At 71.2% G+C, this 57,109-nt stretch carries 48 protein-coding genes, 5 tRNA genes and 2 pseudogenes (1 of these 55 cut by a window edge); 17 read left to right on the forward strand and 38 right to left on the reverse strand.

Going from position 1 to position 57,109, the window contains the following annotated elements; all coding sequences use genetic code 11:
- Positions 1–97: 97 nt before the first annotated feature.
- The 3 genes from BIV23_RS05845 to leuC all read right to left on the reverse strand — a co-directional run bounded on the left by BIV23_RS05845 (position 98) and on the right by leuC (position 2,609).
- Positions 98–328: an SCO5555 family protein gene (locus BIV23_RS05845; protein ID WP_071370703.1), complete on the reverse strand. Its 231-nt coding sequence runs from the start codon at positions 326–328 to the stop codon at positions 98–100.
- A gap of 254 nt (positions 329–582) precedes the next feature.
- A complete protein-coding gene (gene leuD / locus BIV23_RS05850) occupies positions 583–1,176 on the reverse strand; it encodes a 3-isopropylmalate dehydratase small subunit (RefSeq protein WP_071370704.1) in 594 nt (197 codons plus the stop codon).
- A 5-nt stretch (positions 1,177–1,181) separates the two neighbouring features.
- Entirely contained in the window at positions 1,182–2,609 is a 1,428-nt protein-coding gene (leuC, locus tag BIV23_RS05855; RefSeq protein ID WP_071379655.1) for a 3-isopropylmalate dehydratase large subunit, read from the reverse strand.
- 209 nt (positions 2,610–2,818) lie between these two features.
- On the opposite strand from leuC, the gene ndgR reads away from it, so the two are divergent.
- Positions 2,819–3,535 carry an IclR family transcriptional regulator NdgR gene (gene ndgR, locus BIV23_RS05860; RefSeq protein ID WP_009320373.1) on the forward strand — a complete coding sequence of 239 codons (717 nt, stop codon included), beginning with the start codon at positions 2,819–2,821 and terminating at the stop codon, positions 3,533–3,535.
- A gap of 91 nt (positions 3,536–3,626) precedes the next feature.
- Here the strand turns inward: ndgR and BIV23_RS05865 are convergent, their stop codons facing one another.
- Complete coding sequence (locus BIV23_RS05865; protein ID WP_071379772.1) at positions 3,627–4,136, reverse strand: DUF4188 domain-containing protein; 510 nt, start codon at positions 4,134–4,136, stop codon at positions 3,627–3,629.
- Between the two features lie 83 nt (positions 4,137–4,219).
- Here BIV23_RS05865 and BIV23_RS05870 point away from each other — a divergent pair, with 83 nt between their 5' ends.
- On the forward strand, positions 4,220–4,864 hold the full coding sequence (locus BIV23_RS05870) for a MerR family transcriptional regulator (RefSeq protein WP_071379656.1): 645 nt from the start codon (positions 4,220–4,222) through the stop codon (positions 4,862–4,864).
- A gap of 53 nt (positions 4,865–4,917) precedes the next feature.
- On the opposite strand, the gene BIV23_RS05875 is transcribed toward BIV23_RS05870, so the two are convergent.
- The 9 genes from BIV23_RS05875 to BIV23_RS05915 all read right to left on the reverse strand — a co-directional run bounded on the left by BIV23_RS05875 (position 4,918) and on the right by BIV23_RS05915 (position 8,920).
- Positions 4,918–4,990, reverse strand: a tRNA-Glu gene (locus BIV23_RS05875).
- A 28-nt stretch (positions 4,991–5,018) separates the two neighbouring features.
- Positions 5,019–5,090, reverse strand: a tRNA-Gln gene (locus tag BIV23_RS05880).
- Positions 5,091–5,111: 21 nt separating this feature from the next.
- A tRNA-Glu gene (locus BIV23_RS05885) sits at positions 5,112–5,184 on the reverse strand.
- A gap of 29 nt (positions 5,185–5,213) precedes the next feature.
- Positions 5,214–5,286: transfer RNA gene (locus BIV23_RS05890), tRNA-Glu, on the reverse strand.
- A gap of 21 nt (positions 5,287–5,307) precedes the next feature.
- A tRNA-Gln gene (locus BIV23_RS05895) sits at positions 5,308–5,379 on the reverse strand.
- A 90-nt stretch (positions 5,380–5,469) separates the two neighbouring features.
- Entirely contained in the window at positions 5,470–6,216 is a 747-nt protein-coding gene (locus BIV23_RS05900; protein WP_071379657.1) for an HAD family hydrolase, read from the reverse strand.
- An 87-nt stretch (positions 6,217–6,303) separates the two neighbouring features.
- Positions 6,304–7,788: a glutamate--tRNA ligase gene (gltX, locus tag BIV23_RS05905; RefSeq protein WP_079172975.1), complete on the reverse strand. Its 1,485-nt coding sequence runs from the start codon at positions 7,786–7,788 to the stop codon at positions 6,304–6,306.
- Complete coding sequence (locus tag BIV23_RS05910) at positions 7,781–8,569, reverse strand: fumarylacetoacetate hydrolase family protein (protein WP_071379659.1); 789 nt, start codon at positions 8,567–8,569, stop codon at positions 7,781–7,783. The genes gltX and BIV23_RS05910 overlap by 8 nt, the downstream gene beginning before the upstream one ends.
- Before the next feature lie 162 nt (positions 8,570–8,731).
- On the reverse strand, positions 8,732–8,920 hold the full coding sequence (locus tag BIV23_RS05915) for a hypothetical protein (RefSeq protein ID WP_071370710.1): 189 nt from the start codon (positions 8,918–8,920) through the stop codon (positions 8,732–8,734).
- Positions 8,921–9,490: 570 nt separating this feature from the next.
- On the opposite strand from BIV23_RS05915, the gene BIV23_RS05920 reads away from it, so the two are divergent.
- From BIV23_RS05920 to BIV23_RS05955, 8 genes are all read left to right on the forward strand, one after another.
- Positions 9,491–13,366 (forward strand): sensor histidine kinase, encoded by a 3,876-nt coding sequence (locus tag BIV23_RS05920; RefSeq protein ID WP_107471085.1) that lies wholly within the window; start codon positions 9,491–9,493, stop codon positions 13,364–13,366.
- A 9-nt stretch (positions 13,367–13,375) separates the two neighbouring features.
- Entirely contained in the window at positions 13,376–13,789 is a 414-nt protein-coding gene (locus tag BIV23_RS05925; RefSeq protein ID WP_005479910.1) for a roadblock/LC7 domain-containing protein, read from the forward strand.
- A 112-nt stretch (positions 13,790–13,901) separates the two neighbouring features.
- Positions 13,902–14,300, forward strand: coding sequence for a DUF742 domain-containing protein (locus BIV23_RS05930; protein ID WP_009190816.1), 399 nt, complete (start codon positions 13,902–13,904; stop codon positions 14,298–14,300).
- Positions 14,281–14,856: a GTP-binding protein gene (locus tag BIV23_RS05935; protein WP_067301226.1), complete on the forward strand. Its 576-nt coding sequence runs from the start codon at positions 14,281–14,283 to the stop codon at positions 14,854–14,856. The genes BIV23_RS05930 and BIV23_RS05935 overlap by 20 nt, the downstream gene beginning before the upstream one ends.
- A gap of 407 nt (positions 14,857–15,263) precedes the next feature.
- Positions 15,264–18,527, forward strand: coding sequence for a nitrate- and nitrite sensing domain-containing protein (locus BIV23_RS05940; RefSeq protein WP_177239726.1), 3,264 nt, complete (start codon positions 15,264–15,266; stop codon positions 18,525–18,527).
- A gap of 10 nt (positions 18,528–18,537) precedes the next feature.
- Positions 18,538–18,951 (forward strand): roadblock/LC7 domain-containing protein, encoded by a 414-nt coding sequence (locus tag BIV23_RS05945; RefSeq protein WP_003993185.1) that lies wholly within the window; start codon positions 18,538–18,540, stop codon positions 18,949–18,951.
- Between the two features lie 96 nt (positions 18,952–19,047).
- Positions 19,048–19,617, forward strand: a complete 570-nt coding sequence (locus BIV23_RS05950) for a DUF742 domain-containing protein (protein WP_071370711.1) — start codon at positions 19,048–19,050, stop codon at positions 19,615–19,617.
- Entirely contained in the window at positions 19,598–20,179 is a 582-nt protein-coding gene (locus tag BIV23_RS05955) for a GTP-binding protein (RefSeq protein WP_009314218.1), read from the forward strand. The genes BIV23_RS05950 and BIV23_RS05955 overlap by 20 nt, the downstream gene beginning before the upstream one ends.
- Positions 20,180–20,238: 59 nt before the next feature.
- Here the strand turns inward: BIV23_RS05955 and BIV23_RS05960 are convergent, their stop codons facing one another.
- From BIV23_RS05960 to BIV23_RS05975, 4 genes are all read right to left on the reverse strand, one after another.
- A complete protein-coding gene (locus tag BIV23_RS05960) occupies positions 20,239–21,174 on the reverse strand; it encodes a hypothetical protein (RefSeq protein ID WP_107471087.1) in 936 nt (311 codons plus the stop codon).
- Positions 21,175–21,380: 206 nt separating this feature from the next.
- Entirely contained in the window at positions 21,381–21,572 is a 192-nt protein-coding gene (locus BIV23_RS05965; protein WP_071379660.1) for an acyl-CoA carboxylase subunit epsilon, read from the reverse strand.
- 57 nt (positions 21,573–21,629) lie between these two features.
- Positions 21,630–23,225 (reverse strand): acyl-CoA carboxylase subunit beta, encoded by a 1,596-nt coding sequence (locus tag BIV23_RS05970; RefSeq protein WP_071379661.1) that lies wholly within the window; start codon positions 23,223–23,225, stop codon positions 21,630–21,632.
- 154 nt (positions 23,226–23,379) lie between these two features.
- On the reverse strand, positions 23,380–25,752 hold the full coding sequence (locus BIV23_RS05975; protein ID WP_071379662.1) for a polysaccharide lyase 8 family protein: 2,373 nt from the start codon (positions 25,750–25,752) through the stop codon (positions 23,380–23,382).
- Positions 25,753–25,921: 169 nt separating this feature from the next.
- On the opposite strand from BIV23_RS05975, the gene BIV23_RS05980 reads away from it, so the two are divergent.
- On the forward strand, positions 25,922–26,536 hold the full coding sequence (locus tag BIV23_RS05980) for a YceI family protein (protein WP_071379663.1): 615 nt from the start codon (positions 25,922–25,924) through the stop codon (positions 26,534–26,536).
- 258 nt (positions 26,537–26,794) lie between these two features.
- Here the strand turns inward: BIV23_RS05980 and BIV23_RS05985 are convergent, their stop codons facing one another.
- Positions 26,795–28,198 carry a hypothetical protein gene (locus tag BIV23_RS05985; protein WP_071379664.1) on the reverse strand — a complete coding sequence of 468 codons (1,404 nt, stop codon included), beginning with the start codon at positions 28,196–28,198 and terminating at the stop codon, positions 26,795–26,797.
- 149 nt (positions 28,199–28,347) lie between these two features.
- On the opposite strand from BIV23_RS05985, the gene BIV23_RS05990 reads away from it, so the two are divergent.
- Both BIV23_RS05990 and BIV23_RS05995 read left to right on the forward strand, forming a co-directional pair.
- Positions 28,348–30,222: a ricin-type beta-trefoil lectin domain protein gene (locus BIV23_RS05990; protein WP_071379665.1), complete on the forward strand. Its 1,875-nt coding sequence runs from the start codon at positions 28,348–28,350 to the stop codon at positions 30,220–30,222.
- Positions 30,223–30,281: 59 nt separating this feature from the next.
- The gene (locus BIV23_RS05995) at positions 30,282–30,881 is read left to right on the forward strand and encodes a GOLPH3/VPS74 family protein (RefSeq protein ID WP_071379666.1); all 600 of its coding nucleotides are present in this window, start codon (positions 30,282–30,284) and stop codon (positions 30,879–30,881) included.
- Between the two features lie 46 nt (positions 30,882–30,927).
- On the opposite strand, the gene cimA is transcribed toward BIV23_RS05995, so the two are convergent.
- From cimA to ureA, 6 genes are all read right to left on the reverse strand, one after another.
- Positions 30,928–32,535, reverse strand: a complete 1,608-nt coding sequence (cimA, locus tag BIV23_RS06000) for a citramalate synthase (protein ID WP_071379667.1) — start codon at positions 32,533–32,535, stop codon at positions 30,928–30,930.
- 285 nt (positions 32,536–32,820) lie between these two features.
- The gene (locus BIV23_RS06005; protein WP_071379668.1) at positions 32,821–34,131 is read right to left on the reverse strand and encodes an MFS transporter; all 1,311 of its coding nucleotides are present in this window, start codon (positions 34,129–34,131) and stop codon (positions 32,821–32,823) included.
- Between the two features lie 53 nt (positions 34,132–34,184).
- Positions 34,185–34,790 carry a TetR/AcrR family transcriptional regulator gene (locus tag BIV23_RS06010; protein WP_071379669.1) on the reverse strand — a complete coding sequence of 202 codons (606 nt, stop codon included), beginning with the start codon at positions 34,788–34,790 and terminating at the stop codon, positions 34,185–34,187.
- A 45-nt stretch (positions 34,791–34,835) separates the two neighbouring features.
- A complete protein-coding gene (locus tag BIV23_RS06015) occupies positions 34,836–35,876 on the reverse strand; it encodes an agmatine deiminase family protein (RefSeq protein ID WP_071379670.1) in 1,041 nt (346 codons plus the stop codon).
- 11 nt (positions 35,877–35,887) lie between these two features.
- The gene (locus BIV23_RS06020) at positions 35,888–37,582 is read right to left on the reverse strand and encodes an urease subunit alpha (RefSeq protein ID WP_425443465.1); all 1,695 of its coding nucleotides are present in this window, start codon (positions 37,580–37,582) and stop codon (positions 35,888–35,890) included.
- Complete coding sequence (gene ureA / locus BIV23_RS06025; protein WP_071379671.1) at positions 37,579–38,265, reverse strand: urease subunit gamma; 687 nt, start codon at positions 38,263–38,265, stop codon at positions 37,579–37,581. The genes BIV23_RS06020 and ureA overlap by 4 nt, the downstream gene beginning before the upstream one ends.
- Positions 38,266–38,410: 145 nt before the next feature.
- Here ureA and BIV23_RS06030 point away from each other — a divergent pair, with 145 nt between their 5' ends.
- Entirely contained in the window at positions 38,411–39,847 is a 1,437-nt protein-coding gene (locus tag BIV23_RS06030) for a cytosine permease (protein WP_071379672.1), read from the forward strand.
- Between the two features lie 11 nt (positions 39,848–39,858).
- On the opposite strand, the gene BIV23_RS06035 is transcribed toward BIV23_RS06030, so the two are convergent.
- From BIV23_RS06035 to BIV23_RS06045, 4 genes are all read right to left on the reverse strand, one after another.
- Complete coding sequence (locus tag BIV23_RS06035) at positions 39,859–40,947, reverse strand: branched-chain amino acid aminotransferase (protein WP_071379673.1); 1,089 nt, start codon at positions 40,945–40,947, stop codon at positions 39,859–39,861.
- Positions 40,948–41,194: 247 nt separating this feature from the next.
- Positions 41,195–42,238 (reverse strand): 3-isopropylmalate dehydrogenase, encoded by a 1,044-nt coding sequence (locus BIV23_RS06040; protein WP_071379674.1) that lies wholly within the window; start codon positions 42,236–42,238, stop codon positions 41,195–41,197.
- Positions 42,239–42,332: 94 nt separating this feature from the next.
- The gene (locus tag BIV23_RS53125; protein WP_107471088.1) at positions 42,333–42,464 is read right to left on the reverse strand and encodes a hypothetical protein; all 132 of its coding nucleotides are present in this window, start codon (positions 42,462–42,464) and stop codon (positions 42,333–42,335) included.
- A 220-nt stretch (positions 42,465–42,684) separates the two neighbouring features.
- Positions 42,685–43,593 (reverse strand): LysR family transcriptional regulator, encoded by a 909-nt coding sequence (locus BIV23_RS06045; RefSeq protein WP_071379675.1) that lies wholly within the window; start codon positions 43,591–43,593, stop codon positions 42,685–42,687.
- 103 nt (positions 43,594–43,696) lie between these two features.
- Here BIV23_RS06045 and BIV23_RS06050 point away from each other — a divergent pair, with 103 nt between their 5' ends.
- Positions 43,697–44,692 carry an NADP-dependent oxidoreductase gene (locus tag BIV23_RS06050; protein WP_071379676.1) on the forward strand — a complete coding sequence of 332 codons (996 nt, stop codon included), beginning with the start codon at positions 43,697–43,699 and terminating at the stop codon, positions 44,690–44,692.
- Between the two features lie 7 nt (positions 44,693–44,699).
- Here BIV23_RS06050 and BIV23_RS06055 read toward each other — a convergent pair whose 3' ends face one another.
- The 3 genes from BIV23_RS06055 to BIV23_RS06065 form a co-directional block, all read right to left on the reverse strand.
- The gene (locus tag BIV23_RS06055) at positions 44,700–45,239 is read right to left on the reverse strand and encodes a GNAT family N-acetyltransferase (RefSeq protein WP_071379677.1); all 540 of its coding nucleotides are present in this window, start codon (positions 45,237–45,239) and stop codon (positions 44,700–44,702) included.
- Positions 45,240–45,328: 89 nt separating this feature from the next.
- Positions 45,329–46,960, reverse strand: a complete 1,632-nt coding sequence (gene pruA, locus BIV23_RS06060) for an L-glutamate gamma-semialdehyde dehydrogenase (protein WP_071379678.1) — start codon at positions 46,958–46,960, stop codon at positions 45,329–45,331.
- Positions 46,961–46,999: 39 nt separating this feature from the next.
- Complete coding sequence (locus BIV23_RS06065; RefSeq protein ID WP_071379679.1) at positions 47,000–47,926, reverse strand: proline dehydrogenase family protein; 927 nt, start codon at positions 47,924–47,926, stop codon at positions 47,000–47,002.
- Between the two features lie 164 nt (positions 47,927–48,090).
- Here BIV23_RS06065 and BIV23_RS06070 point away from each other — a divergent pair, with 164 nt between their 5' ends.
- Positions 48,091–49,398: a PucR family transcriptional regulator gene (locus BIV23_RS06070; RefSeq protein WP_107471089.1), complete on the forward strand. Its 1,308-nt coding sequence runs from the start codon at positions 48,091–48,093 to the stop codon at positions 49,396–49,398.
- A 171-nt stretch (positions 49,399–49,569) separates the two neighbouring features.
- On the opposite strand, the pseudogene BIV23_RS53130 reads toward BIV23_RS06070, so the two are convergent.
- From BIV23_RS53130 to BIV23_RS06075, 3 genes and pseudogenes are all read right to left on the reverse strand, one after another.
- A pseudogene (locus BIV23_RS53130) lies at positions 49,570–49,635 on the reverse strand (hypothetical protein); the annotation flags it as partial.
- A 74-nt stretch (positions 49,636–49,709) separates the two neighbouring features.
- A pseudogene (locus BIV23_RS45720) lies at positions 49,710–50,066 on the reverse strand (FAD-dependent monooxygenase); the annotation flags it as partial.
- 40 nt (positions 50,067–50,106) lie between these two features.
- Positions 50,107–50,694 carry a TetR/AcrR family transcriptional regulator gene (locus tag BIV23_RS06075; RefSeq protein WP_071379681.1) on the reverse strand — a complete coding sequence of 196 codons (588 nt, stop codon included), beginning with the start codon at positions 50,692–50,694 and terminating at the stop codon, positions 50,107–50,109.
- Positions 50,695–50,792: 98 nt separating this feature from the next.
- On the opposite strand from BIV23_RS06075, the gene BIV23_RS06080 reads away from it, so the two are divergent.
- On the forward strand, positions 50,793–52,319 hold the full coding sequence (locus BIV23_RS06080) for an MFS transporter (RefSeq protein ID WP_071379682.1): 1,527 nt from the start codon (positions 50,793–50,795) through the stop codon (positions 52,317–52,319).
- Between the two features lie 61 nt (positions 52,320–52,380).
- Here BIV23_RS06080 and serA read toward each other — a convergent pair whose 3' ends face one another.
- The 4 genes from serA to BIV23_RS06100 form a co-directional block, all read right to left on the reverse strand.
- Positions 52,381–53,970 (reverse strand): phosphoglycerate dehydrogenase, encoded by a 1,590-nt coding sequence (gene serA, locus BIV23_RS06085; protein ID WP_071379683.1) that lies wholly within the window; start codon positions 53,968–53,970, stop codon positions 52,381–52,383.
- Between the two features lie 270 nt (positions 53,971–54,240).
- Positions 54,241–55,239 (reverse strand): ketol-acid reductoisomerase, encoded by a 999-nt coding sequence (ilvC, locus tag BIV23_RS06090; protein WP_071379684.1) that lies wholly within the window; start codon positions 55,237–55,239, stop codon positions 54,241–54,243.
- A gap of 164 nt (positions 55,240–55,403) precedes the next feature.
- The gene (ilvN, locus tag BIV23_RS06095) at positions 55,404–55,928 is read right to left on the reverse strand and encodes an acetolactate synthase small subunit (protein ID WP_071379685.1); all 525 of its coding nucleotides are present in this window, start codon (positions 55,926–55,928) and stop codon (positions 55,404–55,406) included.
- Between the two features lie 20 nt (positions 55,929–55,948).
- Positions 55,949–57,109, reverse strand: the 3' portion of a protein-coding gene (locus BIV23_RS06100; RefSeq protein WP_177239730.1) for an acetolactate synthase large subunit. It continues 687 nt past the right edge of the window; only the last 1,161 of its 1,848 coding nucleotides appear in the window; the start codon falls outside the window, past its right edge — the gene reads right to left on this strand; its stop codon occupies positions 55,949–55,951.

The following is a 57,109-nucleotide window of genomic DNA, read 5'->3' on the forward strand; positions in this document are numbered from 1 at the left end:
AGCTTTTTCGCACGTTAGGCAGATATATACCGCAAATCAAACACGAAACGGGCTTATCACCCTTGTGCCGCAACGGATTCGGCGCTCTCGAGCCTGTTCAGTGGTCCTCTTCGGGGATCCGCCCCGCGTCGAGGTCCGCGTTGAACCGCTCGAGCCGCCTTGCCGCAGCGGCGAGATCGTGCTTGGCCGCGGCCGTAATGACCAGCAGCTTCCGGGTCAGCGCCATCCGTACGCCCTCCGGGACTTGCAGTGCGCGCACCCTTGCATGCGCTTCCTTGAGTTGGTTCGCGACCGCCGCATAGAGCTGGAGTTGGCCGTCGTGTCCCATGCACAGATTGTGCCATCTGGGGCGAGTTGTCGCCTGCGCAGGGTGTAACTGCCGCCTCAAATGGCCTTCCAGGCACTTGCGGAGGGCGCGATCACTGCACTCACCTACCCTGGCAACGCCCTTCCTAACGTGGGGAGTTGAGGGCTGCGTAAGAGGTGCGCAGGTCCGATCGGGTGCAGACATGGCTGTACCCCCAATCGTGGCGATCGGGGGTACAGAGAGGGTGTTGCGGTGGCCGAAATCAGCCCTGGGGATCAGCCCTGGAGCGTGCGCGGCTTGTAGGTCGGCCGCTTGGCCTCGTAGGCGGCGATGTCGGCGTCGTTCTGGAGCGTGATGGAGATGTCGTCCAGGCCGTTCAGCAGGCGCCAGCGGGAGTTCTCGTCCAGCTCGAAGGAGGCGGTGACGCCCTCGGCGCGCACCTCGCGGTTCTCCAGGTCGACGGTGATCTCGGCCTGCGGGTCCGCCTCGACGAGCTCCCACAGCGTGTCCACGACCTTCTGGTCCAGGACCACCGTGAGCAGGCCGTTCTTCAGCGAGTTGCCCCGGAAGATGTCCGCGAAACGGGAGGAGATCACGGTCTTGAAGCCGTAGTTCTGCAGGGCCCAGACGGCGTGCTCGCGGGAGGAGCCGGTGCCGAAGTCGGGACCGGCGACCAGGACGGTCGCGCCCGCGCGCTCGGGGCGGTTGAGGACGAACTCGGGGTCCTTGCGCCAGGCCTCGAACAGCCCGTCCTCGAACCCGTCCCGGGTCACCTTCTTGAGCCAGTGAGCAGGGATGATCTGGTCGGTGTCGACGTTGCTGCGGCGCAGCGGGACAGCCCGGCCGGTGTGGGTGGTGAAGGCTTCCATGGTTCTCAGACTCCAGCGGGCGCGGGGGTGTCGGCGGACAGGTCGGCGGGCGAGGCGAGGTGGCCCAGGACGGCGGTCGCGGCCGCGACCTGCGGCGACACCAGGTGCGTACGACCGCCCTTGCCCTGCCGGCCCTCGAAGTTGCGGTTGGAGGTGGACGCGGAGCGCTCCCCCGGGGCCAGCTGGTCGGGGTTCATGCCGAGGCACATCGAGCAGCCCGCGTGCCGCCATTCGGCGCCGGCCTCCTTGAAGACCACGTCCAGACCCTCGGAGACGGCCTGCAGACCCACCCGCGCGGAGCCCGGGACGACCAGCATCCGTACGCCGTCGGCGACTTTGCGGTCCTTGAGGATGCTCGCGGCGGCGCGCAGGTCCTCGATGCGGCCGTTGGTGCAGGAGCCTACGAAGACGGTGTCAACGTCGATGGAGCGCAGCGGCTGGCCGGCCTCCAACCCCATGTATTCCAGGGCCTTTTCGGCGGCCAGGCGCTCCGATGCGTCTTCGTACGAAGCCGGGTCGGGGACGGACGCCGAAAGCGGCGCACCCTGGCCGGGGTTGGTGCCCCAGGTGACGAACGGCGACAGCTCGGCGGCGTCGATGACGACCTCGGCGTCGAAGACCGCGTCCTCGTCGGTGCGCAGGGTCTTCCAGTACTCCACCGCGGCGTCCCAGTCGGCGCCCTCGGGGGCGTGGGCGCGGCCCTTGATGTACGCGAAGGTGGTCTCGTCGGGGGCGATCATGCCCGCGCGGGCGCCGGCCTCGATCGACATGTTGCAGATGGTCATCCGGGCCTCCATCGAGAGCTTCTCGATGGCGGAGCCGCGGTACTCCAGGATGTAGCCCTGGCCGCCGCCCGTACCGATCCTGGCGATGATCGCCAGGATCAGGTCCTTGGCGGTGACGCCCTCGGGCAGCTCACCCTCGACCGTGATCGCCATGGTCTTCGGGCGGGCCAGCGGCAGCGTCTGGGTGGCCAGCACGTGCTCGACCTGGGAGGTGCCGATGCCGAACGCCAGCGCGCCGAAGGCGCCGTGCGTGGAGGTGTGCGAGTCGCCGCAGACGACCGTCGTACCGGGCTGCGTCAGACCGAGCTGCGGGCCGACGACGTGCACGACGCCCTGCTCGACGTCGCCCAGCGGGTGCAGCCGCACGCCGAACTCGGCGCAGTTCTTGCGCAGCGTCTCCAGCTGGGCGCGGGAGACCGGGTCCGCGATGGGCTTGTCGATGTCGAGGGTCGGGGTGTTGTGATCCTCGGTCGCGATGGTGAGGTCGAGCCGGCGCACCCGGCGACCGCTCTTGCGCAGCCCGTCGAAGGCCTGCGGGCTGGTCACCTCGTGCAGCAGGTGCAGATCGATGTAGAGGAGGTCGGGCTCGCCCTCGGCGCGCCGGACGACGTGGTCGTCCCAGACCTTCTCCGCGAGTGTCCTACCCATCGCTTTCCCTCCGGCCGGCAAACGTCCGCCGACCCAACTAGAGATCTTGAGGTTGCGGCGGCTGCCCTTTCGAGGGCCCCTGAAAGTCGTGATTCCGGGCGTCCGCCACCGGGCCCGTTGGTACGCGGGCCGCCTGTGTGCTTCCAGGGTGGCGCGTTCCACGGAAAATTGAACTTGCGTTTCACAGAGTGAGACGTGAGTATCGTTGCATGGACAACAGTAGCGGCGTCGGCGTTCTGGACAAGGCGGCCCTCGTCCTGAGCGCTCTGGAGTCCGGCCCGGCCACCCTCGCGGGTCTGGTCGGGGCCACCGGACTGGCACGACCCACGGCCCACCGCCTGGCCGTGGCCCTGGAACACCACCGCATGGTGGCACGCGACATGCAGGGCCGGTTCATCCTCGGCCCGCGTCTCGCGGAACTGGCGGCGGCGGCCGGCGAGGACCGCCTGCTCGCCACGGCCGGCCCCGTGCTCACCCACCTCCGCGACGTCACGGGCGAGAGCGCGCAGCTCTACCGGCGCCAGGGTGACATGCGCATCTGCGTGGCCGCGGCGGAACGGCTGTCCGGTCTGCGGGACACCGTCCCGGTGGGCTCCACGCTCACGATGAAGGCCGGCTCCTCGGCGCAGATCCTCATGGCCTGGGAGGAGCCCGAGCGGCTGCACCGGGGGCTGCAGGGCGCCCGCTTCACGGCGACGGCCCTGTCGGGCGTGCGGCGTCGCGGCTGGGCCCAGTCCATCGGCGAGCGCGAACCGGGCGTCGCGTCCGTCTCCGCGCCCGTGCGCGGCCCCTCCAACCGCGTGGTGGCCGCCGTGTCCGTCTCCGGCCCGATCGAGCGCCTGACGCGCCACCCCGGCCGGATGCACGCCCAGGCGGTCATCGACGCCGCCGCCCGCCTCTCCGAGGCCCTGCGCCGCTCGGGCTGAGCGGACGCCGCCCGGGGACACGTCCGGGAACGCCGGGGAGGGCCTGCCCCAACGCCGCGGCAGGCCCTCCCCGGTCCCCCGATCCCCCCGGTCAGCCGGTCTTCTCCGCCACCGGTACCCCCTTCGAGCGGTAGGCGAACCGGTCCTTCGCGTACCGGCCCCGCCGCTCCAGCGGGATCTGCCCGTGCGCCGCGGCCAGCCCGAACGCGGGCATGTCGCCGTAGATCGCCTCGTACGACCCCTCGGGCACGACGTACGACTCGTGCCAGATGCCGACCTGCCCGCGCAGCTTCCCGGCCCGCTCCTTGCGGTTGAGGCGCGCCCAGGCCTTGTGATGGAAGGCGTCCGACGCGGTCGCGTAGCCGTACAGCTTCTCCTTGGACTCCCAGTACTGCACGACGTAGTACGTCCGCGGCGAGGCCGTCAGCAGGACGTGGCCGAGCAGTCCCCGCTCGGGCTCCTTCCGCAGATCCCGCAGCATGCGGAACATCGCGAGCATCACCGGCAGCCACAGGTGCACCGCCCAGAAGCGGTTGATACGCATGCCGATCAACAGGACGACGACATCGCCCTTCGCGTCGGCCGTCGTACGGGTCATCATGACCACTTCCCCCTCGTTGGCGAGCGAAGCTATCCAAGTACCGATGCTTGGATAGTGCCGTTATCCGAGAAGGAGCGCAAGAGATGCGGCTGGCCGAACTGAGCGAACGCAGCGGCGTGTCCACGGCGACGATCAAGTACTACCTGCGCGAAGGCCTGTTGCCGCCGGGCCGCCAGGTCAACGCCACGACCGCCGAGTACGACGAGGAGCATCTGCGCCGGCTGCGGCTGGTGCGGGCGATGATCCAGGTGGGCCGGGTGCCGGTGGCCAAGGTGCGCGAGGTGCTCGGGCACGTGGACGACGACTCCCTGCCCCGCACGATCCGCCTGGGCGCGGCGCTGTGGGCACTGCCGCAGGTGCCGGAGCCGGACGAGGAGGACGAGTACGTCCAGGCCGCGCACCGGGAGGTCGACGCGCTCCTGGACCAGCTCGGCTGGACGAACGCCAAACAGCTCACGACCGTCTCGCCCGCGTACCGCTCGCTGGTGGTGGCGGTGGCCGCGTTCCGTCGGATCGGCTACACCTTCGGCACCGAACTGCTCGTGCCGTACGCCGAGTTGATGTACCGGACAGCCACCCTCGACCTGGACAACATGGAGGCGTATCCGTCGCAGGCGGAACGGGTCGAGTTCGCGATCCTGGGGGCGGTCCTCAACGAGCCCGTACTGCAGGCGCTGCACCGGCTGGCCCAGGAGGAGGAGACGGCGCGGCGGTACGGCTTCGAGTAGCCGGTGCCGGGCACGACGAAGGCCCTCCGCCGAAGCGAAGGGCCTTCCTCCTGTACCCCCGACCGGATTCGAACCGGCGCTACCGCCTTGAGAGGGCGGCGTGCTAGGCCGCTACACAACGGGGGCGTGGACACTGCGTTTCCGCAGGTCCGAGCTGGTCTACCTGGACTCGAACCAAGACTAACTGAACCAGAATCAGTCGTGCTGCCAATTACACCATAGACCAATGATGGTTTAGACCAGTCAGTACCCCCGACCGGATTCGAACCGGCGCTACCGCCTTGAGAGGGCGGCGTGCTAGGCCGCTACACAACGGGGGCCCTAGCGATCCCGACAAGATCGAGATCAGTACCCCCGACCGGATTCGAACCGGCGCTACTGCCTTGAGAGGGCAGCGTGCTAGGCCGCTACACAACGGGGGCTTTGCAGATGAGCTCTGCGAGCTGGCCTACCTGGACTCGAACCAAGACTAACTGAACCAGAATCAGTCGTGCTGCCAATTACACCATAGGCCATTGGAACTCAACCCCCTGTGGGGTTCTCGTTCTCGTTCGCTCCTCGGGGTTCCGGCCTTTCGGCCCGCTCCCCTCGGCGCAGGAAGAACATTACCCGAAGGTGGACGGGGCTCCAAAACGGGTATCCGCGCGGACGAGCGCGGGGAGTTCGGCGAGGGTCGTGATCCGGTGGACGGCGTCGTGCGGGACGGCCTCGCCGGCCGGCTGCCCAGCGGCCCCGCCGCGGTCGATCCACACCGACACCAGCCCTGCCTCGGCGGCGCCCCGTCCGTCGATCTCCGGGTGGTCGCCGACGTAGGCCACCTCGTGCGGGGGCAGCGCGAGGGCCTCGCAGGCCGCGCGGAAGGCCCCGGGCTCCGGCTTGGAGACGCCCAGCTCGGCGGCGCACAGGACGGCCTCGAAGCGGTCGCGGATGCCGAGGGCGCGCAGCTTGTGCTCCTGGACCGTGAGGCTGGAGTTGGACAGCACCGCGTGCCGGTGACTGGCCGCGAGGGCCTCCAGGACGGGCAGGACGTCCGGGAAGAGGCTCCAGGCGGCCTCGTAGTGCCGTATGTACCGCTGGAACCAGGCGTCGGCCTCGTCGTCGGTCAGGGCCTGCCTGCCGAGGAACACGCGCACGCGGTCGCGCCGCTGGTCCTGGAAGCCGCGCTCCCCGGCCGCGAACCGGGCCCACTGCTGGTCGGTGACCTCCCGCCACCGGGCCAGGGCCGCCTCGGCACCGCCGTAGCCGTCGAACAGCCCCTCGGCCACCAGGTGCTCCCGCATGCCCTGCCGGTCGGCGGTCGTGTAGTCGAAGAGGGTGTCGTCGACGTCCCAGACGACGGCTCTGATCGTCATGATCCGAACCTACCGCGTGAGGAACGCGACAGGGGCGGCATCCGGGAAGTTCCGGATGCCGCCCCTGAGGTTCGGCGGTGCCGACGGTTACGCGGAGAGCCTGGCCAGCGCCGCGTCGATGCGGGCCAGGGTCTTCTCCTTGCCCAGGACTTCCAGGGACTCGAAGAGCGGCAGGCCGACGGTGCGGCCGGTGACGGCGACGCGGACCGGGGCCTGGGCCTTGCCGAGCTTGAGGCCGTGGACCTCGCCGGCGGCCAGGACGGCCTCCTTCAGGGACTCGGCCGACGTCCAGTCCGCCGACTCCAGCTTCTCGCGGGCCGTGTGCAGCAGGGCGTCGGAGCCCTCCTTCATCGCCTTGGTCCACGAGGCCTCGTCGGAGACCGGCTCGGCGAGGAACAGGAAGTCGACGTTGTCCGTGATCTCGGAGAGGACCTTGAGGCGGGTCTGGGCGTGCGGGGCGATCGCCGCCCACTTCGCCTCGTCGAAGTCCTCGGGCGCCCAGGGGGCGAACGGGGCCTTCAGCCACGGGGCGCAGCGGCTGGTGAACTCCTTCACATCCAGCATGCGGATGTGGTCGGCGTTGATGGCCTCGCACTTCTTCAGGTCGAAGCGCGCCGGGTTGGGGTTCACGTCCGAGATGTCGAAGGCCGCGACCATCTCCTCGATCGTGAAGATGTCCTTGTCCGCGGAGAGCGACCAGCCCAGCAGGGACAGGTAGTTGAGCAGCCCCTCGGGCAGGAAGCCCCGGTCCCGGTAGAGGTTGAGGGACGACTCCGGGTCGCGCTTGGAGAGCTTCTTGTTGCCCTCGCCCATCACGTAGGGGAGGTGACCGAAGGCCGGGGTCCGCCGGGCGATGCCCAGCTCGGTCAGCGCCTTGTAGAGCGCGATCTGGCGCGGGGTGGAGGAGAGCAGGTCCTCGCCGCGCAGGACGTGGGTGATCTCCATCAGGGCGTCGTCGACCGGGTTCACCAGCGTGTACAGCGGGGCGCCGTTCGCGCGGACGATGCCGTAGTCCGGCACGTTCTCCGGCGTGAAGGTCAGCTCGCCGCGGACCAGGTCGGTGAAGGTGATCGTCTCGTCCGGCATCCGGAAGCGGACGATCGGGGCACGGCCCTGGGCCCGGTACTCCTCGACCTGCGCGGGGGTGAGGTCGCGGCAGTGACCGTCGTAGCCGGACGGCTTGCCGGCGGCGCGGGCGGCCTCGCGGCGGGTGTCCAGCTCCTCCTGGGAGCAGTAGCAGTGGTAGGCGTGACCGGCGTCCAGCAGCTTCTGCGCGACGTCCTTGTAGAGGTCCATGCGCTGCGACTGGCGGTACGGCGCGTGCGGGCCGCCGACCTCGGGGCCCTCGTCCCAGTCGAAGCCGAGCCAGCGCATCGCGTCGAGCAGCTGGTGGTACGACTCCTCGGAGTCGCGGGCGGCGTCGGTGTCCTCGATGCGGAAGACCAGCGTGCCCTGGTGGTGCCGGGCGAACGCCCAGTTGAACAGGGCGGTGCGGACCAGGCCCACGTGGGGGTTACCGGTGGGCGAGGGGCAGAAACGGACGCGAACGGGGGAGCCGGGTGCGCTAGCCACGCTTGACAACCTTGTTGGTGAGTGTGCCGATGCCTTCGATGGTGACGGCGACCTCGTCGCCGACGTGCAGGGGGCCGACCCCCGCGGGGGTGCCGGTGAGGATGACGTCGCCGGGGAGCAGGGTCATGGCCTCGGAGATGTTGACGACCAGGTCCTCGATGGGGTGGGTCATCTCGCTCGTGCGGCCGAGCTGGCGCTGCTCGCCGTTGACCGTGCACTGGATGGTCAGGTCGCCCGCGCGCGCGAGGTCCAGGTCCGTCTCCACCCAGGGGCCGAGCGGGCAGGACGTGTCGAAGCCCTTGGCCCGGGCCCACTGCTTCTCGCGCTTTTGCACATCGCGGGCGGTGACGTCGTTCGCGCAGGTGTAGCCGAAGATCACGTCCTTGACGCGCTCGCGCGGCACCTCGCGGCACATGCGGCCGATCACGACGGCCAGCTCGGCCTCGTGGTGCAGGTCCTCGGAGAAGGACGGGTACTGGATGTCGTCGCCGGAGGCGATCATCGCGGTGCTCGGCTTGAAGAAGGCGAACGGCGCCTCGGGGACCTCGTTGCCCAGTTCCTTCGCGTGGGACGCGTAGTTGCGCCCGAAGGCCACGATCTTGTTGCCGATGACCGGGGGCAGGAGCCTGACCTTGCTCAGCGGGACCTTGACACCGCTGAGCTCGAAGTCGACGCCGTAGGGAATGCCCTTGATGATGTCCAGGACGAGCTCGTCCTGCTTGTCGCCCTCGACCACGCCGAAGGCGACGTTCCCGTCGATGGAGAACCTGGCGATGCGCACGGGATCCTTGCGCCCCTCACAGTTGAGAACCGGCGTACTGACGCCCCAGGTTAACCGGTCGAGGGGTCGGATTCCTCCCGGAAATGCCCTCCGCCGAATTCCCCGGTGCCCGGAATTCAGCGGAACAGGTGAGCGGCCGCGCGGCCGCTCCGCGCCCGTCGGCTACTCTGCGGCTGCCGCCTGGGCCGGGATGTCCACCAGGACGGTGCGCCGCGGGTTGGCCGTCTGGAGCGGAAGCTCGACGGAGTGCTCCGGCAGTTCGGCGGTCTGCAGTTCGCCGGCGTCCTGGAGATGCGCCAGGGTCGTGCGCCGCGGGTTGGCGATCTTGTGGAACATCATCGTCGTCTTCACCGTTGTCGTCCTGTGCCCTCTGGTCGAGTGGGTTTGCAGAGTCGTCACTCCTGTAAAGCGTCAGGCTAAACATCCAATTCCCCGCCGACGGCGCCAACTGCCCCTGTGATACATGTGAGTTTCCTCACGACCTCGCGGACAAACCGGTCAAATCACTTCACCAATCCGCCCCAGCGAAACGGACATTGACCCCCTGAAGCGCTCATTCCGCTCCTGATCATGGCGACTGGGACACCTGACACCGTCCGACAACTCGCCGGATTGCGCCCGTTATGCACGGGATAAGCTTCCACTGCTGGTGACATGACACTCACAGCCCGTCACCGAGGTCACGGCTCGGTCCACGGCCCTTGTTGGAGATCCGGCACTGTGCTGGAATTCCACGGACCGCCGCAGGATCGAGCCGGCGCACAGGCGGCGCGACGCAGCGCCGAGTGGCGGCGAGACAGGGGGAACCAGCGCCGGTCACTCAAGACCATCGGGGGACGTTTTCAGGGCGCTCCCCACAACGCCGACACCGTGTCCCTCCGCGCGAGCGGGGGGGTGCCTGGTCCAGAGGTTGCGACGCTAGTGCAGGGACGTTTCAAGAGGGATGGCAGCGCTTCGGCGGAGCCGGAGCCGCACGACGGGACTGCTCCCATGAAGGGCGGCTCCTCCCCCCAGCACGCCCAGAACCAGGGCCCGGCCCCGTCCGGTGACGGCGGTGAACGCGGCGGGCGGCCCGTCGGCCCGTCGGGTCCGACCTCCTCGACCGCTTCCGCCTCCCCCGGCGGTTCCGCGGCCACCACTCCGACCGTGAAGCCCGTCAAGGGCAGCACCGGCCCCGGTTCGCGCATGGCCCTGCGCAACTGGCGCATCTCCACGCGTCTGGTCTCGCTGCTCGCCCTCCCCGTGGTCGCGGCGACCTCGCTGGGCGCGCTGCGCATCGACCAGAACATCAACGACATCCAGCAGCTCGACAACATGAAGCTGCTGACGGACATGACCAAGCAGGCCACGGAGCTGGCCGCCGCGCTCCAGGAGGAGCGCGACCAGTCGGCCGGTCCGCTGTCGCACGGTCTGAAGGCCACGGACTACACGGTCAAGGGCTACCAGGAGAAGACCGACCGGGCCCGCGAGAACTTCCTCGACGCCTCCGAGCAGATCGACGCGGCGAGCAAGGACGGCCAGCTCCAGGGCGTGCGTGACGCCCTCGTCGGCCTCGCCAACCAGCTGGACGACCTGGCCAAGATCCGCCGGTCCGCCTACCAGTCGCCGGGCAACTCGACCCAGACCGTCGAGTCGTACCACCGGCTGATCACCCAGCTGATCAACCTGTCCCAGGACATGGCCGAGGCCTCCAGCAACCCGGAGATGATCTCCCGCACCCGCGCCCTGGCGGCCTTCTCCACCGCCAAGGAGTACGCCTCCGAGCAGCGCGCGGCCATCGCCGCCGCACTGCCCTCGACCACCTCGTCCAAGGGCGACCTCTCCGAGAACGACCGCCTCTACGGCCAGTCGGCGTACGAGAGCGAGAACTCCGAGCTGGCGATCTTCCGCAAGATCTACGCGAGCCAGGGGAACGCGGAGGAGCTCCTCGGTCCGATCGACGGGGGCAACCCGACGATCGAGGCGGCCGACACCTACGCCAAGCGCTCCTTCGAGTCCGCCAGCGGTATGCAGCAGCTGCCGGCGCGGTCGTACCGCGACTGGGTGGACGACAGCTCGACCAAGATCGAGCAGATGAAGAAGATCGAGCACACGCTGCTCGAGGAGATGGAGCAGAAGGCCCGCGAGCTGAAGAGCGCCACCCAGCAGGACGCCATCATCTCCGGTGCGCTGATCCTGCTCGTGCTCGGCGTCTCGCTGGTCGGCGCGTTCGTCGTGGCCCGCTCCATGATCCGCTCGCTGCGCCGGCTCCAGGAGACCGCTACCAAGGTCGCCCAGGACCGTCTGCCCGAGCTCGTCAAGCAGCTCTCGGAGTCCGACCCGCAGGACGTCGACACCTCCGTCGAGTCCGTCGGTGTGCACTCCAAGGACGAGATCGGCCAGGTGGCCGCGGCCTTCGACGACGTGCACCGCGAGGCGGTCCGCCTCGCCGCCGAGCAGGCCCTGCTCCGGGGCAACGTCAACGCGATGTTCACCAACCTCTCGCGCCGCTCCCAGGGCCTCATCCAGCGTCAGCTCTCGCTCATCTCCGAGCTGGAGTCCCGCGAGGCCGACCCGGACCAGCTGTCCTCGCTGTTCAAGCTCGACCACCTCGCGACCCGTATGCGCCGTAACGGCGAGAACCTCCTGGTCCTCGCGGGTGAGGAGCCCGGGCGTCGCTGGACCCGCCCGGTCCCGCTGGTCGACGTGCTCCGTGCCGCCGCGTCCGAGGTGGAGCAGTACGAGCGCATCGAGCTGGCGTCCGTGCCGACGACCGAGGTCGCGGGCCGCGTCGTCAACGACCTCGTGCACCTGCTCGCCGAGCTGCTGGAGAACGCGACCTCGTTCTCCTCGCCGCAGACCAAGGTCAAGGTCACCGGTCACGCGCTGCCCGACGGCCGCGTACTGATCGAGATCCACGACACCGGTATCGGCCTGTCCCCCGAGGACCTCGCGGCGATCAACGAGCGGCTCGCCTCGCCGCCCACCGTGGACGTCTCCGTCTCCCGCCGCATGGGCCTGTTCGTGGTCGGCCGGCTCTCGCAGCGGCACGGCATCCGCATACAGCTGCGCCCGTCCGACTCCGGTGGTACGACCGCGCTGGTCATGCTGCCCGTGGACGTGGCCCAGGGCGGCAAGAAGCCCGCTCCGGGCAAGCCGGGCGCGCCCGGTGGCTCCGGCGGTCCCGCCGCCGCGCAGGCCGCCGCGGGTGCGGCCGCGGCCCGGCGGCAGGCCGCGGGCGGCGGCGCCCTCGGCGGCGCCCCGGCCGGTGGCGGTCTGCTCGGTTCCGGTCCCGCGCCGCGCGGTCAGGTCGGCGCCGGCCAGGGTCCCCGGGCCGCGCTGCCCGGCGGAGGCCAGGGCGGCCGTCCCGGCGGGCGCGGCCCGCAGGGCGGTGCCGGTGCGTTCGGCGGCCCCGGCGGTCCGCAGCAGGGCCGGCCGGTCCCCACCGGCTCCGCCTCGGGCGGCTTCGGCGCTCAGGCGCCGGGCGCCCCGCAGAACCTCCAGGCCGCGAACCCGGGCGGGCCGCAGCAGGACGCCTTCGGCGGCCGTGGCCCGCAGCGCCCCGCCGACCAGGGCCGTCAGCCCCAGCTGCCGCCGCGCGGCGGGCCGCGGGCAGAGCTGCCCGGCGCCGAGCCGCAGCAGCCGCGCACGCCGAGCTGGAGCGACTCCGGTGCCCCGCTGTCGCGTGCCTCGCTGGACGCCCCGCGCGGCCACGACGAGCAGGACCCGGCGCACACCGCGCGCATGCCGCGCGTCGACGACCGCCAGGGTCCGGGCGCGACCGCGGAGATACCCGCGATACCCGCGTTCGACGACCACGGTCCGTCCGCCACCGGCGAGTTCCCGCGCCCCGAGCTGAACGGCTTCGACGGCTCCCGGAGCACGGGCCGGTTCCCCCGGCCCGACGCCCCCCAGCAGACCGGCCGGTACGCACGCCCGGACGACCCGCAGCAGACCGGCCAGTTCGCCCGGCCCGAGGCCCCGCAGCTGCCGGGCCGGTTCGACGCTCCCGCCGACTCCGGTGCTCCCGCCGGCCAGTCGGACGCCGGGCAGTTCGTCCGCTCCGACGTCTTCGGCAGCCCGGCGCCCGCGCGGCCGGAGGACAGCGGCCGGCGCGACAGCGGCCGGTTCGCGGCACCGCAGGCCTACGACGGCGGCTTCGACGGCAGCTCCACCGGACAGCACGCGCTGCCCGGACAGCAGCAGAACCCGGCGCACACCGGCCAGTTCGAGCGCCCGCAGCCGCCCGTCCGGAACGACTTCGGCACCCCGCGCCCGCAGGCCCCGCAGCCGCAGCAGCACCCGGCGCGTCCGGTGCAGCGCGAGCCGGAGGCACTGCCGCCGGCCAGCGGTCCCCTGGACGGCCGTACGCCGCTGTACGACACGCTGGAGACCAACTGGTTCCACGGCGGTCCGCAGGACGGCGCGGCCGCGCCGCAGCAGCCGCAGGCGCCCGCCCCGGCTCCGCAGCGCGACGCGAACGCGGGCGGCACCAACGGCGCGGGCGGCAACGGCTCGGCCACCGGCTCCTGGCGCACCTCGCCGAACGACGACCTCGTCCGGCAGGCCGAGCGCGTGCGGCAGCCCGCCGCGGGCGGCATCACCACCTCCGGCCTGCCGCGCCGGGTACCCCGGGCGAACCTCGTCCCGGGCACGGCTCAGCAGCAACAGCACCAGGCCGGTCCGCAGATCTCGCGTGCGCCCGACGACGTACGCGGACGGCTGACCAATCTCCGTCGGGGTATCGCTCAGGGCCGTCAGGCCGGCAGCGGCCAGACCGGCAGCTACCCGAGCCCCACTCACCAGCAGGAGCGTTAGTTGAGTCCGATGAGCCAGGCGGCACAGAACCTGAACTGGTTGATCACCAACTTCGTGGACAACACCCCTGGGGTGTCGCACACGGTGGTGGTGTCCGCCGACGGCCTTCTGCTGGCGATGTCCGAAGGCTTCCCGCGGGACCGCGCCGACCAGCTCGCGGCCGTCGCCTCGGGTCTCACCTCGCTGACCGCCGGGGCATCCCGGATCTTCGAGGGCGGCGACGTGGCACAGACGGTCGTCGAGATGGAGCGGGGGTTCCTCTTCCTGATGTCCGTCTCGGACGGGTCGTCCCTCGCGGTCCTGGCCCACCCGGAATGCGACATCGGTCTCGTCGGCTACGAGATGGCACTGCTCGTCGACCGCGCAGGGGCGGTACTCACCCCGGATCTGCGCGCCGAACTCCAAGGCAGTCTGCTCCACTGACCGCCCCCGGCACCACCCACCTCACCAAACCACCGTCCGGCCGACACAATCCCCCCACCGGCCCCCGTCAGACGGCACGACTGACCGACTTGCTGTCCCGCCCGGAGGATTCATGACCCCGCCCACCGCCCATCACGATCCGTACGCGGAACCGTACGGGGACGAGGGCGACCAGCCGCTGGTCCGTCCGTACGCGATGACCGGCGGCCGGACGCGGCCGCGCTACCAGCTCGCCATCGAGGCGCTGATCAGCACGACGGCCGACCCGGCAGCGCTCATGGGGCTGCTCCCGGAGCACCAGCGCATCTGCCACCTGTGCCGTGAGGTCAAGTCGGTCGCGGAGGTCTCCGCGCTGCTGGCCATGCCGCTCGGGGTGGCCCGGATCCTGGTGGCCGACCTCGCCGAGGCCGGCCTGGTCGCCATCCACCAGCCCGGTGGCGACGAGAACAACGGTGGCGCTCCGGACGTGACGCTGCTCGAAAGGGTGCTCAGTGGACTTCGCAAGCTCTGACGCGGGCCGGGCCACCACCTCCGCCAAGATCGTGGTGGCGGGCGGCTTCGGCGTGGGCAAGACCACGTTCGTCGGCGCCGTCTCGGAGATCAACCCGCTGCGCACCGAGGCCGTCATGACGTCCGCTTCGGCCGGCATCGACGACCTCACCCACACCGGGGACAAGACGACGACCACCGTCGCCATGGACTTCGGCCGTATCACCCTCGACCAGGACCTGATCCTGTACCTCTTCGGTACGCCGGGCCAGGACCGCTTCTGGTTCATGTGGGACGACCTGGTGCGCGGTGCGATCGGCGCGGTGGTGCTCGTGGACACCCGGCGCCTCGCCGACTGCTTCCCGGCCGTCGACTACTTCGAGAACAGCGGGCTGCCGTTCGTCATCGCCCTCAACGGCTTCGACGGCCAGCAGCCCTACACGCCCGACGAGGTGCGCGAGGCGCTCCAGATCGGACCGGACGCCCCGATCATCACGACCGACGCCCGCCACCGCGCGGACGCCAAGAGCGCGTTGATCACGCTGGTCGAGCACGCGCTGATGGCCCGCCTTCGGTAGCACAAGTGCTGGTCAGCACGTGCATACGTGCTCAAGTACGACGTGCCGTACGGCAGTTGTCGTAATCGGACCGGAGCCGGCTGTGGCCTTTGACACGGTCGGCTCCGGTGTTCATAACAGTTCGGCAGAGGAATCCCCGGGTATCACCACGCGACGCAGTCGGGCTGTACCGCTGTGCTCACAATCGCCCCGCCTTTTGGCGGGGCTCGCTCTTTATGACCGTTTTATCTGCCACCTGCAACAGGCCCGCTCACAGGTTTCCGCTGTTTGGAAGAGCACTGGTCCACGTGCTGGAATGCCTGAACTGCCCAATAGTCAAAGACGTACTCAATGGTCGATGACGAACCGGGCTCTGAGAGACTCTGCGGCACGACGTAGGTGCCGACCGCCGAGAGGTTGTTGGTCGAGTGAGGCGAAGCAAGAACGGTCCCGAGCCGTCGGCACGGGGCAACTTCACCCCGCCGCCGCGCGCTGCGGCGCCCACCCCCGTGACCGGCGCGGAACCGGCGGCCCCGCAGGCCCCGAGCGGCGGTCGTTTCTCCCCGCGCAACTGGCGGGTGCCGACCAGACTGAACGCGATCCTGCTCATACCCGTGGCGGTGGGTCTCGTCATGGGCGGCTTCCAGGTGAAGAACTCGATCGACACCTGGCAGCAGGCCCGTGACGCCGAGAACACCGCCCGGCTCGTGCGCGCCTCGCTCTCCTACGCCGACGCGCTCTACCAGGAGCGCGACACCACCGCCGCGCCCCTGCTGAAGGGGAAGCTGGAGACCGCCCAGGACAAGGCGACGGTCACGGCGGCCCGCGACGCGACCGACAAGGCCGCCGACGCCTTCGACCAGGCCGCGCAGAACATGCCGCACAAGTCCGGCCTGGAGCGCCGGCTGAAGCTGTTCCGCGAGGCGGAGCCCTTCCTGCAGACGCTGCGCGCGGGTGCGTACACCTCCAAGTTCACCGGTGTGCAGACCGAGGAGGGCTACGTCAAGGTCGCCCACCCGCTGATGGAGTTCGCCAACGAGCTCGGCCTCGGCACCGGCAACATCACCTCCTACGGCCGTACCGTCTACGCCATCTCGCTCACCAAGGCGGCCCTGTCGCTGGAACGCTCCATCGGCATGCACCTGCTGATCAAGCCCGGCCCCGACGCCGGGAACCTGGCCAGCCAGCGCGTCGCCCTGTCCTCGTACGCCTACCTCGAGGGCATCGCCGTCGAGGAGTACATCGGCGGTGGCACCCAGGCCGACGCGGACAAGCTGGACGCCGAGAAGCAGAACATCCAGACCCAGGCCGCGACGATGGCCCAGCAGGCCAAGGCCAAGAACCCGAGCTACGTCCCGCCGCCGTCCGACCCGCAGAAGTTGGTCACGGCGCTCGCCACGCTCAGCTCCACCGACCCGGTCGCCCGTGAGGCGCTCGCCCAGAAGGGCATCACCGCGGAGAACTGGTGGGCGGTCAACACGCTCAAGTTCAACGCGTACCGCGACATCGAGTCGGGCATGGCCGACAAGGCCGTGAACGAGGCCTCCGGCATCGCCGACGACGCCAAGACCTCCGCCATCATCACCGGTGCCGTCGTCGTGGTCGCCCTGCTGCTCGCCTTCATCCTGGCCGGTGCCGTGGCCCGCCAGATGAGCCGCTCGATGCGCCAGCTGCGCAACGCCGCCTTCGGCATCGCCGAGCAGCGCCTGCCGATGCTGGTCGACCAGCTCTCGCGCACCGACCCCGGCCGGGTCGACACCCGGGTGACCCCGATCCCGATCACCACCAAGGACGAGATCGGCGAGGTCGCCCGCGCCTTCGACCAGGTCCACCGCGAGGCGGTCCGGCTCGCCGCCGAGCAGGCCCTGCTGCGGGGCAACATCAACGCGATCTTCACCAACCTGTCGCGCCGCAACCAGTCGCTGATCGAGGGCCAGCTGACCCTGATCACCGACCTGGAGAACAACGAGGCCGACCCGGACCAGCTGGAGAACCTCTTCAAGCTGGACCACCTGGCCACCCGTATGCGCCGCAACGGCGAGAACCTCCTGGTCCTCGCGGGCGAGGAGCCCGGCCGCCGCTGGGACCAGCCGGTCCCGCTGGTCGACGTGCTGCGCGCCGCCTCCTCCGAGGTGGAGCAGTACGAGCGCATCGAGCTGTCCGGTGTGCCGGAGGCCGAGATCCACGGCCGCGCGGTCACCGACCTCGTGCACCTGCTCGCCGAGCTGCTGGAGAACGCGACGACGTTCTCCTCGCCGCAGACCAAGGTCCGCGTCACCGCGACCCGGCTGCCCGACGGCCGCATCATGATCGAGATCCACGACAAGGGCATCGGCCTGACGGCCGAGGACTTCGCGGACATCAACCACAAGCTGGCCAACCCGCCGACCGTGGACGCCGCGATCTCCCAGCGCATGGGCCTGTTCGTGGTCGGCCGACTGTCCGACCGGCACGGCATCCGCGTCCAGCTGCGCCCTTCGGGCGAGCAGGCCGGTACGACCTCCCTGGTCATGCTGCCGGACGCGATCACGCACGGTGGCGGCGGCGAGACGCCGCTGGACCGCGAGGAGTTCACGGTCTCGCAGATCATCCCGGAGCAGCAGTTCCGGGGCGAGAACTTCGGGCAGGTGCAGCAGCCCCTGCGGACCGCCGCCGAGCTCGGCTTCGACGACAGCCGCTACCCGGAGATCCCCGACGACATCCGGGAGCTGGACCCGGTCGGCCGCTCGCTGATGCGCGAGGAGCGCCGCGCGGCCCTGGAGGCCCAGGGCCAGCCGCAGGCCGAGCCGCAGCAGGAGCCCGAGGCGCCCGCCGCCTACGCGGACCCCCTCTTCGACGGCCGGCAGGGCTACCAGGAGCAGCAGTCTCACCAGGCGTTCCAGGAGCAGCCGCAGCAGGCCTACCAGGAGCAGGCGTACGAGGAGCCGCAGCAGGCCGCGTACGAGGAGAACTACAACAAGCCGTACGAGGACCAGTTCTTCGCGCCGAACGGCGGCCAGCCGCAGGGCGAGAGCTTCTCGGCCGGCGGCTACCCCGACCCCGCGTACACCGAGCCGGCCCCGGCCCACTCGTACCAGGACGACTGGCCGCAGCAGCCGCAGCAGCCGCAGCAGCCGCAGGACGGCTACCAGAACGGCTACCCGGCCCAGTACGCTCCGGAAACCGAATCCTCGCAGGCCGCTGACGTGAGTGAGCGCAACCGCGTAGGCTTCGACCGTCCGGGACCGGCCGCTCCCGCCTCCCACACGCTGACCGACGCCGGGCTGCCCCGCCGTGGTTCCGCCCCGAGCGGTTCCAACGGCGCGAGTGCCGCGAACGGCACGGCCCGTGTGCAGCCGGAAGCACCGGCTCCGGCTCCGGCTCCGGCTCCGGGCGACGCTCCGGCAGCGGGCGGCGACAACAGCTGGCGTTCGGCGAACGACGAGCGGTGGCAGCAGGCCTCGCAGCTCCGCAAGCCGAAGGCGGGCGGGGTCACCGCCTCCGGTCTGCCGCGGCGGGTGCCCAAGGCCAACCTGGTCGAGGGCGCCGCCGAGAGCACCCCCCAGGGAGGCCCCCAGGTCTCCCGCGCCCCGGAGGACGTCCGGGGCAGGCTGAGCAACCTGCGCCGAGGCGTCCAGCGCGGACGCAGCGCAGGCAGTGAAACGAACGGCCAGGGCTTCGGTCCTGACAGCACCTACAACCAGGAGCGTTAGTGTGAGCCCGATGAGCCAGGCGGCACAGAACCTGAACTGGTTGATCACCAACTTCGTGGACAACACCCCGGGGGTGTCCCACACGGTGGTGGTCTCCGCCGACGGACTCCTTCTGGCAATGTCCGAGGGCTTCCCCCGCGACCGTGCGGACCAGCTCGCGGCCGTCGCCTCCGGTCTGACGTCTCTGACGGCAGGCGCCTCTCGGATCTTCGAGGGAGGTGCCGTGAACCAGACGGTTGTGGAGATGGAGCGGGGATTCCTCTTCATCATGTCCGTATCCGACGGCTCGTCCCTCGCGGTTCTGGCCCACCCGGAAGCGGACATCGGCCTCATCGGGTACGAGATGGCCCTTCTGGTGGACCGCGCGGGCACGGTCCTGACCCCGGATCTCCGTGCGGAGCTCCAGGGCAGCCTTCTCAACTAACAATCGGACGGTGCGTATTCGCGTCCCGGGGCCGTAAGGTTTCGGGACGCGGCTCCACAGCGATGGGTGCCCGGCACAGTCGGAGGAGGAGAGAAAGTGGCAACACCCCCAGGTGGTTCGCATTCGGGGAACTGGTCGTACGGCCCTGGTCAGGGTCAGGGCGACGGTTCGGCGAACCGGTACAACTTCCCCTCCGCCCCGAGCCACCGGCAGCCGTACGCGCCGCAGGGCCCCGGCCCGTCGCCGTACGACCAGCCTCCGGCCCCGCGCATCCAGCCGGTGCAGCCGCAGCGCCGCCCCGAGCCGGCGCCCGCGTCCGCATCGAACAACCCCCTGGTGCGTCCGTACGCCATGACCGGCGGCCGGACCCGCCCGCGGTACCAGCTCGCCATCGAGGCACTGGTGCACACCACCGCGCAGCCGCACCAGATGCAGGGCCAGCTGCCCGAGCATCAGCGGATCTGCAACCTCTGCCGGGAGATCAAGTCGGTGGCCGAGGTCTCGGCCCTGCTGACGATCCCCCTCGGCGTGGCCAGGATCCTCGTCGCCGACTTGGCGGAGGCGGGCCTGGTCGCCATCCATCAGCCCGGCGGCGACGAGAACGCCGGTGGCCAGCCAGACGTGACACTGCTCGAAAGGGTGCTCAGTGGACTTCGCAAGCTCTAGCGGCGGTCCTTCCCGCTCCACCACCTCCGCGAAGATCGTGGTGGCGGGCGGCTTCGGCGTGGGCAAGACCACGTTCGTGGGTGCCGTCTCGGAGATCAACCCGCTGCGCACCGAGGCCGTCATGACGTCCGCCAGCGCGGGCATCGACGACCTCACCCACACCGGGGACAAGACCACCACCACGGTGGCCATGGACTTCGGCCGTATCACCCTCGACCAGGACCTGATCCTGTACCTGTTCGGCACGCCGGGCCAGGACCGCTTCTGGTTCATGTGGGACGACCTGGTGCGCGGTGCGATCGGCGCGATCGTGCTCGTGGACACCCGGCGCCTCGCCGACTGCTTCCCCGCGGTCGACTACTTCGAGAACAGCGGGCTGCCGTTCGTCATCGCCCTCAACGGCTTCGACGGCCAGCAGCCGTACAACCCCGACGAGGTGCGCGAGGCGCTCCAGATCGGGCCGGACACCCCGATCATCACGACCGACGCCCGCCACCGCGCGGACGCGAAGTCGGCGCTGATCACCCTGGTCGAGCACGCGCTGATGGCCCGCCTGCGGTAGCACACCGGCATCACCTGACGACGGCCCCTGAACCGGTGGGTTCAGGGGCCGAGTTGTGTTCAGCGCCCGCAGTACGGCAGGGAGCGCACGGAGCCGCCGTGGTTCTCGTCGTCGGTGCCGAGCAGGGCCCGGTCGGTGCCGGGCACGCACTCCACGGCCTCGACCTTGTAGCCGTGGAAGGTACCGAGCAGGGTGGGGGACTGCGCGAGCGTGACGCGCACGGCGCCGGCCGGCGAGACGGTGACCCGGCCGATGTCGGACACGGCGGAGTCGAACGGCCCGTCGTCACCGGCGCCCGCCGCCGAACTCGCCAGGATCCGGCCGGAGTCGGTCACGGAGAGGTCGGAGATGTGCCGGGTGCCCTCGCCGACCGGGTACGGCGCCCGGTACGGCCGGCGGCTCACGGCGCCGAACTCGGGCTGTCCCCAGGGGGCGAAGGTGAGCGACGCCGCGTACAGGACGGCGGGGTGGCCCGGACCGTCGCCCCGGGAGGCCCACAGCGCGGCGAGCCTGCCGTCCCGGGACACCAGCGCGAGGCTCTCGTCGTCGTCGCCCGGGGCGACGCCGGGCAGGGGCGTGTAGTCGACGACGGCCGCCGTGTCACCGTCGACCCGGACGCGGTAGACGATGCCGCGGGCGGCGAGCGCCAGGTACTCCCCCGCCATGCCGGGAATCGCCTCGATGGCCTCCAGGTCCTGCGGTTCGGCCCCGCTCCACGTCAGCGGGGCGACCTCGTCGGGGCCGCGGTCCCGATGGGTGACCCGGGACAGCCGCCGCTGTCCGGGCGCCTTGTTGTCGTGCACGATCAGCGCGTCCACGCCGGTCCCGTCGGCCGACGGCCCCTCGAGGGCGAGGCCGCTGACGCCGCTGCGGGCGTCGGTGCCGACCCGCTGCCAGCTCTGGCCGGCGGCGCCGGCCGGGATCATGGCGAGCACGGTCAGCAGGGTTGTCGCGAGGGTGATCCGGACGGCACATCGCGGCGTCGAGAGTGTCACGGGCGGTGGGGTCCCTTTCCTGGGCCGGTTCCTGGGCCGGCTCCTGCGCCGGATGTCGGCGCCAGATTAGGGATCTTGATCGGCGACCGCCCAGCGCCGGTTGATCCGTTCGCGGGAGCGCACGGGCGCACGGACGGACTGGAAGGGCGCACAACACCGACGGCCCCGCCCTCCCGGAGGAGAGCGGGGCCGTGCTGACGCGGGGCTCAGTGCCAGCTGTGCGGGGCGCGGAAGCCGCCCTCGCGCTCCAGCCGGCGCCAGCCTGCCCTGGGGCGGCCGCGGCGCGCCGGGGCCACGGACGTGCGGGCGGCGGCGCGGGCCAGGAGGACGGCCGTGATGGCGGCGACTTCCTCGGGCTCGGCGTGGCCCTTCTCGACGCGGATGTCAGGAGTGCTCATGGGTGTCAGTCTCCGTGAGAGAGAGGTCCGCGGGGTTGCCGCGGCGGGTCCGCTCGGTTACTGCGGGGGGTTGCCGTGCTTGCGGGAGGGCAGGTCGGCGTGCTTGGACTGGAGCATCGCCAGGGACTTGACCAGGACCTCGCGCGTCTCGGCGGGGTCGATGACGTCGTCCACGAGGCCGCGTTCGGCCGCGTAGTACGGGTGCATCAGCTCGGACTTGTACTCCTTGACCATCCGGGCCCGCATGGCCTCGGGGTCCTGGGCGTCGGCGATCTGCCGGCGGAAGATGACGTTGGCGGCGCCCTCGGCGCCCATCACCGCGATCTCGTTGGTCGGCCAGGCGTAGGTGAGGTCCGCCCCGATCGACTGGGAGTCCATGACGATGTAGGCACCTCCGTACGCCTTGCGCAGGATGAGCGAGATCCTCGGCACGGTCGCGTTGCAGTAGGCGTACAGCAGCTTCGCGCCGTGGCGGATGATTCCGCCGTGCTCCTGGTCCACGCCGGGGAGGAAGCCCGGCACGTCCAGCAGGGTGATGATCGGGACATTGAAAGCGTCACACATCTGGACGAAGCGCGCAGCTTTTTCACTGGCCTCGATGTCCAGGACGCCGGCGAGGACCTGCGGCTGGTTGGCGATGATGCCGACCACCTGGCCGTCCATGCGGGCCAGCGCGCAGATGATGTTGCGCGCCCAGCGCTCGTGGACCTCCAGGTAGTCGCCGTCGTCGACGAGTTCCTCGATGACCTTCGTCATGTCGTACGGCCGGTTGCCGTCCGCCGGGACCAGGTCCAGCAGGACGTCGCTGCGGCGGTCGACCGGGTCGGAGGACTCGGCGCGCGGCGGGTTCTCGCGGTTGTTCTGCGGCAGCATCGACAGCAGGTAGCGCACCTCGGCGATGCACGTCTCCTCGTCGTCGTACGCGAAGTGGCACACGCCGCTGGTCTCGGCGTGCACGTCGGCGCCGCCGAGCCCGTTCTGGCTGATCTCCTCGCCGGTCACGGCCTTGACCACGTCCGGGCCCGTGATGAACATCTGCGAGGTCTCGCGGACCATGAAGACGAAGTCCGTGAGGGCGGGCGAGTACGCCGCGCCGCCCGCGCACGGGCCGAGCATCACGCTGATCTGCGGGATGACACCCGACGCCTTGGTGTTGCGCTGGAAGATGCCGCCGTAGCCGGCCAGGGCGCTGACGCCCTCCTGGATCCGGGCGCCCGCACCGTCGTTGAGCGACACCAGCGGGGCACCGGCCGCGATGGCCATGTCCATGATCTTGTGGATCTTGGTGGCGTGCGCCTCACCGAGGGCGCCGCCGAAGATCCGGAAGTCGTGCGCGTAGACGAAGACCGTACGGCCCTCGACCGTGCCCCAGCCGGTGATCACACCGTCCGTGTACGGCTTCTTCGCCTCCAGGCCGAACCCCTGCGCCCGGTGCCGGCGCAACTGCTCGACCTCCTGGAAGGACCCCGGGTCCAGGAGCAGCTCGATCCGCTCCCGCGCCGTCAGCTTGCCCTTGGCGTGCTGCGCCGCCGTCGCCTTCTCGCTCGGGCCGGACACGGCCCTGGCACGAATCTCGTGCAGCTCGGCGACCCGTCCGCGCGCGTCCGTCGGCTCGCCGGACGGCTCACCCGTCGTCTCTTCCAAAACGGTCATGTAGCGACCTTACGAAGGACACCAAGGAAAGCGAGACGTCGACTCCGTACAGTCTCCGGCCCGTTTTCCTGGTGCCAGTGAACAGAACCCCGGACGCGTGCAGCCGTTCCGACTGCTCAGAGGGCATCGGGGTTGTAGGGAGGCAACAAAGCCGTCACCTGAGAGACACCTCACATACGCGGTCGGCACATGCCATCCCTGGAGTGACACGCAGCCTCAGAGCGCGGTCCGCGGCGAGCACCTCGACGCCCTCGCCGACCCGGGTCACCGCGCCCACCGGGCGGTCCCAGACGAGCTCCAGCGGCCTGCCCGTGCGCGGCGGCTCGCCGACGTGCAGGACGGCCGTTCGGCCCCGGCGGACGACGAGCACGCTCGTCCCCGCGGAGACGGCCAGGTCCCCCACCGTACCGGCCCGCCAGAAGTTGGCGCCGGTCAGCCCCAGCCGGGGTACGGCGACGGCCTGCCGGCCGGGGTCGTTGGCGAGGACGCGCAGCCAGCGGCGGTCGGTGGCCCGCGCGGCGGTCTCGGCGCGGGTGGCACCGGGCAGCAGGACGTACAGGTAGCGGGCGCCGGCCGGGTCGGTGCCGTGGTCGAGCCAGAGGGTCTGCCAGCGCCGGGTGCGCCGCTCGTCGGTGCTGGTCGCGTTGATGTCGGACCAGGCGCCCGTGCGGTCCTCGCGCAGGTGGCGCGGTTCGGCGCCGTACGGCCCGTGCGGCAGGATCCAGCCGCCGTGCCCTTCGAGGTGCGCCCAGTTCCGCGCGCGTACAAAGGCCTGGGTGCCGCCCTCCCCCAGGTTGCGGTTGTCCACGATCGTCTCGACGGGCACGCCGTCGGCGCAGGTGATCCCGGCGCCGAGGCAGACCACGGCGTCGTCGAGGAAGAACCAGGACTTACGGGCCTCCAAGCTGGAACCGAGACCCCTGAGATGCTGGCCCACCGCCGCGTACGTGCCGTCCGTCGTCCCGCCGACCCAGCGGACGTCCGGCTTCGGCGTGCCCCACTCGCCCCCTTCGCGGTCGGCGAGCCGCCTGGTGGAGACGGTGGTACCCGGCAGCCGGTACCAGTCGACGGTCGGCCAGAACCAGTCCGTGTATTGATCGGCCCGATCCGACCGACCCCCTGGCCACCAGTACAGCATCCCCGAACCGGTGTGCCAGCCGCGCGGGTTCTCGCCGTTGCCGCACTCGTAGTGGGCGATGCGGTCGCTCGCCATGGACAGGGCGGCGGTGAAGCGGGGGCCGCGGTGGACGGCACGGTCCATGGCCGGGAAGAGCCGGTGACCGAGGGGTTCCGGGGCCGCACGGACGGACGAGGCGGCGACGGCGTGCAGCCGCGCGAGGTCGGCGACGTCGAACTGACCTCCCGTCAGAATCGGTGCCACGGTGTCCCGTTGGATCCATCCCTTCACCATCCCGTACCACCTCTCCCGCCGCTCCTCCCCCGCCCCGCCGGCGAGCAGTGCGATCGAGCCGATGAGCGCCTGCCCGTGGAAGTGGTCGCTGCGCATGAGGTGCAGGTCGTCATCGCGCAGGTAACCCCGGCTGATGGCACGGCCGTTGACGCCGTCCATCACCAGGCCGTCGTGGACGAGCGGCGCGAAGGTGTGCTCGACGGCGTCGAGGACGCTCCGCCGGGCGGGGTCGGTGACCTCCCAGGGCGACCCGGCGAGCAGGGCGAACAACCGCCCGAGCCCGTCGAGCAGGACCTGCCCGTACGTCCCCGCGTAGGCGACCCAGGTGTGCTGCACGAAGGAGCCGTCGGCGTAGAGCCCGTCGCCCTGCGTGACGTACGGGAAGACCGGCGAGAGGGCGTCCCGGGCGAGGGAGATCTTCGCGTCGTCCCGCCCGAGGATGCCGCGCAGCACGACGGAGCGGGCGAGGTCGACGCGGTTGGCGCCGGTGGAGGTGCCGGAGTAGTCGGTGAGCACGCCGTCCGGGATGAAGTGGTCCACGGCCGCGCAGGCGGCGGCGATCCGGTCGGCGCCGAGGCGGTCGTACAGCGTGGCCGTGATGTCCATGAGCAGCCGGGGGCTGCCGATCCGCCACTCCCACCAGTTGCCGTAGGGGCTGGTGGAGGGGTTGTAGACGCGGACGGAGAGATGGTCGAGGCCCCGGAGGACGGCGTCGAGGAGCGCGGGGTCTCCGGTGGCGCCGGTGCCGGGCTGGGCCCAGGCCCGGGTCATGGTCCACAGCCGGTTGTAGCTGTAGGTGATCCCGGCCGGCGGGTCGAAGGGGTGCCCGGGCCACAGGGAGTCGGGGGCGGGCGCCATGGTGCCGTTGAAGTCCCGTGCCAGGGAACCGAGTTGGACGAGACGCGAGGCGTACGGTTCGGCACCCGGGTCGTATCCGGTACCGAGGGCGATGTCGAGCCAGTGCCGGCGCAGGGCGTCGTGGCGATCACCGCCGGTCACGGCGTCGGCGGCCTCGAGACGGACTGCGGGGCGGGCCCCAGGGACGGTGGCCAGGGCGGGGCCGAGGGCGGCGGCGAGCAGCACCGCCCGCCGGGTCGGCCGCAGGGAACCAGTCACCGCCGCGCTCCTCCCGACTCGGCAGCCGTCGCAGTCGCACCAGAGAGTCCGTTACCCCACGTGACGCCGAAAACACGCTGTGGATGATGTTGAAAACTGAACAGAATGGGTCTACCGTCGGAGACATCGAGTTCGTTTAACGTTCAACCGAATCTCTCTGGAGCACGACATGGGCATCTTCAGCCGCAAGGACAGCACCCCCGCGACCACGACCACCGCCACCGCCACCGCCACCGGCCCCGACCTGACCGCGCTGACCGGCGACTACACGATCGACCCGGCGCACACCACGATCGGCTTCACCGCCCGGCACGCCATGGTCACCAACGTCAAGGGGGCGTTCCACGACTTCACCGGCAGCCTGCACCTGGACGGCGCGGACCCGTCCAGGTCCACCGCCACCCTCGACATCCAGATGGCCAGCGTCGACACCGGCAGCGCCGACCGTGACGGGCACCTGAAGTCGTCCGACTTCTTCAAGGCCGACGAGTTCCCGACCATGACCTTCCGCTCCACCAAGGCGGAGGCCCTGGGCGGCGAGGACTACCGCATCACCGGCGACCTCTCCATCCTCGGCACGACCAAGCAGCTCACCATCGACCTGGAGTTCAACGGCTCGGCGAAGGACCCCTTCGGCAACGAGCGCGTCGGCTTCGAGGGCAAGGCCGAGATCCTGCGCTCCGAGTGGGGCCTGACCTGGAACGCGGCCCTGGAGACCGGCGGCGTCCTGGTCTCCGACAAGATCAAGCTGAACTTCGACATCTCGGCGATCAAGAACGCGTGAGCCTCCGGCGGTTCGGCCGTCACCCCCGCCGTTCGAACGTGAGGTGGGCCGCCGGGCGAGGTGGCAGCGGCGCTGCCCCTTTTCCCGGCGCCCCCTCCCGAACCCGTCGTGCGACGGATCGGGCGGAGCGGTTCGACGAACTGCTGGACACGAGTGGGGCGTTGGCCCTGCTGGTGAAGAAGCTTCCCGTGCGGGAGACGGCCGGTCACAGGCCCTCTCTCCCGACGAGTGACGGGGGCCGGTGGCTCGCCGGCCCGGTCAGAACCCCCCGCCGAAGTCCCCTCCCCCGTCGCTCCCTCCTCCGTCGAAGCCGCCGCCGTCGCCGAACCCGCCCCCGAAGTCGCCGGGGTCGAAGTCCGTGCCAGAGACGTCGCCGCCCTGGGAGCCGTCGTCGTAGCGGGAGTCCGGGCCGAAGTCGCCGTAGCCCGTGCCGTAGTCGGCCGCGTACGACGGGGTGGCCATCATGCTGCCGAGGAGCGTGCCGACGAGCAGGCCGGGCAGGATGCCGCCGCCGAAGTAGCCGCCCGCCCAGGGGCCGTAGGCGGGGCCCGCGTCCCAGTAGGGGCGGCGGCCGTGCTCGGTGTCGACCTCGCGGATCACCGGGTCGCGGCCGTCGGCCAGCCGGGTGGCGTCGGCCGCGCAGACCGGGACCCGACGCGGGGCGCCACCGGGCGGGGTCCAGTCGGCGTCGGCGACCGAGGGGCCGTGGCGCGGGTCGAAGAAGCAGGGCGGCCGGCGCTCGGGCAGCGGACGGCCCGTGCGGCGGGCGGTGAGCTGGGCGAGCGAGAAGCGGCCGTCCTCCAGTGCCTCGGTCACCGCGCGGACGTCCTCCGGGCGCCGCGCCTCGGACATCCGCTGCTTGGCGGTCTCGTAGGCGTCCAGGGCGCGCTCGTAGTCGGCGCGCATCGCGTCGTCGGCGCCGGGCTCGGCCGGGTGGAAGTCGAGGCGGTCCAGTTCCTCTCCGAAGGCGGTGATGTCCTCGTCGACGACCACCCGCAGCCGGTCGAGGGCGGCCCGCCGCTCCTCCTCGCGCCGCCGGCGGCTGCGCCGGACCAGCGCGTACGCGCCCGCGCCGCCGGCCACGAGGACGGCGCCCGTGACGAGCACCGCCGTGCCGGACACCCCGCCGCGCGAACCGGCCGGGCCGCGCCAGCTCCTCGGGGCGTGGCCGCCGACCGTGGCCAGGGCGCGGTCGGTGAAGTCGGTGAGCTGGGCCTTCACCGGCTCGTCCTGGACGCTGTTCACCAGGTTGCGCCGGGCCGTCGTCGACATGACGGAGGAGTCGGCGCGGGCGTCGAAGCGGTCGCCGAGGCGGATGCCGTACAGGCCGGTGATGCCGGTGGCCGCGCGGAGGTTCGTGAAGAGTGCGGCCGTCGGGTAGCCGGCCGGGAGGACCGCGACGAACACCGGCTTGTTCCCGTCCACGATCCGCTTCGCGAGGGCGTCGGCGTCCGCCTTCGGCAGCTGGGAGGCGGCCGCCGGATCGACGTAGACCGGGCTCGCGCGCAGCGCCCGGGCGATCGTGGAGATGCTCGTGTCCGCGCTCGCCCGGGGCGCGAACGGGGTCGCGAGGAGCAGGAGGACCGGAAGGAGCAGCAGGAACGGGAGGAGCACGGTCGGCAGCAGGGCGGGCAGGCTGCGGGTCCGCAGGACGGCCTTCATGGTTCGAAGCTACCCGAATAACGGAGAAATCCGGCATATCGAAGAACGGCGAGCGGAGCTGTCGTTGGTATGGACCGCCCTTGGCCCTCATGGTTCACTCATGACTTAGCTCACGTCATAAGTTAACTGGACAGGAAGGGCGACGCACGATGAGCAGAACCCGGAGAACCCCCCGCGCGGTCCGGCTGCTGCTGGCCGGACTGCTCTCCGCCGCCGGCGTCACCGCCGCCGTACCCCCCGCGCACGCGGCCAACGAGCAGGTCACGGCCTGGCTCACCACCACCGACGACTCCGCCGGCCGGCATGTCGTCCGCGGGCTCCAGGCGCAGGCGCCGTTCGCGTTCCAGTCCGGGACGGGCGGCAGCGGCACGAACATCACCGTGGACGAGAACACCCGCTACCAGACCTTCACCGGCGGCGGCGCGTCCTTCACGGACACCGCGGCCTGGCTGATGAACAGCAGCGGGGCCCTGTCCCAGGCGACCCGGGACGCGACCATGCGCAAGCTGTTCTCGCCGACGGACGGCATCGGGCTGTCGTTCCTGCGCAACCCGATGGGCGCCTCGGACCTCGCGCGCTACGGCTACACGTACGACGACGTGCCGGCCGGGCAGAGCGACCCGAACCTGAACGGCTTCTCCCTCGCGCACGACCTCGCGGACGTCGCACCCCTCACCGAGCAGGCGCTCCGGCTCAATCCGTCCCTGACTGTCATGGCCTCGCCATGGACGGCCCCGGCCTGGATGAAGGACAGCGGCTCGCTGAACGGCGGCTGGCTGAAGGCCGAGGACTACGGGGCGTACGCCGACTACTTCGTGAAGTACCTCCGGGCGTACAAGGACCAGGGGATCGACGTCTCCTACGTGACGCCGCAGAACGAGCCGACCTGCTGTTCCGGCTATCCCTCGATGAGCTGGAACGCGAGCGGCATCGACTACTTCCTCAAGAACGACCTGCTGCCGAAGCTCCAGTCGGCCGGCCTGAGCACCAAGGTGCTGGCGCACGACTGGAACTGGGACACCTACGACTCCTACGCGGCCCAGGCCGTGGACGACGCGGCGATCCGCGACCACCCCAACTTCGGCGGGATCGCCTGGCACGGCTACGGCGGTGACGTCGCCAAGCAGTCCACCGTGCACGACCAGTACCCCGGGCTGGACGCCTTCGCCACCGAGCACTCCGGCGGCACCTGGATCGCCGACCAGCAGCACGAGGACATGACCGACATCATCGACTACACCCGCAACTGGGCGAAGTCGGTGACCAAGTGGTCGCTGGCCGTGGACCAGAACATGGGCCCGCACAACGGCGGTTGCGGCACCTGCACCGGGCTGGTCACCGTGCACGACGGGGACGGCGCGAGCGGGACCGTGGACTACACCGTCGAGTACTACGACATGGGCCAGCTGACCGAGTTCGTCCGGCCGGGCGCCCAGCGGATCGCCTCGACCGCGTCCACCACCGTGCCGAACGTCGCCTGGCGCAACCCGGACGGCAGCAAGGCGCTGATCGCCTACAACGGCTCCTCCTCCGCGCAGGACGTCACCATCGACTGGGGCTCGCAGCACGCCACTTACTCGCTGCCCGGCAAGACCTCGGCGACCTTCACCTGGGCCGGCCCGCAGGCCGGGAACGGCAGCCGGTCCGGCTCCTTCGTCGGCCTGGCCGGCAAGTGCCTGGACGTGGCGGGCGCTTCGAGCGCCGACGGCACGGCCGTACAGCTCTACGACTGCAACGGCAGCGGCGCCCAGCAGTGGACCGTGGCGGCCGACGGCTCGGTCCAGGCGCTCGGCAAGTGCCTCGACGTGACGTCGGGCTCGACGGCGGACGGGGCGAAGGTGCAGCTGTACGGCTGCAACGGCACCGGTGCGCAGCAGTGGTCGTACAACGCCTCGACCGGTGACGTCGTCAACACGGCGGCGAACAAGTGTCTGGATGTCACGGACAACTCGCCGTCGAACGGGGCGCGGGCGCAGATCTGGTCGTGCACCGGGGCCGCCAACCAGAAGTGGACCCTTCGGTAGGAGTTCCGCGTCCGGAGTTCTACCGGGCGGGCGGCCGGTCCGTGGGGGACGATGACCGTATGACGACACCTCGGGATCTGTTCCTCGTCAGCCTGGACGTGCCCGGCGAGCACCCCGTCGAGCAGGGCGATCTGTCGCTCGCGCTCGCGGGTGCCGAACTCGTCGACCTGCTCGGCGTGCGTGCGCTCACGCTGGACGGTGAGCGCGTCGTGCCCGGCCCCGCCCTGACCACGGGCGACCGGATGCTGGACGAGGCCGGGGCGGCGCTCAGGCGGCAGGAGCCGTACGAGACGGTCGAGGACTGGCTGTGGCGCCGGGGCGAGGGGCTGGCGGCCGCCTACCGGAACGCGCTGGAGTCCGAGGGGCAGCTCACCGCCGGCCGCCGCCACTGGCTGTCCCTGGACCCCGCCGAGCGCGTCCCGGCCGACACCCCGGCCCGGCAGCGGGCGGCCGACCGCTGGTGGTCCCGCGAACCGGTCCTCGCCGGCCTCGCCGGCATCCTCGCCATCGGCGAGGACCGCGCGGCCGAGGCCCCCACCGAGGAGGCCGTGATCACGGTCCTGGCGGCGGTCGGCGACGCGGTGCGCGAACTGGAGGGCGTCCGCACCCGCCGCCGCGTCGAGAACGCGGCCTTCGACAACATCTGGCGCGTTCCCTGAGCCACGCCCGGCTCGGGGCGCGGCGTGAACCGCGCCGCCGGCAGTCCTACGGGGCCTCCACGCCCGCCCGCAGCAGACCGTAGGTGTACGCGTCCTCCAGGGCCTGCCAGGAGGCGGCGATGACGTTGTCCGCCACCCCGACCGTGGACCACTCGCCGCTGCCGTCGGAGGTGGAGATCAGGACGCGGGTCGTGGACGAGGTGCCGTGCTTGCCCTCCAGGATGCGGACCTTGTAGTCGACCAGCTCCAGCGCGGCGAGCTGCGGGTAGATCTTCTCCAGGGCCACGCGCAGGGCGCGGTCGAGGGCGTTGACCGGGCCGTTGCCCTCCGCCGTGGCGACGATCCGCTCCTTCTTGGCCCACAGCTTCACCGTGGCCTCGTTGGCGTGGGTGCCGTCGGGGCGGTCCTCGACGATGGCCCGCCAGGACTCGACGTCGAAGTACTTCAGCGGGCGGCCCTCGACCTCGCCGCGCAGGAGGATCTCGAAGCTCGCGTCGGCCGCCTCGTAGGTGTAGCCCCTGAGCTCGCGCTCCTTCACCCGCTCGACCACCCGGCCGACCAGCTCGCGGTCGCCGCCGAGGTCGATGCCGAGCTCCTTGCCCTTCAGCTCGATGGAGGCGCGGCCCGCCATGTCGGACACGAGCATCCGCATGGTGTTGCCGACCAGCTCGGGGTCGATGTGCTGGTACAGGTCCGGGTCGACCTTGATCGCGGAGGCGTGCAGGCCGGCCTTGTGGGCGAAGGCGGAGACACCGACGTACGGCTGGTGGGTGGAGGGCGTGAGGTTGACGACCTCGGCGATGGCGTGCGAGATCCGGGTGGTCTCGCGGAGCCTGCCGTCGGGCAGCACCTTCTTGCCGTACTTCAGTTCCAGGGCGGCGACGACCGGGAAGAGGTTGGCGTTGCCGACGCGCTCGCCGTAGCCGTTGGCCGTGCACTGCACGTGGGTCGCGCCCGCGTCGACGGCGGCGAGGGTGTTGGCGACCGCGCAGCCGGTGTCGTCCTGGGCGTGGATGCCGAGCCGGGCGCCGGTGTCGGCGAGGACCGTGGCGACGACGGCGTGGATCTGCGCGGGCAGCATGCCGCCGTTGGTGTCGCAGAGGATGACGACGTCGGCGCCCGCGTCCGAGGCCGCCCGGACGACCGCCTTCGCGTACTCGGGGTTGGCGCGGTAGCCGTCGAAGAAGTGCTCGCAGTCCACGAACACCCGGCGGCCCTGCTCGCGCAGGTGGGAGACGGTGTCGCGGACCATCTCCAGGTTCTCGTCCAGGGTGGTGCGCAGCGCCAGTTCCACATGGCGGTCGTGCGACTTGGCGACCAGCGTGATCACCGGGGCGCCGGACGCGAGCAGGGCCTGGACCTGGGGGTCCTCGGACGCCTTGGCACCGGCGCGGCGGGTGGCGCCGAAGGCGACCAGCTGGGCGTGCCGGAAGTCGATCTCGGCCTGGGCGCGGGCGAAGAACTCGGTGTCCCGGGGGTTCGCTCCGGGCCAGCCGCCCTCGATGAAGCCGACGCCGAAGTCGTCCAGGTGCCGTGCGATGGCGAGCTTGTCCGCGACGGTGAGGTTGATGCCCTCGCGCTGCGCGCCGTCGCGCAGCGTGGTGTCGAAGACGTGGAACGAGTCGTCGAGCTCGTTGGTTGCCGTCTCGGTCATGGTCTCAAGGCTCCTGTTGTGAATCTTCGGTCTTACCGGAATGACCGGCTCCACCGTCCCCCCAATGGTCCCTCGCGCTCCGCTCCCGGCTGAAGGTGGGCCGGAAAACGAAAAAACCCCTCGCGGGTGCGAGAGGTCTGCGCGCGGGTCGAGGACGACGGTGGCCACCCGCACCCGTTCGTACGAGGTGGTCACTGCGGACCGGCGCGCCTGCTGCCCATAATCATGGCGAACGAGAGCACGGGGGCAGTCTGGCACAGCGTCGCCCCCGGCTCACGGACCGTCTCAGGATGCGGTCGTCAGACTGGACTCCCCGGACCCCTGTGCGGCCTGCACCCTGGCCAGATCCAGATCCTTCGTCTCCCGCATGGCGAGGTACACCACGAGCGACACGGCGGCGCATCCGGCCACGTACCAGAAGAAGCCGGACTCGATACCGGCGTTCTTGAACCACAGGGCCACGTATTCCGCCGTACCGCCGAACAGGGCGTTGGCGACGGCGTACGGCAGGGCCACGCCGAGGGCGCGGATGCCGGTCGGGAACAGCTCGGCCTTCACACAGGCGTTGATGGAGGTGTAGCCGGTGACGACGAGCAGCGCGAGCAGGCAGAGGCCGAGGGCGGGCCAGTAGCCGTTCGCGCGCCCCAGCAGGGTCATGATCGGCACCGTGAGGACGGTGGAGCCGACCGCGAAGGTGATCAGCAGGGGACGCCGGCCGATCCGGTCCGACAGCCGGCCCGCGAGCGGCTGGACGGCGGCGAAGACGATCAGCGCGGTGAAGGAGACGAGCGTCGCCGTCTGCTTGGACAGGCCCGCCGAGTTGGACAGGTACTTCGTCAGGTACGTGGTGTACGTGTAGTACGCCACGGTGCCGCCCATGGTGAGCGCGATGACGAGGAACGCCTCCCGCCTGTGCTGCCACAGGGCGCGCAGGGTGCCGCGCTCGGCGGCGTGCGAGTCGTCCTCCTCGTAGACCTCGGTCTCCAGCATGCTGCGGCGCAGGTAGAAGATGACCGCCGCGCCGAGCGCGCCCACGACGAACGGGATGCGCCAGCCGTAGCTGTGCAGCGCGGAGTCGGACATCGTCCGCTGGAGGACGATCTGGAGGCCGAGGCCGAGGATCTGGCCGGCGGTCATGGACACGTACTGGAAGCTGGAGGCGAAGCCGCGGTTCGCCGGGTCCGAGGCCTCGGTCAGATAGGTCGCGCTGGCCGCGTACTCGCCGCCCACCGACAGGCCCTGCAGCAGCCGGGCGACGAGCAGGACGAACGCGCCGCCGTACCCGGCGACCGCGTACGTCGGCGCGACGGCTATCAGGATCGCCGAGACCGACATCAGCGTGACGGTCAGGGTCAGCGCCGCCTTGCGCCCCTTGCGGTCGCCGACCCGGCCGAGCAGCCAGCCGCCCACGGGCCGCATGAAGAACCCGACCGCGAAGATGCCGGCCGTGTTCATGAGCTGGGCGGTGGAGTCGCCGCTCGGGAAGAACGCGCCGGCGAAGTAGGTGGCGAAGCTCGCGTACACGAACCAGTCGAACCACTCGACCATGTTCCCGGCCGACCCGACCCAGATCTTCTTCCAGTGTTGTCGTCCCATGGGCCGTTACCTGCCCGGCCCCGGAGAAAAGGATTCCCTCACCCCGCCCGCGGCTACGGACTCAGCAGCGAGTCGGCGATGAACTCCCGTACGTGCGCGAGCACTTGACCGCGGTCCGTGCCGCGCAGCCCGATGGCGACGTGGATGGAGAACCCGTCCAGCAGCGCGCGCAGGCGTGCCGCGAAGCGGTCGGCGTCGACCCGGCGGAACTCCCCCCGGGAGATACCCTCGGCGATCAGCGCGACCAGGTCGCGGTGCCAGGCGCCCTCGATCGCGGCCTGCCGGGTGCGCGCGTCGTCGTCGGCGTTCTGCGAGCGGTTCCACACCTCCAGCCACAGCGTCCAGTGCGGATCGCGGTGGCCGTCGGGGACGTACAGGTCGACGTAGGCCGTGAGCCGCTCGTGCGCGGTGCCGGGGCGGGTGAGCAGGCGGCCGCGTTCGGCGCCCAGCCGGCCCTCGCTCCACTCCAGGGCCTGGAGCAGCAGCTCGTCCTTGGAGCGGAAGTAGTAGAGGAGATGGCCGCTGCTCATCCCGACCTCGCGGCCGAGCGCCGCCATGGTGAGCTTCTCCAGACCGCGCTCGGCGATCATGTCCATGGCGACGGCGAGCACCTCCTCGCGCGGCGGCGCGTTCTTCCGCGCCCGTGCCGCACCGGCCATCCGTCTCTCCTACACGTTCACGCCTGCGTGTTCACGCCTACATGCTCACACCTTCGGCTGCTGCTGGGTGATGCAGTGGATGCCGCCGCCACCCGCGAAGATCGTACGCGCGTCCACCAGGGTGACCGTCCGCTCGGGGAAGAGCCGGCGGAAGATCCCGGCGGCGATCTCGTCGCGCGGGTCGTCGAAGCCGCACAGCACGACGCCGCCGTTGCACAGGTAGTGGTTGATGTAGGAGTAGTCGGCCCAGTGGCCGTCGGCCTCCAGGACGGTCGGGGCCGGCACCTCGACGACCTCCAGCGCCCGGCCGCGCGCGTCGGTCGCCGACCTCAGGCGGCCGATGACCTCCTTGGTGACCTCGAAGTCGGGGTGCGCGGGGTCCGGCTGGTGGTGCGCGACGACGACACCGGGGCGGGCGAAGGCGGCGACGATGTCGACGTGGCCGAGGGTGCCGAAGCCGTAGGGAGGGTAGTCGCCGGTCAGGCCGCGCGGGAGCCAGACGGCCTTGCTGGTGCCGAGGTGGGCGTGGATCTCGGCCTCGACCTCCTCCTTCGACCAGTGCGGGTTGCGTTCGGGGCCGAGCTGCACGGTCTCGGTGAGCAGCACGGTGCCCTCGCCGTCGACGTGGATCGCGCCGCCCTCGTTGACCAGCCGCGAGGCGTACGTCTTCGCGCCCGCGAGGTCGGACACGTACGCGGCGATCTTCGCGTCGTGCTCCCAGCGGGCCCAGTCCTGGGCACCCCAGCCGTTGAACGTCCAGTCCACGGCGGCGAGTTCGCCCTTGCCGCCGGTGAGGAAGGTCGGGCCGACGTCCCGCATCCAGGCGTCGTCCAGCTCGCGCTCGACGGTCTCGATCTCCGGGCCGAGCAGCGCCCGCGCCTCGGCGGTCTGGCCGGGGCCGCAGACCACGGTCACCGGCTCGAAGCGGCGGATCGCGCGGGCCACGGACGCCCAGGCGCGGCGGGACGCGGCGAGGTCGTCCGGGTCGTCGAAGGTGGGATTGGGGCCCGGCCACGCCATCCAGGTGCGCTCGTGCGGGGTCCATTCGGCGGGCATACGGAAGCCGTCGGCGGCGGGGGTGGTCATACGGAGGTCCTTCACAGGAAGTAGAGGCGGTTCAGGGAGACCGAGTCGGCGGGCCGCGAGCGGAGCGGGTCGCCGTCGAGGGTGACCAGTCCGGTGTGCTGGTCGACGTCCACCGCGCCGACCCGGGCGTTCAGCCGCAGGTCGGCGGGGCCGATCCCGCGCGTGCCGCGCACGGCGACGCGACGGCGGCGGGTGGGCATCGTGTCGCCGCCCTGGTCGAGGGCGGCCTGCGCGACGAAGGCGACCGAGATGTCGGCGGCCGTCGCGCCGTACGCGCCGAACTGCGGGCCCAGTACGAGGGGTTCGCACGTGTCGGTGGCCGCATTGGGATCGCCGACGACGCCGTACGCCGGGAAGCCCGACTTGAGGACGAGCTGCGGCTTGGCGCCGAAGTACTCCGGGCGCCACAGCACGATGTCGGCGAGCTTGCCGACCTCGATCGAGCCGACCTCGTGCGCGAGGCCGTGGGCGATGGCGGGGTTGATGGTCAGCTTGGCCATGTAGCGCAGGACACGGGCGTTGTCGTCGCCCTCGCCGTCGCCGTCCAGGGGACCCAGCTCGGCCTTCATCTTGCCGGCCATGGCGAACGTACGGCGCACGGTCTCACCGGCGCGGCCCATGCCCTGGGCGTCGGAGGAGGTGATGCCGATCGCGCCCAGGTCGTGCAGCACGTCCTCGGCGCCCATGGTGCCGGCCCGGATCCGGTCGCGGGCCATGGCGGCGTCGCCGGGCAGGTCGGGCTTGAGGTCGTGGACGGAGACGATCATGCCGTAGTGCTCGGCGACCGCGTCCCGGCCGAAGGGCAGGGTGGGGTTGGTGGAGGAGCCGATGACGTTCGGGACACCGGCCATCTTCAGTACGTTGGGCACGTGTCCGCCGCCGCAGCCCTCGATGTGGAAGGCGTGGATCGTACGGCCTTCGAGGACGCGAAGGGTGTCCTCGACCGAGAGGCACTCGTTCAACCCGTCGCTGTGCAGGGCGACCTGGACGTCGTGCTCCTCGGCGACGCGCAGGGCCGTGTCCAGGGCGCGGGTGTGGGCGCCCATGTCCTCGTGCACCTTGAAGCCGCAGGCGCCGCCCTCGGCCAGCGCCTCGATCAGCGGCGCGTCGGACGAGGACGAACCCCGGCCCAGGAAGCCGACGTTGACCGGCCAGGCGTCGAAGGCGTTGAAGGCGTGTCTGAGCGCCCAGGGCGAGTTCACGCCGACGCCCCAGACCGGGCCGAACTCCTGCCCGATGACCGTGGTCACGCCGGAGGCGAGCGAGGCCTCCATGATGCGCGGCGACAGCAGGTGGACATGGGTGTCGACGGCACCGGCGGTGGCGATGAGCCCCTCGCCGGACACGATCGACGTGCCTGTGCCGACGACGACGTCCACCCCGTCGAGGGTGTCGGGGTTGCCGGCCCGCCCGATGGCGCAGATGCGGCCTTCCCGGATGCCGATGGAGACCTTCCGGATGCCTTGCGCGGCATCGATCACGACAACGTTGCTGATGACGACGTCGCAGGTCTCGCGGACGGCGGCGGCCTTCAGGTGCAGTCCGTCGCGGGCGGTCTTGCCGAAGCCGGCCAGGAACTCGTCGCCGTGGCGCTGGGAGTCGGTCTCGACGCGGACGGTCAGCCCGGAGTCGCCGAGGCGGACGCGGTCGCCGGCGCGGGGGCCGTGGGTGGCGGCGTACTCGTAGGGGTTCATCGGGGGGGTCATCGGTTCTCCGCTCCCAGGTATCCGCAGGCCGCGGCCCTGCGCAGGGCCTCCTCCCGGGCGCCGGGCGCGTCCAGCGGCCCGTCGACCAGTCCGGCGAAGCCGATCGCGATCCGGTCGCCGCCGATCGGTACGAGGCCGACCTCGACGCGCTCCCCCGGGCCGAAGCGGACGGACGAACCGGCGGGCACGGCCAGGCGCGTCCCGTAGGCCGCCGCACGGTCGAAACGCAGGCGCGGGTTGGCCTCGAAGAAGTGGAAGTGCGAGGTGACGGAAACCGGCACGGTCGCGGTGTTGGTGACCGACAGCCGTACGACCGCCTCCGGCTCGGTGTGCTCCGGGGCCGGGACCAGCGCGCCCGGGCCGTGTTCGCCCAGCGAGCCGCCGCCGATCGGGTCGGAGACGACCGCGAGGCGGGAGCCGTCGTCGAAGACGGCCTCGACCATCACCTCGGTGACGACGTCCGCGACGCCCGGCAGGACGTCGTCGGGGCCGAGCACCGCGCGGGCCGCCTCGATGGCCTCGGCGAGCCGCCTGCCGTCCCGGGCCGCCTCGCAGACGGTGTCCGCGATCAGCGCGGTCGCCTCGGGCACGTTCAGCCTGAGGCCGCGCGCCCGGCGGGCCCGGGCCAGCTCGGCGGCTCCGAAGAGCAGCAGCCGGTCACGTTCCGTGGGGGTCAGTCTCACGTCGCGGCACCTCCTTGCCATCTCCCACTTAGAACGCCACTCTAAACGCAGAATTCGCGAAACAGAAGCATTGACCTGTCGGCAAGGCTTCATGGACATTGAACGTCGCTCTAACTCTCTGGCGGTAGTCGAAGGAGACCCAGCCATGCCGATAGAACAGCGCGGAGTCGACACCATCCCGGACGAGGAGCGGACCAGTGGTCCGCGCGATCTCGTCTCGATCCTGCTCGGCTCGAACCTCTGCCTCGGAGTGATCATCTTCGGCTGGCTGCCGCCGTCCTTCGGGCTCGGCTGGTGGGCGTCGGTGAGCGCGATCGTGGCGGGCACGGTGATCGGCACGCTGTTCACGGCACCGCTCGCGCTGGTCTCCCTGCGCACCGCGACCAACCTGTCCACCTCCTCGGGCGCCCAGTTCGGGGTGCGGGGCCGGCTGGTCGGCTCGGTGGTCGGCCTGCTGCTGGCCCTCGGCTACACCGCGCTGACCGTCTGGATCGGCGGGGACGTGATGATCGGCGTGCTGGGCCGGATGGCCGGGCTGCCGGCCGACGGGGTGGCGTACGCCGTGGTCTACGCGGTGCTCGCGGCGGCGACGGTCGCGGGCGCGGTCTACGGCTACCGGGTGCTGCTGAGCATGTCGAAGGTCCTGTCCGTCGGCATGACCGTCCTGCTGGTCCTGGGCATCTTCGCCTACGCCCCGCACTTCACCACCGCCGCGCTGCCGCAGACGGGCGGCTATCTGCTCGGCTCGTTCTGGCCGACCTGGTTCCTGGCGGCCGTGGCGGCGGGCCTGTCCGGCCCCATCGCCTTCATCACGCTGCTCGGTGACTACACCCGCTACATCTCGCCGTCCCGGCACGGCAGCCGCCGCGTCCTGCACGCGACCTGGCTCGGCCTGGTCCTCGGGCTGCTGGTGCCGCAGCTGTTCGGCACCTTCACGGCGTACGGCGCGCACGCGGCCCTCGACTACGCCGGTCCTCTGGTGCAGGCCTCCCCCGCCTGGTACCTGGTCCCGCTGTTGCTGTCCGCCTCCGCGGGCTCGGTCGGCAACGCGGGCCTGATGCTGTACTCGATGGGCCTGGACCTGGACGCGATCCTGCCCAGGGCCTCCCGGGCGCGGGCCACCTACACGGTCGCCGTCGTCGCCACCGTCTGCGTCTTCGCCGGCCACTACGCCTGGAACGCGCAGTCCGCGATGACGTCCTTCGTGCTGCTGCTCACCGCGATCGGCACCCCGTGGGCCGTCATCACCCTGATCGGCTTCGTCCGGTGCCGCGGGGTGTACGACGCCGACGCCCTCCAGGTCTTCAACCGCCGTTCGCGGGGCGGGATCTACTGGTACCGCGCGGGCTGGAACGTGCGGGCGACGGTCTCCTGGGCCCTGGGCGCCGGGGTCGGCCTGCTGGCCGTGTCCCTGCCCTCGTACCAGGGCCCGCTGCTGCGTCTGACCGGCGGCGTGGACTGCAGCTTCCTGCTGTCGGGCGCGGTGGGCGGCCTGGCCTACCTGCTGCTGACCGCCCGCGCCGAACCGGCGAGGGCCGCCACGGAACCCGACGAGGATTCCGAGGCGGCCCTGAGCGTCTGAGCGGGTGGCGGTCAGCCGATCCGGTGCATCCAGCCGTGCCGGTCCTCGGCCGTGCCGCGCTGGAGGTCCAGCAGGGCCTGGCGCAGGCGGAGGGTGACCTCGCCGGGGTTGCCGTCGCCGTGGGTCCACTCGCCGGCCTTGGTCTTGACGTGGCCGATCGGGGTGACCACGGCGGCGGTGCCGCAGGCGAAGACCTCGGTGAGGGCGCCGGAGGCGGCGTCCGCACGCCACTGCTCCAGGGTGACCACCCCCTCCTCGGCGGTGTAGCCGAGGTCGCGGGCGACCTGGAGCAGCGAGTCGCGGGTGATGCCCTCCAGGATCGAGCCGGTCAGCGCGGGGGTGACGATCCGGTCGCCGTAGACGAAGGCGACGTTCATGCTGCCGCTCTCCTCGACCTTGGTGCGGGTGACCGCGTCGAGGTAGACGACCTGGTCGCAGCCGTGCGCGGCGGCCTCGGCCTGCGGGAGCAGCGAGGCGGCGTAGTTGCCGCCGGTCTTGGCGTCACCGGTGCCGCCGGGGACGGCGCGGACGTGGTCCTCGGAGACCCAGATGGTCACGGGCTTGACGCCACCGGCGAAGTAGGCGCCGGACGGGGAGGCGATCAGCATGAACAGGTACTCGTTCGCCGGGTGCACGCCGAGCGCGGCCTCCGTGGCGAACATGAACGGCCGCAGGTACAGGGCCTCCTCGCCGCCGTGCGCCGGGACCCAGTCGGCGTCCTGGGCGAGCAGCGCGTCCAGCGCGGCGATGAACAGCTCCTCGGGCAGCTCGGCCATGGCCATGCGGCGGGCGGAGCCCCGGAAACGGCGGGCGTTGGCCTCGGGACGGAACAGCGCGATCGAGCCGTCGGGCTGACGGTACGCCTTCAGTCCCTCGAAGATCTCCTGGCCGTAGTGCAGGACGTGGGTGGAGGGGTCGAGGGAGATCGGGCCGTACGGAACGAGCTGGCCGTCGTGCCAGCCGCGGCCCTCGGTCCACTTGATCGTCACCATGTGGTCGGTGAAGTGGCGGCCGAACCCGGGGTTGGCCAGGATCGCTTCCCGCTCGGCGGCGGCGAGGGGGCTGGCGGAGGGCTTGAGCTCGATCGTGGGCGTCGTCATGAGTGGTTGTCCTTCACCGGTTGTAGTGACCGGGCCGCGCTCACGCCCCGACCGGCTTCTCAGCCGGTGCTAGGACGTCCGAGCTTTCCCTCATACCGCGGCTCCGCGTTCGATTATCGCGCGGGGACTGCGGCCGACGGAATCGGGGTGAAAGCGGCCCAGGGGTTGATGGTGGCACCCGGCGGGGACAGGGGGAAGCCGCCGGGTGGTCGTGCGACCCGGCGGCTTGTCGTGGTGGAGCGCCGGATCAGCCGGCTACTCGCGCGGCGAGCGCGTCGCCGATCTCGGACGTGGCACGGGCGGGCTTGCCGGCGCGCTCGGTGAGGTCCGCGGTGACGGCGGCGTCGATGCGGTCGGCCTCGGCGTCGTACCCGAGGTGACGCAGCAGCAGGGCGACGGACAGGACCGTGGCGGTGGGATCGGCCTTGCCCTGTCCGGCGATGTCCGGGGCCGAGCCGTGGACCGGCTCGAACATGGACGGGAACTCGCGGCCCGGGTTGATGTTGCCGGAGGCCGCGACGCCGATGCCGCCGGAGACGGCCGCGGCGAGGTCGGTGATGATGTCGCCGAAGAGGTTGTCGGTGACGATGACGTCGAACCGGGCCGGGTCGGTGACCAGGTAGATCGTGGCCGCGTCGACGTGGATGTAGTCCGTGGTGACCTCGGGGAACTCCTCGGCCACCTTGTTGAAGACGTTCGTCCACAGGTGGCCGGCGAAGGTCAGCACGTTGTTCTTGTGGACCAGCGTGAGCTTCTTGCGCGGGCGGGCCTGGGCGCGGGCGAAGGCGTCGCGGACCACGCGCTCGACACCGAAGGCGGTGTTGACGGAGACCTCGGTGGCGACCTCGTGCTCGGTGCCCTTGCGGATGGTGCCGCCGTTGCCGGTGTACGGGCCCTCGGTGCCCTCGCGGACGACGACGAAGTCGATCTCCGGCTGGCCGGCGAGCGGGGTCGCGACACCGGGGAGCAGCTTGCTCGGCCGCAGGTTGACGTGGTGGTCGAAGGCGAAGCGGAGCTTCAGCAGGAAGCCGCGCTCCAGGACGCCGGAGGGGACGCTCGGGTCGCCGATCGCGCCGAGCAGGATCGCGTCGTGCCGCTTGAGGGAGTCGAGGTCGGCGTCGGTGAGGGTCTCACCGGTGGCGTGGTACCGCTTGGCGCCGAAGTCGTACTCCCGCGTCTCCAGCTTCACATCCTGCGGAAGCACGGCGGAGAGGACCTTCAGACCTTCGGCCACGACCTCCTGGCCGATGCCGTCACCGGGGATCACTGCGAGATCGATGCTGCGAGACATGCGGGCGACCCTACTCCTCGTCCCAGGTGATGACATTCGGTGTCCGCGATGCGGACACGTGTCGGTTCCGTGCCGGCGTTCCGTCCCGGCGCTCTCAGTGGCCGGTCTCGCCGCCGTTGTCGCGGCGGTCGAGGGCGCGCTGGAGGGCGGCGGCGGCGTTCTTGCGGTCGGCCTCGCTGGTGCGGGACACGTGGCGGACGCGGCGGCGGGCGGTCGTCTCGATCATGGGGATCGACTCCTTCGGCAGACGTGGAGCACGCTGAGGGATTGCGAGACGCCGGAAGGGCGGGGAGCGCACGGCCGCAGGGGTTGCCTGCACGGGCCCGGCTCACGACCGCCGTTCGCTGGATCGAGCGATGCGTTCGGCTCCTACAAAGCTAAGGGAGCGCCCCGCATCTGTCTGCACAATTACTCGGACTTCCTACTATCTGAGACGGCGCATCGCGTCACACCGCCCTGAGCTGGTCTTTCGTGCGTTCGAGGGACGGCTGGGCGAGGGAGCGCAGGGTGCGGATCAGGGCCCGTACGGCGGCGGTGGAGGCCAGTTCCGGGGTGGTGACGTAGCCGACGGAGCGGTGCGGGCGCCCGGGCCCGAGGCCGGTGATCTCCACGGCGGGCGGCGGCGCCGTGAGGGAGAGCGCGGGCATGATGGCCATGCCGAGCCCGCCGGCCACCATGGCCAGCACGGCCCCGTCGTCCTCGGCGCGCACGGTCGCGGCCGGGATCCAGTCCTGGGCGGCCCACCAGTCGCGGGTGTAGGACCCGCAGTTCTCCGCCCAGTCGACGAGCGGGAGGGCACGCGGGTCGGGGTGTCCCGCCGGGTGCACCAGGGAGTACGGCTCCTGAAGCAGCGTCGCGCCGACCAGTCGGGCGGGCGGCGGCCCGCTCAGGGTGGCGATGCCGAGGTCGGCACGCCCGGCGGCGACCTCGCCCGAGACACCCGCGCCCAGTTCCCGTACGACGGTGACGCTCACCTCGATGCCGGGGTGGAGCGCGGCGAGCCGCTCCAGGGCGGGCGGGAGCAGATGGAGGGCGGCGCTGCGGAAGGCGGCGATCCGCAGCGCGCCGCGGACCTCACCGGTGTCCGCGCCGCGGACGTCCGCGGCCATCGCCCGGAGCATCCCCAGCACCCGCCGGGCATGGGCGGCGGCCCGCTCCCCCGCGGGCGTCGGCCGGGCCCCGAACCGGCCGCGCTCGAAGAGCACGACCCCCAGTTTCCGCTCGATGCCGCGCACGGCGTGCGAGACGGCGGACTGGGTGGCCCCGAGCCGGGCGGCCGCGGCCGAGAACCCGCCCTCGTCGGCCACGGCGACCAGGATCCTCAGCTCCTGCGGGGCAAGGTCTGCTGCTGTCACTCGGGGCTCCCGCCTGCGGCTATGAGAACGATTCATGGATCGGCGCGTTCCATGAACCCAACCCGCTGCCCGGGCCCCGCATTCCTGCCTAGCGTCCCCTGCCATGACCGAGATCGCGCTCACCGTGCAGCAGACCGCCCGCCCCACCGGCTTCCCCACCCCGGACCACTTCCGCTTCGCCGAGTCCCCGGTGCCCGAACCGGCCCCCGGCACCGCCCTGGTGGAGAACGTGCTGTGGTCCGTGGACCCGTACCACCGCGAAATGATGGACGGGGACTTCGCGTTGCACGCCCCGCTGGAGGGCCGCACCCTGGGCCGGGTCGTCGCCTCGCGGACGCCGGAACTGCCCGAGGGCGAGATCGTCTTCCACCGGCAGGGCTGGCGCACCCACGCCGTGGTCCGCCCCGAGGAGGTGCGGCGCCTGCCCCATCACGCGGGCGTGCCGCTGACGGCGTATCTGAGCGTGCTGGGCGGCACGGGCCTGACGGCGTACGTCGCCCTGACCCGGATCGCCCGGCTGCGGGAGGGCGAGGACGTGTTGGTCTCCGGGGCCGCGGGCGGGGTGGGCACGGCGGCCGGCCGCTTCGCCCGGCTGCTCGGCGCGCGCCGGGTGATCGGCAGCGCGGGCGGCCCGGAGAAAGTCGCGTACCTGACGGAACAGGTGGGTTACGACGCGGCCTTCGACTACCGCGCGGCCCCGGTGGCCGACCTGCTGGCCTCGGCCGCCCCCACCGGCATCGACCTGTTCGTGGACAACGTCGGCGGCGAGCACCTGGGCGCGGCGATCGGCGCGCTGCGCGAGCGGGGCCGGGTGGCGCGGATCGGCACGATCAGCCAGTACAACACCCCGGACGCCCCGCCGGTCGTCTTCAACCACGCGGACGTCGTGGAGAAGCGCCTGCGCATCGAGGGCTTCCTGGTGAGCGACCACCGGGACGCGCAGGACGAGCTGTACGACTTCGCCGTGCCGCATCTGCGCAGCGGGGCACTGACGGCGGACGAGACGGTGGTCGACGGGTTCGAGCGGATCGTGGAGGCGTTCCTGCTGATGCTGCGCGGCGGCAACACGGGCAAGATCCTGGTCCGCGCGCATAGTTGACGCACCGTCAGGCGACGTCCCCGTCGCGCCAGTCGAGGACGAACTCCCGGTCCGACCGGAGCGCCCCGGCGAGCGCGGGCCACACGTAGATGCCCCCTTCCTCCTGCGGCAGCCGTACGATCCCGTCCGGGGACAGACCGTGCACCTGCCCGTCCCACCGCCGCCAGCCCCGGGCGGTGTAGAGCAGGGCCCCCGCCGGGCTCGCCGAGAGCGCTCCGAGGTCGTAGGCCCGCTCGATCACCCGCTCCAGCTCCCCCAGCACCCGTCCGCCGAGCCCCCTGCGCCGGGCATCCGGACGTACGGCGACGGCCTCGACGTATCCGGTGCGCAGCCAGCGCTCCCGGTGCCGGACGCGCCGCTGTACGACCGAGCCGTGGGCGGCGAGCCCGGCGTCGTCGTGGACCAGCACATGCAGGCCGCCGAGCCCGTGGTCCCAGTCCTCGTCGGAGAATCCCCCGTCGAACGCCGCGTCCAGCAGGGCGCGGGCGGCGCGGAGTTCGCGGGGCTCGAGATCGGCGGTGTGCGCGAGACGCAGTCGGACGGTCATGACTCCAGTGTCCCCGGCGGAGGTGGAAACGGGCCGGGAAGCCTGCTCGGTGGCAGGCTTCCCGGCCCGTCGCTCGGGGTGGACGAGGCTCAGCCCATGTGCGGGTACGCGTAGTCGGTCGGCGCGACCAGCGTCTCCTTGATGGCGCGGGTCAGGGTCCAGCGCATCAGGTTCTGCGGGGCGCCGGCCTTGTCGTTGGTGCCGGAGGCACGGCCGCCACCGAAGGGCTGCTGGCCGACGACGGCGCCGGTCGACTTGTCGTTGATGTAGAAGTTGCCCGCGGCGTAGCGGAGTTTCTCCATCGTGTACGCGGCCGCCGCGCGGTCGTTGGAGATGACCGAGCCGGTCAGGGCGTAGTCGGAGACCGACTCCATCTGCTCCAGCATCGCGTCGTACTGGTCGTCCTCGTAGACGTAGACGCCGAGGAACGGGCCGAAGTACTCGGTGCGGAAGATCTCGTTCTCGGGGTCGGTGGAGACGACGACCGTCGGGCGGACGAAGTAGCCGACCGAGTCGTCGTAGCTGCCGCCCGCGACGATCTCGCAGGTCGGGTCGGACGCGGCACGGTCGATCGCGGCCTTGTTCTTGGCGAAGGCGCGGTCGTCGATCACGGCGCCGATGAAGTTCGACAGGTCGGTGACGTCACCCATGGTGAGGTAGTCGACCTCGGCGGCGAACTCCTCCTTGAAGCCCGAGTTCCAGATGGAGGCCGGGATGTAGGCGCGGGAGGTCGCGGAGCACTTCTGGCCCTGGTACTCGAAGGCACCGCGGGTCAGCGCGGTCTTCAGCACGGCGCGGTCGGCGCTCGGGTGGGCGACCAGGAAGTCCTTGCCGCCGGTCTCGCCGACCAGACGCGGGTAGGAGCGGTACTTCTCGATGTTGTTGCCGACCGTCTTCCACAGGTACTGGAAGGTCTTGGTCGAACCGGTGAAGTGGATACCCGCGAGGTCCCGGTGCTCCAGGGCGACCTTGGAGACCTCGATGCCGTCGCCGGTGACGAGGTTGATGACGCCCTTGGGGAGACCCGCCTCCTCCAGCAGCCGCATCAGCAGGACGGCGGCGTGGGTCTGGGTCGGGGACGGCTTCCAGACGACGACGTTGCCCATGAGGGCCGGGGCGGTGGGCAGGTTGCCCGCGATCGCCGAGAAGTTGAACGGCGTGATCGCGTAGACGAAGCCCTCCAACGGGCGGTGGTCCATACGGTTCCAGACGCCCGGGGAGTTCGCCGGGGGCTGCTCGGCGAGGATCTGGCGGGCGTAGTGGACGTTGAAGCGCCAGAAGTCGACCAGCTCACAGGGGGTGTCGATCTCCGCCTGCTGGGCGGTCTTCGACTGGCCGAGCATCGTCGAGGCGGCGATGGTCTCGCGCCAGGGACCGGCGAGGAGTTCAGCGGCGCGCAGGATGATCGCGGCGCGGTCGTCGAAGGACATCGCGCGCCAGGCCGGCGCGGCGGCCAGGGCCGCGTCGATCGCGTCCTGCGCGTCCTGCTGCGTGGCGTGGTGACCGGTGCCGATGACGGCCTTGTGATGGTGCGGCTGGACCACCTGGAACGGCTCGCCGCCGCCCATCCGCCTCTCGCCGCCGATGGTCATCGTCAGGTCGATCGGGTTCTCGGCCAGCTCCTTGAGCTTGGCCTCCAGCCGGGCGCGCTCGGGCGAGCCGGGGGCGTAGCCGTGCACCGGCTCGTTGACGGGGGCGGGGACCTGGGTCACAGCGTCCATGAGATCCTTGACTCCTTGATCGTGAGCGGGTGTTCGGGTTCAGCCCTTGCTGACCATCGAGCGAAGGAAGAAGCGCAGGTTCGCCGGCTTCTCCGCGAGACGGCGCATGAAGTAGCCGTACCAGTCGGTGCCGTAGGCCGTGTAGACGCGCATGCGGTGACCCTCGGCGGCCAGTCGCAGGTGCTCGTCGCCGCGGATGCCGTACAGCATCTGGAACTCGTACTCGTTCGGCTTGCGGCCGGCCTGGTGGGCCAGCTCCTGGGCGATGGCGATCAGGCGCGGGTCGTGGGACCCGATCATCGGGTACCCCTCGCCGTCCATGAGGATGCGCAGGACCCGGACGTACGCCTTGTCGATCTCGTGCTTCTGCTGGTAGGCGACCTCGGCGGGCTCCTTGTAGGCGCCCTTGACGAGGCGGACGCGGCTGCCGGCGGCGGCGAGGCGGCGGGCGTCGGCCTCGGTGCGGAAGAGGTAGGCCTGGATGACGCAGCCGGTCTGCGGGAAGTCCTTCCGCAGCTCCTCGTGGATCGCGAACATCGAGTCGAGGGTGGTGTGGTCCTCGGCGTCCAGCGTCACGGTCGTACCGATCGCGGCGGCGGCCTCGACGACCGGTCGGACGTTGGCGAGGGCCAGCTCGTGCCCGCCGGGCAGCGCCTGGCCGAACATGGACAGCTTCACCGACATCTCCACCCGCTCGCCGAGCTCCAGCTCCTTGAGGTGGTCGATCAGCGCGAGGTAGGCGTCGCGGGCGGCGGCGGCCTGCTCCGGGGTGGTGATGTCCTCGCCGACGACGTCCATCGTCAGCTCCAGGCCCTTGGCCGTGAGGTCCTTGATGATCGGGACGATGTCGTCGACGGTCTCGCCCGGGATGAAGCGGTCGACGACCTGCTTGGTCACCGGGGCCGCCGAGATCAGGCGTCGCATCCGGTCGCTGCGCGACGCGGCGAGAATCACGGGACCCAGCACGGGGCACCTCCACAGACAAGCATCAAATGGGCCGTCTCCCGACGATTCGGGTACGGCACGGAGAACCACCGTGAAACCTAAGGATCTCTCCGATCGTGGGCCATCGACAGCTGTCACGCATCCGTGCACCGGATCTCAGACAGATGTATGAAGACCACCGGAAAATGAGGGAGAATGCCCGAGTGGCGGCGGATTTCAAGGGTTTCAAGGCCTTCAAGGGCGACTACCAGGAGCTCGTGGACGAGATCTCGGAGCTGCTGGGCGTCCCGGCGACCCTGGAGAACCGCGACTTCGAGCTGATCGCCTTCGGCGCGTACGACAGCGACGACGAGCTGGACCCGTCCGCGCTGGACCCGGTGCGCACCCGCTCGATCCTGACCCGGCGTTCCACGACGACGGTCCGCTCCTGGTTCGAGGGCTTCGGCATCACCCGCGCGACCGGGCCGGTGCGGATCCCGGCGAGCACGGAGGCGGGGGTCTACCGCGGCCGGATCTGTCTCCCGGTCCGCCATCGGGGTGTCGTCCTCGGCTACGTCTGGCTGCTGGACGGCGACCCTGGCCCGACGGACGCCCAACTGGCCGCCGCGATGGCGGTGGCCGGCCGGATCGGCGCACTGCTCGCGGACGAGGCGGCGGCCGGGGCCGGGCTGAGCCGGGAGCTGCGGGCGGTGCTCGGCGCGGAGCGCGGCTGGCAGCAGGACATGGCGGTGGCCGAACTGCGCACCGCCCTCGGCCCGCGCGCCGACGGCCCGCACGCCCTGATCTGTGTCGCCCCCTGGCCCTCGGCCGACCCGGACGACGCCCCGGCCGCCCGGACGATCCCGCACGCCCTCGCCCTGTGCACCCTGCCCTGGGGCGCGGCCGGGCAGTCTCTCGCGCTGCTGGTCCGGCTGCGCACCACGGAGGTGAGCGCGCCGGCGCTGGCGGCCGCCGCGCGGCTGCTGGAGGAGGCCGGGAGCGCGCGCGGCGCGGCGGGCGGCGCGGCCCGCGGGGCCGGGGCCCGGGTGGCCGCGGTGGCCGCGGCCGGTCTGGAGGGGGCGGCCCGGGCCGTACCGGGCGCCGGATACGCGGCCGGGGTCGGCGAGCCCCGGGCCGGCCTCGGCGAGCTGGGCACGATGTGGGAGGAGGCCACCGCCGCCGCACGGGCCGCGCTGGCCGAGCCGCGGTTCGGGCCGGTCGCGCAGTGGTCGGCCATCGGGCCGTACCGGCTGCTGACGGCGCTGCCACCGGAGGCCGCGCACGATCCCGTGGTCGGCCCGCTGCTCTCCCCCGTCCACCGGGAGCTGGCCCGCACCGCCGAGGTCTACCTCGACTGCGCGGGCCAGGCCGGCCGTGCGGCGGCGGAGCTGGGCATCCACCGGCAGACGCTGTACTACCGCCTGTCCCGGGTGGAACAGCTGACGGGCCTCGACCTGGACGACGGCGAGGACCGGCTGCTGCTCCACATGACACTCAAACGGACCCGCCTGTGAGCCCGCCGAGCACCTCGGCGAGGGTGGCGGGGGCCTGCGGCCGGTCCGGCCGCTGAGCGGCGGCGTGTCCGTCCGGCCGGACCAACAGGGCGCCGTGCGGGCCGAGTTCGCACCCGGCCCGGTGGTGCCGACGCCGAGCAGGTCCCGGACGGTGGAGCGGGCGCCGTCGGCGGCGAGGACGTAACGGGCCCGGAGCCGGGACTCGGCACCGGTGCGGCGGTCGGCGAGCCGCGCCACGGCGCCCCGGACTCCTCGGCCAGAGCCACGAGTTCGACTCCGGACCGCACCGGCGCGGCCGCCGCGGCGAGCAGTACCGGCTCCAGCCGGTCCTGGGAGGTGACCACGCCGAGCGCGGGGCGCTCCGGTACCGGAGCGCGCACCCCGGCCATCGCCGCCGGGGCGAAGTCGCCGCCGCCCGGGGTGTCGTGGCAGCGGATCCGGCCGTGGCGCGGCGCGAAGGCCCGGTCTGCGATCCGGGCGGCGGGGCCGAGGCGTCGGAAGATCTCCATCGAGCGCACGTCGACCAGCCGGGAGCGGGGAAACGGCGACAGCTCGTGGTGCCGCTCGACGGGCAGGCAGGGCACGCCCCAGCGGTCCGGCAGCGCCCGCGCGATGAGCCCGACCCGGCCGCAGCCGATGATCAGTACCGGGACCCCGGCGTCCCGCATGAGGCCGGTCTCCCCCGGATCGCGGCCGGCCGCGATCCGCTCAGCCCGCCTCGGCGGCCGGGACGGACGCGACGATCTGCCGCAGGCCCTCGGTGAGCGCGTCGCCGTCCGGGGCGGTCTTCGGGTCGAACGTCCACTGCGCGATGAGCCCGGTCATCAGCGTCATGTAGAAGCGGCCGAGGGTGTCGGCCGTCTCGTCGGAGACCTCCTCCTCCGGCACGCCCTGGAGCAGGGAGACGAGCCCGCGCCCGCCCTCGCGCTGCGCGCGGGCCAGGTGTTCGCGCACCTCGGGCATGTCGATGGTCATGACCTCCATGCTCAGGCGCCAGATCGAGTCCGGCTCCCGCATGGTGGCGACGATGCCGGACCACACGTTGCGGAAGCGCTCCAGCGAGCCGGGGGCGCCCTCGATCGCGGCGCCGTCGCCCCCGTCGAAGGCGTCGGACATGTTCTCCACGATCGCGATGTAGGCCTGCGCGAGGAGCGCGTCCTTCGAACCGTAGTGGTAGCCGATGGAGGCCAGGTTGGTCCCCGAGGCCTTGACGATGTCGCGCGCGGTGGTGCGCGCGAACCCCTTCTCCAGCAGGCAGCGCTTGGCGCCTTCGAGCAGATCCTCACGGTGTCCCATGCCCGTCACCCTACCCCGCGATCCATACAACCGTCCTAGACGTGCGACTTATACATTCGTTCTAGACAAGCGTTTAAGACGTCCGTATATTCCTCGGCATGACGAACTCGACGAGCACGACCGCCCCTGTCGCGGCGGGCCCCCGCGCCGGACGCCGTGAGTGGACCGCCCTCGGCGTGCTGATGCTGCCGCTGCTGCTGGTCTCGATGGACGTCTCCGTCCTGTACTTCGCGACGCCCGCGATCAGCGCGGACCTCCGCCCGAGCGGCACCCAGCAGCTGTGGATCTACGACATCTACGCCTTCGTCCTGGCCGGCCTGCTGATGACGATGGGCTCGCTCGGCGACCGCATCGGCCGCCGCAGGCTGCTCCTCACCGGGGCGGTCGCCTTCGGCGGGGCCTCGCTCCTCGCGGCCTACGCGACCAGCGCCGGCACCCTGATCGCGGCCCGCGCGATCCTCGGCATCGGCGGCGCGACCCTGATGCCGTCCACGATGGCGCTGCTTCGCACCATGTTCACCGACCCGGCCCAGCGGGCGAAGGCGATCGGGCTGTGGTCCGGCGTGATGACCGGCGGGATCGCGCTCGGCTCGGTGATGAGCGGCATCCTCGTCGAACACTTCTGGTGGGGCTCGGTCTTCCTGGTCAACCTGCCTGCGATGGCCCTGCTGCTGCTCCTCGGCCCGGTGCTGCTGCCGGAGTCGAAGGACCCGGACCCGGGCCGCTTCGACTGGCCGAGCGTCCCGCTGTCGATGGCAGCCGTGCTTCCCGTGATCTACGGCCTGAAGGAGATCCCCTCCGAGGGCTGGCACCCGCTCTACGTCGTCTCGATCGCCGTCGGCCTGCTCTTCGCGGCCCTGTTCGTCCGGCGCCAGCGCACCGCGGCCTCGCCGCTGATCCCGCCGGCCCTGCTGAAGGGCCACGGCTTCGCCCCGGCGCTGGTCCTGAACCTCGTCGCCGCGCTCGGCATGATGGGCTCGGCCATCTTCACCACGCAGTACCTGCAGTCGGTGCTCGGCAAGAGCCCGCTGTCGGCGGCACTGTGGAGCCTGCTGCCCTCGGTGTTCATCGGCGTCGCCGGTCCGCTCACCGCGCTGCTCGTCCAGCGGGGGGTCAACCGGGCGTACGTCGTCGCCGGCGGCTTCGCCGCCATGGCGGCCGGGTACGCGATGCTCACCCTGCTCGGCACCGACTCGCTGTGGCTGGTGCTGGCCGGAGCCGGTGTCCTCGCCTGCGGGATGGTCGCGATCTCGTCCCAGCTGGTGGACCTGGCCATGAGCGGCGCCCCGGTGGAGCGGGCGGGCACGGCCTCCTCACTGCTGGAGACCGGCACCGAGTTCGGCGGCGCCCTCGGCATGGCGGTGCTCGGCTCGATCGGTACGGCGCTCTACCGCCACGAGATGCCCTCGGCGGCCCCCGCCGAGGCCCGCGAGACCCTGGGCGGCGCCCTCGCCACGGCCGCCCGGCTGCCCGGCCGGGCCGGTGAGTCCCTGCTCGCCACGGCCCGGGAGGCGTTCACCAGCGGGATGCGGGGCGCGGCGCTCGCCGGCGCGGTGATCCTCGTGGCGGCGGCGGTGGGTGCGGCGCTGACCCTGCGCGGGATCGAGGCCGGGGACGAGCAGTAGGGCGGGAAAAACGCCGGGCGGGCCGACTCTCGTCAGCCCGCCCGGCGTTGTCGTGCGCGTCTCAGACGAGGTTCACGGAGCGGGCGGAGGTCGCCCCGATCTCCGACGCGACCTCGGCGAGCACCGAGGCCGCCACCGTGTCGTCCACGGTCAGCACGGCCAGCGCCTCGCCGCCCACCGCGGCGCGCGCGACCTGCATGCCGCCGATGTTGATGCCCGCCTCGCCGAGGATGCGGCCGACGGTGCCGACGACACCGGGACGGTCCTCGTAGCGCAGGACGACCATGTGGTCGGCGAGCGCGAGGTCGACGTCGTAGTCCCCGACCGCGACGATCTTCTGCACGTGCTTCGGGCCGGCCAGCGTGCCGGAGACCGCGACCTCCTCGCCGCTCGCGAGGGTGCCGCGCACGGTGACGACGTTGCGGTGCTCGTTCGACTCGGAGCTGGTGGTCAGCCGGACCTCGACACCGCGCTCCTGCGCGAACAGCGGGGCGTTGACGTACGACACCGTCTCGGCGACGACGTCCTCGAAGACGCCCTTGAGCGCGGACAGCTCCAGCACCTTCACGTCGTGCTGGGTGATCTCGCCGTAGACCTCGACGTCGAGGCGGTGCGCGACCTCGCCGGCCAGCGCGGTGAAGATGCGGCCGAGGCGCTCGGCGAGCGGCAGACCCGGCTTGACGTCCTCGGCGATGACACCGCCCTGGACGTTCACCGCGTCCGGGACCAGCTCACCGGCGAGCGCGAGGCGCACCGACCTGGCGACCGCGATGCCCGCCTTCTCCTGGGCCTCGTCGGTGGACGCGCCGAGGTGCGGGGTGCACACGACCTGGTCCAGCTCGAAGAGCGGGGAGTCGGTGCAGGGCTCCTTCGCGTACACGTCGAGGCCGGCGCCGGCGACCCGGCCCTCCTTCAGCGCCGCGTACAGCGCCGCCTCGTCGACGATGCCGCCGCGCGCGGCGTTGACGATGCGCACGTTCGGCTTGACCTTGCGCAGCGCCTCGTCGCCGATCAGGCCGAGCGTCTCGGGGGTCTTGGGCAGGTGGACGGTGATGAAGTCGGAGACCTCCAGCAACTCGTCCAGGGAGAGCACCTTGACGCCCATCTGGGCGGCGCGGGCGGGCTGGATGTAGGGGTCGTAGGCGACGACCTTCATGCCGAAGGCGGACATGCGCTGGGCGACCAGGGCACCGATGCGGCCGAGGCCGACGACACCGAGAGTCTTCTCGGCCAGCTCGACACCCGTGTACTTGCTGCGCTTCCACTCGCCGTTCTTCAGCGCGGCGTTGGCCTGCGGGATGTGGCGGGCGGTGGCGACAAGGAGACCGCAGGCCAGCTCGGCGGCGGTCACGATGTTGGAGGTCGGGGCGTTGACGACCATCACGCCGGCCTTCGTGGCGGCGGAGACGTCGACGTTGTCGAGGCCGACGCCGGCGCGGGCGACGACCTTGAGCTTCTTCGCCGCGGCGATGGCCTCGGCGTCGACCTTGGTGGCGGAGCGGATCAGGATCGCGTCGACGTCGGCGATGGCCGGGAGCAGTTCGGCTCGGTCTGCTCCGTTGGCGTGCCGGATCTCGAAGTCCGGGCCGAGTGCGTCCACGGTCGCGGGCGACAGCTCTTCAGCGATGAGTACGACGGGTTTCGAGCTCACGTGAGGTCCTCACAAGTCCAAGGCATGCGGACGGCCGTCCCGACGGCCGCAGGCGGAGGAGGGGAGCGGCGCCGGGGAATTTCCGGGGTCGCTTAGCCGCGGAAGACGCACGACGCTGTGGGCCTGACGCGTGTTGTGCAGCAGTCTAGTGGCGCCGCTGAGGGCGTTGTGCGCCGCTGCGGAAGGATCACCCGTCCGGGGCTGGACGGGGTGGACAACAGAGAAACGCAGGGGGCCGGAGCAGCATGCCCCGACCCCCTGACACGAGGCTTACGCCTCCTCGTTCACCCAGCTCATCAGCTTGCGCAGCTGCTTGCCGGTGGTCTCCAGCAGGTGCTCGGAGTCCTGCTTCTTGTACTCGTTGTACTTCTTCAGACCGCCGTGGTACTCGTCCATCCAGTTCTTGGCGAAGGTGCCGTCCTGGATCTCGGCGAGGACCTGCTTCATCTCGGCCTTGGTGGCGTCGGTGATGATCCGCGGGCCGGTGACGTAGTCGCCCCACTCGGCGGTCTCGGAGACCGACCAGCGCATCTTCTCCAGGCCGCCCTCGTACATGAGGTCCACGATCAGCTTCAGCTCGTGCAGGCACTCGAAGTAGGCGATCTCCGGCTGGTAGCCGGCCTCGACCAGGGTCTCGAAGCCCGCCTTCACCAGCGCGGCCGTACCACCGCACAGGACGGCCTGCTCGCCGAACAGGTCGGTCTCGGTCTCCTCGGTGAAGGTCGTCTTGATGACGCCGGCGCGGGTGCCGCCGATGCCCTTGGCGTACGACAGGGCCAGCGCGAAGCCGTTGCCGGAGGCGTCCTGCTCGACGGCCACGATGCACGGAACGCCGCGGCCCTCCTCGTACTGACGGCGCACCAGGTGACCCGGGCCCTTGGGGGCGACCATGCAGACGTCCACGCCGGCCGGGGGCTTGATGAAGCCGTAGCGGATGTTCAGGCCGTGGCCGAAGAAGAGGGCGTCGCCGTCCTTCAGGTTCGGGGCGATGTCCTTCTCGTAGACCTGGGCCTGGATCGGGTCCGGGACGAGGATCATGATGACGTCGGCCTCGGCAGCGGCCTCCGCGGGGGTCACCACACGCAGGCCCTGCTCCTCGGCCTTGGCCTTGGACTTGGAGCCCTCGTGCAGACCGACACGCACGTCGACACCGGAGTCGCGCAGCGACAGCGCGTGGGCGTGGCCCTGGCTGCCGTAGCCGATGACCGCGACCTTGCGGCCCTGGATGATGGACAGGTCGGCGTCAGCGTCGTAGAACAGCTCGGCCACTTTGGGTTCTCTCCTTGGTGTTCAGGTTGTGCGTCCCACCGTATGCGGTGGGGGGAGGGGAAGGTCCTGGGTCTCGGCATGCGGGCGGCCGACGTGTCGCGGCCGCCCTTTTCCAGCCGTGTTCCAGCGGTGCGGTCCAGCGGTGCTCCCGCCGGGTTCCAGCGTTACGCGGATCGGTCCAGAGCGCGCAGCGAGCGGTCCGTGATCGAGCGGGCGCCGCGGCCGATCGCGATCGTGCCGGACTGCACCAGCTCCTTGATGCCGAACGGCTCCAGCATCTTGAGCATGGCGGACAGCTTCTCGCCGGACCCGGTGGCCTCGATGGTGACGGCCTCCGGGGAGACGTCGACGGTCTTGGCGCGGAACAGCTGGACGATCTCCACGATCTGGGAGCGGGTCTCGTTGTCGGCGCGGACCTTCACCAGGACGAGTTCGCGCTGAACGGCCTGGCCGGGCTCCAGCTCGACGATCTTCAGCACGTTGACGAGCTTGTTGAGCTGCTTGGTCACCTGCTCCAGCGGCAGTTCCTCGACGCCCACCACGATGGTGATGCGGGAGATGTCGGGGTGCTCGGTGACGCCGACCGCGAGCGAGTCGATGTTGAAGCCGCGGCGGGAGAACAGGGCGGCGATGCGGGCCAGGATGCCCGGCGTGTTCTCCACCAGGACGGAGAGCGTGTGCTTGGACATTTCTCGTTCGTCTCTCTCGCTCAGTCGTCTTCGTTGTCGCCGAAGTCGGGGCGGACGTCCCGGGCGGCCATGATCTCGTCGTTGGAGGTGCCGGCGGCGACCATCGGCCAGACCATCGCGTCCTCGTGGACGATGAAGTCGATGACGACCGGACGGTCGTTGATCGAGTTCGCCTCCTCGATGACCTTGTCCAGGTCCTCGGGGCGCTCGCAGCGCAGGCCCACGCAGCCCATCGCCTCGGACAGCTTCACGAAGTCCGGGACGCGGGTGCCCCGGGCCTCCGGGTTGACGTCGTCCGGGCCGCTGTGCAGGACGGTGTTGGAGTAGCGCTGGTTGTAGAACAGGGTCTGCCACTGGCGGACCATGCCGAGGGCGCCGTTGTTGATGATGGCGACCTTGATCGGGATGTTGTTCAGCGCGCAGGTGGTCAGTTCCTGGTTGGTCATCTGGAAGCAGCCGTCGCCGTCGATCGCCCAGACCGTACGGTCCGGCTGTCCGGCCTTGGCGCCCATCGCGGCCGGGACCGCGTAGCCCATCGTTCCGGCGCCGCCGGAGTTCAGCCAGGTGGCGGGCCGGTCGTACTGGATGAAGTGCGCGGACCACATCTGGTGCTGGCCGACACCCGCGGCGAAGATCGTGCCCTCGGGGGCGAGCCGGCCGACGCGCTCGATGACCTGCTGCGGGGAGAGCGAGCCGTCCTCGGGCAGGTCGTAGCCGAGCGGGTAGGTCTCGCGCCAGCGGTTGAGGTCGCTCCACCAGGCGGTGTAGTCGCCCTGGTGGCCCTCGCTGTGCTCCTTCTGCACGGCCTGGACCAGGTCGGCGATGACCTCGCGGGCGTCACCGACGATCGGCACGTCGGCGGCGCGGTTCTTGCCGATCTCGGCCGGGTCGATGTCGGCGTGGACGATCTTGGCGTACGGGGCGAAGCTGTCCAGCTTGCCGGTGACGCGGTCGTCGAAGCGGGCGCCGAGGGCGACGATCAGGTCGGCCTTCTGCAGCGCGGTGACGGCGGTGACCGCACCGTGCATGCCCGGCATTCCCACGTGCAGCGGGTGGCTGTCGGGGAACGCGCCGAGCGCCATCAGGGTGGTGGTGACGGGCGCTCCGGTGAGTTCGGCGAGGACCTTCAGCTCCGCGGTGGCCTGCGCCTTGATGACGCCGCCGCCGACGTAGAGGACGGG

It is taken from the genome of Streptomyces monashensis, from assembly GCF_001866665.1.
Taxonomy (GTDB): Bacteria; Actinomycetota; Actinomycetes; order Streptomycetales; family Streptomycetaceae; genus Streptomyces; species Streptomyces monashensis.

Coding starts and splice junctions, on each gene's coding strand:
- BIV23_RS05845 (WP_071370703.1), bottom strand. CDS start 328: ATGGGACACGACGGCCAACTCCAGCTCTATGCGGCGGTCGCGAACCAA.
- leuD (WP_071370704.1), bottom strand. CDS start 1,176: ATGGAAGCCTTCACCACCCACACCGGCCGGGCTGTCCCGCTGCGCCGC.
- leuC (WP_071379655.1), bottom strand. CDS start 2,609: ATGGGTAGGACACTCGCGGAGAAGGTCTGGGACGACCACGTCGTCCGG.
- ndgR (WP_009320373.1), top strand. CDS start 2,819: ATGGACAACAGTAGCGGCGTCGGCGTTCTGGACAAGGCGGCCCTCGTC.
- BIV23_RS05865 (WP_071379772.1), bottom strand. CDS start 4,136: ATGATGACCCGTACGACGGCCGACGCGAAGGGCGATGTCGTCGTCCTG.
- BIV23_RS05870 (WP_071379656.1), top strand. CDS start 4,220: ATGCGGCTGGCCGAACTGAGCGAACGCAGCGGCGTGTCCACGGCGACG.
- BIV23_RS05900 (WP_071379657.1), bottom strand. CDS start 6,216: ATGACGATCAGAGCCGTCGTCTGGGACGTCGACGACACCCTCTTCGAC.
- BIV23_RS05925 (WP_005479910.1), top strand. CDS start 13,376: ATGAGCCAGGCGGCACAGAACCTGAACTGGTTGATCACCAACTTCGTG.
- BIV23_RS05930 (WP_009190816.1), top strand. CDS start 13,902: ATGACCCCGCCCACCGCCCATCACGATCCGTACGCGGAACCGTACGGG.
- BIV23_RS05945 (WP_003993185.1), top strand. CDS start 18,538: ATGAGCCAGGCGGCACAGAACCTGAACTGGTTGATCACCAACTTCGTG.
- BIV23_RS05965 (WP_071379660.1), bottom strand. CDS start 21,572: ATGAGCACTCCTGACATCCGCGTCGAGAAGGGCCACGCCGAGCCCGAG.
- BIV23_RS05970 (WP_071379661.1), bottom strand. CDS start 23,225: ATGACCGTTTTGGAAGAGACGACGGGTGAGCCGTCCGGCGAGCCGACG.
- BIV23_RS05980 (WP_071379663.1), top strand. CDS start 25,922: ATGGGCATCTTCAGCCGCAAGGACAGCACCCCCGCGACCACGACCACC.
- BIV23_RS05985 (WP_071379664.1), bottom strand. CDS start 28,198: ATGAAGGCCGTCCTGCGGACCCGCAGCCTGCCCGCCCTGCTGCCGACC.
- BIV23_RS05990 (WP_071379665.1), top strand. CDS start 28,348: ATGAGCAGAACCCGGAGAACCCCCCGCGCGGTCCGGCTGCTGCTGGCC.
- BIV23_RS05995 (WP_071379666.1), top strand. CDS start 30,282: ATGACGACACCTCGGGATCTGTTCCTCGTCAGCCTGGACGTGCCCGGC.
- cimA (WP_071379667.1), bottom strand. CDS start 32,535: ATGACCGAGACGGCAACCAACGAGCTCGACGACTCGTTCCACGTCTTC.
- BIV23_RS06005 (WP_071379668.1), bottom strand. CDS start 34,131: ATGGGACGACAACACTGGAAGAAGATCTGGGTCGGGTCGGCCGGGAAC.
- BIV23_RS06010 (WP_071379669.1), bottom strand. CDS start 34,790: ATGGCCGGTGCGGCACGGGCGCGGAAGAACGCGCCGCCGCGCGAGGAG.
- BIV23_RS06015 (WP_071379670.1), bottom strand. CDS start 35,876: ATGACCACCCCCGCCGCCGACGGCTTCCGTATGCCCGCCGAATGGACC.
- BIV23_RS06020 (WP_425443465.1), bottom strand. CDS start 37,582: ATGACCCCCCCGATGAACCCCTACGAGTACGCCGCCACCCACGGCCCC.
- BIV23_RS06030 (WP_071379672.1), top strand. CDS start 38,411: ATGCCGATAGAACAGCGCGGAGTCGACACCATCCCGGACGAGGAGCGG.
- BIV23_RS06035 (WP_071379673.1), bottom strand. CDS start 40,947: ATGACGACGCCCACGATCGAGCTCAAGCCCTCCGCCAGCCCCCTCGCC.
- BIV23_RS06040 (WP_071379674.1), bottom strand. CDS start 42,238: ATGTCTCGCAGCATCGATCTCGCAGTGATCCCCGGTGACGGCATCGGC.
- BIV23_RS53125 (WP_107471088.1), bottom strand. CDS start 42,464: ATGATCGAGACGACCGCCCGCCGCCGCGTCCGCCACGTGTCCCGCACC.
- BIV23_RS06050 (WP_071379676.1), top strand. CDS start 43,697: ATGACCGAGATCGCGCTCACCGTGCAGCAGACCGCCCGCCCCACCGGC.
- BIV23_RS06055 (WP_071379677.1), bottom strand. CDS start 45,239: ATGACCGTCCGACTGCGTCTCGCGCACACCGCCGATCTCGAGCCCCGC.
- pruA (WP_071379678.1), bottom strand. CDS start 46,960: ATGGACGCTGTGACCCAGGTCCCCGCCCCCGTCAACGAGCCGGTGCAC.
- BIV23_RS06070 (WP_107471089.1), top strand. CDS start 48,091: ATGAGGGAGAATGCCCGAGTGGCGGCGGATTTCAAGGGTTTCAAGGCC.
- BIV23_RS06075 (WP_071379681.1), bottom strand. CDS start 50,694: ATGGGACACCGTGAGGATCTGCTCGAAGGCGCCAAGCGCTGCCTGCTG.
- BIV23_RS06080 (WP_071379682.1), top strand. CDS start 50,793: ATGACGAACTCGACGAGCACGACCGCCCCTGTCGCGGCGGGCCCCCGC.
- ilvN (WP_071379685.1), bottom strand. CDS start 55,928: ATGTCCAAGCACACGCTCTCCGTCCTGGTGGAGAACACGCCGGGCATC.